Here is a 57,671-nt window from a genome sequence, read left to right on the forward strand (position 1 = left end):
GTAGTATTGGTGAAGTTATAAATTGTTTCATCTACTGTTACAGAATAATTATAGGCTTCTTGTGCAGCAATCTCAATACTACCATTTTCTTTGCCAACACAGGTTTCTCCTATAACTTCTATCGTAAAATTGGCTGGGGGGAGGCTAAATAAAGGACAGCCAGTTTCATTTACATTAATTCCAGGGAAAGTGTTAGGGCACAAATCTAAAGTATCTGCAACACCATCGTCATCACTATCATCTAGATCAGTTCCTCCTCTTGGATCTAATAGTTTTATAGAAGAAAATAGTTTGTATTCTCCAGGTTTTAAAGAAATTGTTTCAGAAGTGTTGATAACGTTTTTTTCTTCCCCAGTAAAATATTCATACCAAATGCCAGTTTTTGTATAAGGAATGTTTATTTCTTTATTTACAATATCAAAATTCCCAATTATAACAATATCCATGCTAGAATGTTTTAATACGATAGATTTTGTTAGTGTATTTACATTTAATAAGAAATCAGAAGAATTGAATACTTCTGGATATTGTTTTTTAAATTCAATTAAAGTAGCCCAAGTATTATATAGTTGTTTTCTTTGAGCTTCATTAAAATATTCCCACAATATTGGTTTTCTTCCTACTCTATCATTTTCATTGATACTAATGTCATAGCCCAATTCACCAAATTGCCATATCATTTTAGGTCCAGGAATGGTAAAGAAAAACATTCCTGCAAGTTCTTGTCTTGCTAAAGCTGTGGTTAAGTTTTTTACTGAATAATCGCCACTAGCATTTCCAAATTGCAGATTTTTATACATTAGGCGCTCTTCATCGTGGCTTTCCATATAACCAATAAGGTTTGGATTATTCCAACCACGGTTTTTATGAGAAATCCAAGAAATATCAGTGTCGGAATTGTATCCCATAGTATTTTGATTGTAATTGTGGTTTAGATTTCCCCACAACATAATACCATAATTAGCTAATTCAGTTTCTTCTGAATTTGTAGCTAGATGTTCAAAAATAACATACGGTTTGTTTGTAGAATTATAACTCCACACATGGTCTGCATAGTTTTTTAAAATAGCTATTCTACTTGCATCATAGGTACTTGCCCAATTGTTGCTTCCATAATATAGGGTGTTAGAAAAACCTTTAGTAAAATCGAACCTAAAACCGTCAACTTTATATTCTTCCATCCAATAAGTTAATACATCATTAAAAAAGTTGGTAGTGTATGAAGATTCATGGTTAAAATCGTAGCCCCAATGCGCACTTGTATTATCTACCAAGTTATGATTTTGATTATACCAAGGGTTATCAGCAGCAGGCTTATTATTTTGTGAATCCCAATACATTTGAAGTAGAGGAGATTGTCCGTATGAATGATTAAAAACAACATCTGCTAGAACAGCTATATTTCTTTTATGACATTCATCTACAAACTTCTTTAAATCATTTTTTGTTCCATAGGCTTTGTCTAAAGCCATATATAATGCAGGATTGTAGCCCCAGCTATCTGCTCCTTCAAATTCATTTATAGGCATTAATTCAATAGCATTGATGCCTAAAGACTGTAAATAATCTAATTTAGTTATAGCTTCATTATACGAGTCAGATTCTGTAAAATCTCTGATATGTAATTCATAAATTATTAAATTGTCTTGCGGAGGTTTAATAAAGTCCAAAACATTCCAAACGTATACTTCTTCATTGATTTTAAAAGTAGAAACATAACCATCGGTTAAATTAGTAGGATATTCTTTTAAGTTGGGATAATTTCCTTCTTTAATATATTGATCTGTCCAAGGGTCTAATATTTTTTCCGAATATGGGTCGGCTATTTTAATATTAAAGTCGATAAGATATTGATATGCATATTCAAAATTTTGGTCTAGGTTGTTTAGTGTAATCCAAAAATACTCACCGTCTTTATATAGTTGATAGGCTTCGTTTAATTCCCAGTTATTAAAATCTCCAATCAAAAAAACATCTGTTTTGTTTGGAGCAAGTAACACAAAAGTTATTGAATTATCAGGATGAATATTGATTCCATTTTTTACACCATTTGGTAAACTTTTATGTTGAGTTGGGGATTTTACAAAAACTGAAATTTCAGTTTCTTTAGTTTCATTATTTGCAGTAGCTTTAGCTTTTATAAAATGATTTCCAGTTGTAGTAAACTTATAATTAGTAGAAATAGTTGTTGAACTATTAGCTATTTTTTGAGAAATACTGTTTACTAAAACTTCTAAATCTGCTTCTAGAGAAGATTCAGCAGTAATAGTAATAGTTTCATTTAAATTAAATGAATTGTTATTTATTGGGTTCGTGATTGTGATATTTAAACCTTCTTCATAGATTGGAATAAAAATATCTGACGTTTGAGTATTTCCATCTGAAGATCGAAAAACAAAACTTAGTTCTGTTATTGTTTTGTTAGTATTGATTCCATAAAAAGAATAAGCAGAAGGAGTGATGCTTAAAGTATATTCATTAGAGTTTGAGGCTGATCTTGTTAATTTTGGTTGTACATTATTTTCGCCCCAATTTCCAATAACATTTTGCCATTTCACCCCATCAACTGTAGCTCCTGTATGCGCATAAATGTCTCCACTATAATTATTAAGTGGAGTGTTAGCAGCATTAAAAACTATGGTTATTTCATTAGTTGCTGTAGGAATTGCTGGTAAAGTACTAACTTGAGCAAAACTTACTTGAACTAATAGTATAAATAGAAGAGCTATTTTTTTCATTTTGTTGGTTTGAAATAAATTTAAAAAAATTAATAGTAAAAATCTGCATAAATATTTTTATGCAGATTTTTATAAATATTCTAATTAAAAGTTATTTTTAATTAAATAGCTGTAATAATATAAGTAGGTGCATTTTCATCACTAAAATCTAGAATAATTGAGTAGGTTCCAGCAGAAACAACGATGTTAGCTCCTCCAGCTTCAAGACTACCATCATTACCATCATCACCATAATTAACATCCCAACTATCATTAGTTCTAAATTTTATTTCACCATCTATTAAAGTTACTTTATCAAGTACCCAAACACCATCTTTACTGTAATCTGGAGAGAATCTTACATTTGGCCCATCCCAACCATTTGGAGCAGCAGAACCTACTAATCCCCAAATATCAATTGGTTCAATAGAATATTCTAATGCATTTAGATCTAAAGTTACCAAATAATTACCTGCAGTAACAGCGATATTAGCACCTCCATTTTCAAGTTTTCCATCAGCTCCATCATCACCATAATTTAATCCCCAATCATTATTAAATCTAAATTTAACCTCACCTTCACTTAAAGTTACAACAGTTTTCCAAGTGTTCGAATAAGAATCATAATTCATTGTCATATCAGGTCCATCCCAACCATTTGTTGTAGCGGAACCAACAAGTCCCCAAGTATAAGTTTCTATGGTATAGGTTAGTGAATTAGTATTAAAAGTAATTTTATAAGTTCCAGCTGAAACAACTATATTAGCTCCACCAGGTTCTAGGCTACCATCATTACCATCATCGCCATAATTAACATCCCAACTATTATTACTTCTAAATTTAATTTCACCATCAGATAAAGTTACATAAGCTACAACAACATCTGCATTGCTAGTTTGATAGAAAGGAAGATCTGGTCCATCCCAACTATTAGGTGTAGCACTTCCAACTACTCCCCAAATGGTAGATAAGTCTAGTTTGTCTTCATAAACAGTTGCATTAAAGTTTGTGATATTAGAAACTAAATCTTTGTAATCACTTAATACAGCTCTTACTTGAACTGAAACGGATGAAGGTGAACCACCTTCTAACCCTAATCCTATTAAAATTTTATTTAACTCAACAGTTTCAAATGTTTTTGAAAGTTCACTTCCAACAGATATTGCTTTTTCGCCATTTGCAGTTGATAGTGCAACTTCATATTCTGCACCTGCATTAAAGCCATAATCTGGCTTAGTCCAAGTTACAGTTAGTACATCTTGTCCAGCATTGTCTTTGTCTAAAACTACATCAGTTGTTGAGATGCTAACTGTGGTAGTAGCATTAGAATTTAATACTGTAAAATCTTCTTTATCACAAGCAACCAAAAAAACTGAAGCTGTGAATAGAATTAACAAATTATTTAATAATATTTTCATTTTTTCCTTTGATTTATATTAGTACGAAGGGTTTTGTTGCAAGTTTGGATTTGCATTTAAATCTGTAGCTGGAATTGGGAAAAGGTTTAAGTAAGAAGGGGTTGAAACACCTTCTTTTACACCACCTTTCCAAGGCCATACATACGCTCCATCGGTAAATCTTCCAAATCTAATCAAGTCAGTTCTTCTGTGACCTTCCCAATAAAGTTCACGAGCTCTTTCATTTAAAATAAAGTCGAGGTCTATAGAAGTTACTGTACCAAAATTATTGGCTCTAGCTCTTAATTCATTCATATAAGAAATTGCATTCGCTTCACTTCCGCCTCCACCTCTTAAGGTTGCTTCTGCGTACATTAAATATACATCAGCTAGTCTAAATAAAGGAAAGTCAGTATCAGTAAAGTCCCCACTAGTATCAGATCCAGCTACTCCATTACGATCTACGTTTTTAAATTTAGGAACAGCGTAACCATCTGTAAAAGTGCTTATAGATTCAATTTCCAATTCTTGTCCGTCAGTATAAAAAATTGCTCTTGGGTCTTTTTCAAATGAATATTCTTGAGTATTTACGTTAACAGTAAGTTTGTATAAACCAGCTGATACTGAAATGTTACTTCCATTATCTCCAAAATTACTGCCATTCCAAGCATTATCGGTTCTAAATTTTATTTCACCATCTACTAAGTTAACAAATGCTTGAACTACATTTGGAGTACTTGTTTGATGAAGAACTAAGTCTGGACCATTCCATCCGTTTGGTGTTGCAGATCCTACCACTCCCCAATTTGTTGCAGTTCCAATTTTGGCATTAGAAGCATTAAGATCAATTCCAGAATTAAAAGTGTTTACTAAAGCACTTGTAGTTCTAGTACCTCCCCAACCACCATTAATTCCGTAATCTTCAGGAGACATACTACCTCCAACGGCTGCGTGAATTAAAAAAGTTGTACCACCAAAAGATTGAGTTCTCAACCCATCAAATGCGATAGGGAAAATAACTCCATTAGCAGTGTGGTTATCAGCTAAAAATAAATTATCATAAGTTGTTTCTAAACTATAACCCGCATTTATTACTTTTTCTGCATAATTTACACAGTCGCTATATCTTCCAGTTTTTGTATAAACTTCAGCATTTAAATATAATTTAGCTAATAAAGTCCAAGCAGCAGCTTGATCAGCTCTTGCATACTCGTTAGTTCTTGGAGCAGGTAATTTACTTTCAATAGCTAATAATTCACTTTCAATAAAGTTAAATAAATCGGCTCTTTTAATTTGCTCAGGAAAGAAGAATCCAACTTCATCAGTTTCGGTTACAAATGGGAAATTACCAAATAAGTCAATAGCATGATAATAACTTAAAGCTCTTAAAAAGCGTACTTCACTTTTATATATTTGAATTTCTTCTAACAGCTGACCATCAACTCCTCTTGCACTTAGTTTTGCATCTGTTGTTTCTCTAAGGAAAGCATTACAAGAAGTGATTTGATATATGATTCTATTGTATAAAGCAGTAATAAATTCATTACTAGCGTTCCAATCTTGTTCATGGTAATCTGGTAAACTTCCATCTGCCCATCCAATTACAGCTTCATCTGTAGTTACTTCTTGAGCTAACCAATATTGTCTTAAATATTGACTAAAGCCTTCATCAATTCCTGAAATATCAGGTAAACCTGCAGGACCTTGTTGTCCACTAATAGCTAACCCTGCATAAATTTTAGCTAAAACTTGTTTATAAGTAGCTGGGTCATTAAATAATTCGTCAGCTAGTACAATGTCTTTATCTTGAGGAACTGTATCTAGATCTTTTAGACACGAGGTTAAAGTAAACAAAGTTACGATAGTTCCTATCATTAATATTTTAAAAGAATATTTTTTCATTTCTTAGTTAATTAAAAGTTTAAGTTAACTCCAATCATATAAATTCTTGGTCTTGGATAGATGTTAAAATCGATACCATTTCCAACTTCAGGATCAAGACCTTCATAATCAGTTATGGTTAATATATTTTGGGCAGAACCTGAAACAGATAAGTTGGAAGATTCTCCAAACACACTACCAAAATTATAACCTACTGTAACATTATCTAACTTTACAAAAGAGGCTTCTTGTACGTAGTAATCAGACAAATATCTTTCGGCTCCACCATTGATAAATCCTGATTCTAAAATATTTTCAACTCCATTTTCAATTACATTAGGGAAACCTGGATTAAGTAATTGGTCTCTAAATCCTTTAGCAGAATCAACATTATTGTAAACATAATTTCCAATATTTGCTCTCCATGCCATATTGAAATTCCAATTTTTATAGTTTAAATCTGTTGTAAATCCTAAAGTATAATCTGCTGTTGGTTTTTGATATCTGTATCTATCAGCATTACTAATAATGCCATCATTATTTCTATCTACATATACACCTTCAATTGGTTTGCCATTGGCATCATATACTTGTTGGTAAACAAAGAATGAATAAGGATCATAACCTACGGTATGTCTTTGAATGGTATTTCCTACACCTCCATCAAAACCACCTACAGGAACTCCCTCATAGTCTGGGCCATCATTTGTTGTAAGTTGAGTAATTTCAGTGTCATTGTAAGTAAAGTTTAAACCAAAGTCTAAATTTAAATCTTCAGTTCTTATAGCTTTTGTATTTAAGGTAAGCTCAATACCCTTATTCTCCATTTTACCAATGTTAGCATTACCAGCATTAGATAAAGATGAACCTCCAGGAAATGGTATAAAGTTTAGTAAATCTTTTGTTTTTCTAAAGTAAGCATCAACAGATCCGCTTAAAACATTATCAAATAAACCAAAATCTAGACCTGCGTTGTAAGTTTCAGTTTCTTCCCATTTTAGAGTTGAGTTGAAAGGTTGTGCTCTAAATGTTGTGATATAGGAGCTTCCAAATTGGTATTGCGCAGTATTTGTACTGGCCAAATATGTTGCAATTGCTGGATAGTAATCTCCAACATCTTGTTGACCAGTGATACCCCAGCTTAAACGTAATTTTAAGTTAGAAACAGCATTTGCATTTTTCATAAATGGTTCTTCGTAAATTTTCCAAGCAAATGCAGCAGAAGGGAAATTACCCCATCGGTTACTTTTACTAAATCTAGAGGATCCATCTCTTCTATAAGTTAAGGTTAATAGGTATTTATCTGCATAAGAGTATTTTAATCTTCCAAAAAATGACTGTAAATTTAATTCATTATAATAATCTAATAATTCTGTTAAGGTTTTATCTTGAATATTATTTTTATCAAACCCTTCATTTTTAAAATTTTGATAAGAGTATCCAACCATAAAGTCTATAGAACTATTAATAGCATCTATATCCTTAGCATAATTCAAGTAGAAATCAGATAAGATATTCTTTTTATCTTGTTCAAAATGTGAAATACTTCCTAAAGCAGCAAGTTCAGCAGTTTTGGCAGTAGCTGAATTAAAAATGGTATTATCACCATCACTACTTGAAATATCATAACCAAGATTAAGATTGGCTCTTAATTCAGGTAAAAAGTGCATTTTATAGTCAAATTGAATGTTACCAATACTTCTGTTAGAGTGACTTTCATCATTTCTTAATTCTAATAAGGCTAATGGGTTTCTTGGAGCTCCAACAGCTTGAGGGTTTCCATTTTCTTGTAACCATTCAAAATATCCACCATAGGTAGGATTGTTTGAATATACTGGTTGGGTTGGATCAAAAGAAATGGCATTTCCTATTGCACCTGTGTCTGCAAAACGGTTGTTAATTAATGATAGTTTAGTATTTAAATCTATTTTTAAATGCTCATCTAATAATACAGTACCAATACTAACTGCAAAAGTTCCTCTTTCAAGTTTTGAAGTTTTTAAGGTACCTGTTTGGTTGGTGTAACCTAATGAAGTTCTAAATTTAAAAGCACCACTACTACCATTTAAACTTAAATTATGATTGGTACCATAACCAGTTCTAAAAATTTCGTTTTGCCAATTTGTATTTTCATTTCCTAATAAAGCTATATCAGAAGGAATTCCATTTTCATTTACATACGTTCTAAATTGATCGGCAGATAAGGCATCTACAGTTTCAATATTTGTATTTACAGAAAAGTTAGAACTATAGGTTCCTTGAATATCTCCATCACTCCCTTTTTTAGTTGTAATAATGATTACTCCATTAGAAGCTCTAGAACCATAAATAGCGGTTGCAGAAGCATCCTTTAATATGGTGTAAGATTCTATATCATTTGGGTTAATGGTATTTAAAGGGTTTCTGATACCCGCAATACCTTCTTTGTCAACAGGAACACCATCTATAATAAATAGTGGGTCATTTGAAGCATTTAATGAAGCTCCACCTCTAATTCTAATTGTAGATCCACTTCCTGGAGCTCCACCACCTGATGTAATTTGTACACCGGCAACTTTACCAGTTAACATTTGGTCAGGTGAAACAATAGCACCTTTATTTAAATCTTTCGCTTTAACTGAAGTTACTGATCCTGTAGCATCTTTAACTGTGGTAACACCGTAACCAACAATTACTACTTCATCTAAAGACTCCGTACTCTCTACTAAAGAAACATTAATTGTTGTAGTTTCACCTACGGTTATTTCTTGTGTGTAAAAACCAATATAAGAAAACACTAAAACATCTCCAGGTTTAACATTTTCTAAAGTATAATTTCCATCAAAATCTGTTGAGGTCCCTTTAACTGTCCCTTTAATTATAACGCCAACGCCTGGTAATGCCGTATTACCTTTTGACTCTACTACGGTTCCTTTTATTGTTTGTTGACCAAACATTAAAATAGGAACTAAAAGTAGGACATTAAACAAAAAAAATTTAAAATTTTTCATCTATTTTAAGTTAATTAATAATTAAGTTTTTTTTAATAATTTTTGATACTATTTTTTTACTTTTCACAGTGTGAAGTTAGGAACTTAACATTTATTTAACGTGACAATAGTCATCTAAAAAATTCCGCAAACGTTTTCGTGTTTATAACTTTTTTACTCAAACGTTAGAGTTAATAGGGTTTTTTTATGTTTTTTTTTGGAAATTTTAAAAAAGCTGTTAAAAATATGTTTTTAGAATGTTTAAATGTTAGTTAACTTATTAACTTAATAGTTTTATATTTGTAGTTAACAAGATTTACTTAATTGATATGAAACCAAGAATTACTTTAAAAAAAATAGCAAATGAGTTTGGAGTATCCATATCAACAGTTTCTAAAGCACTAAAAGATAGTCATGAAATAAGTGAAGAAACACGAGAAAAAATTAAAGCATTTGCAGGCTTTTATAACTATAAACCTAATAGTTTAGCATTACAATTAAGAAATCAAAAAACTTCCGTTATAGGTGTAATAATTCCTGAAATTGTACATCATTTTTTTTCAACAGTAATCAATGGAATTGAAACCTATGCAAATGAAAAGGGATATAATGTGATGGTTTGTTTATCTAATGAATCGTATGATAAAGAGGTGTCTAATATAAGTGTATTAACTAATGGAAGTGTTGATGGTTTAATTGTTTCACTTGCAAGAGAAACCCAACAAAATCAAAATTTTAAACATTTTGAAGCACTTATAAAAGATGACTTTCCGTTGGTGTTATTTGATAGAGTTAAAGATGATTTAGCCTGTGATAAAGTTATTATTGATGATGTTGGAGGAGCTTATAAAGCAGCTAATCACTTGGTTGAAATAGGAAAAAGAAGAATAGCTTTATTAACCACTCAAGATTATATTACAGTAGGTTCATTACGAAAAGAAGGGTATTTAAAATCATTAGTTAAAAATGATATTGGAATAGATGAAAGCCTTATTTATAAAATTGATGATAAACAAGATTTGTACGAACAAATAAAAAAAGTAATTTTTGTAAAAAATCCACCAGATGCCATATTAGCTGTTAACGAAATTTATGCCGCCAATGCATTAAAAATTGCTAAAGAAAGAGGCTTAACAATTCCAAATGATATTGCAATTATAGGGTTTACAAGTGGGTTGATTTCAGAATTTACATCTCCTCCGTTAACTTCAGTTGTTCAACATGGTTTTTTAATGGGAAAACAAACAGCAGAGTTGCTAATTAATAGAATTGAACATACCGCCTCAAAAGAGTATCAAAAAGAAGTGATTTCACCTAACTTAAAAATTAGACAATCAACTTTAATTAAATAAGAATTATATTTAATTAAAAATATTTATAAAAAATTGTTTAAAAAATAATTGTTAACTCAAAGGTTATAGTACTAGATTTTCTTTTTTTTTGTTTAAAAAACTGATTTTAAAAGCGATAAAGTTTCAATTTAATTTATATATTTGTTCAGTAAAAGCAATTTTACACTACTATTTTTTCACACTTCACATTAGCAATTAAGGTCTTTACCTTAACTTGTATTAATATTTTTAATACTAATTATATTTATGGAAAAAAGGAAACTAAGTTTCTGGGATATCTGGAACATGAGTTTTGGGTTCTTAGGAATTCAAATGGGATTTGCATTACAAAATGCAAATGCCAGTAGAATATTACAAATATTTGGAGCCGACGTTCATGAATTATCTTGGTTTTGGATTGTAGCACCTTTAACAGGTTTAATTGTACAACCCATTATTGGTTATTATAGTGATAGAACTTGGACCAAACTTGGAAGAAGACGTCCTTATTTTTTAGCAGGAGCTTTATTAGCATCTATCGGGTTGATTTTAATGCCTAATGCAGAGATGTTTACTGCTTTTATGCCTGCCTTATGGGTAGGTGCAGGAATGTTAATGATTATGGATGCTTCATTTAATATTGCAATGGAGCCATTTAGAGCATTAGTTGCAGATATTTTACCATCTGATCAAAGAACTTTAGGATTTAGTGTTCAAACTATTTTAATTGGTATTGGAGCTGTAGTAGGTTCTTGGCTACCATATGTTTTAACCAATTGGTTTGGAATTGTAAATGAAACTCAACCAGGAGAAGTTCCAACAAATCTTTTATGGTCATTTATAATAGGTGCTACAGTTTTGGTGATAAGTATTTTAATTACGGTATTTACAACGAAAGAATATTCTCCAGAAGAAATGGCTCAGTTTACTGATGATAAGGAAGAAGTAGAAGAGGAGTCAAGTATCCTAGATATTTTTACCGATTTTAAAAAAATGCCTTTAACGATGAAGCAGTTGAGTTCGGTTCAATTTTTTTCTTGGTTTGGGTTATTTGGTATGTGGGTGTTTTCCACTCCAGCCATTGCACACCACATATATGGTTTAGGGCTTGAAGATCATGGAACAGCATATCAAAATGCAGGTGATTGGGTAGGAATTTTATTTGGAGTTTATAATGCAGTTTCTGCTGTTTATGCTTTCTTTTTACCAGCAATAGCAAAAAAAATAGGAAGAAAAATGACTCATGCTGTTTCATTGTTTTTTGGAGGTTTAGGTTTAATTTCTATTTATTTTATGCCTAATGAAAATTGGTTGATTCTTTCTATGATAGGTGTAGGAATAGCTTGGGCAAGTATATTAGCAATGCCATATGCTATTTTGGCCGGATCAATTCCTGCAAAAAAAATGGGTGTTTATATGGGAATATTCAACTTTTTTATAGTGTTGCCACAAATAATTAATGCAATTATTGGAGGACCAATTGTGAAATACTTTTATGGAGGAAACCCAATTTATGCATTGATAATGAGTGGAGTTTCATTATTAATTGCAGCAATGTTAGTTTTCAAAGTTAAAGATGTAGATGATGTAGTAACAACAAATAGTTAACATGAAAAAAGAAATAGCATTTATATTTGATTTAGATGGCGTAATTGTAGATACAGCAAAATATCACTTTTTAGCTTGGCATAATTTAGCAACATCTTTAGGCTTTGAGTTTACTGAAAAGCATAACGAATTATTGAAAGGAGTAAGTAGAGTTAAATCTTTAGAAATCTTATTAAATATAGGAAATATTGAATTAACAGAAGATGAAAAACAATCGATGTTGATTAAAAAAAATGAAGAGTATTTAGAGTATGTCCATCAAATGACTTCAGAAGAAATTCTCCCTGGAGTACTTCATTTATTAGATTTTTTAGATGAACATCAAATTAAATATGCCTTAGGATCAGCAAGTAAAAATGCTCCACTAATTTTAGAAAAAGTAGGTTTATTAAAAAGGTTTACAGCATTAGTTGATGGTAATGACGTGTCTAAAGCTAAACCTAATCCTGAAGTGTTTTTAATAGCTGCTCAAAAATTAAAAACTGCACCTGAAAACTGTATTGTAGTTGAAGATGCCATAGCTGGTGTAGAAGCTGCAAAACTAGCGAAAATGACATGTGTTGGTATTGGAAATCAACAAATATTAAATAAAGCCGATGTTGTATTTAAAGATATGACAGGGTTTTCTCTTGAGTTTTTAAAAAAATTAATTAACAACTAAAGTTATTTCTATTTTTTTTGAATAAACATCAATTGTCAATTTAAAAAAGATTAATAGAACAAATTTTAAAAATTCCGCTTTTAGAGGAATTATAAAATGTGATAAAATGAATAAGAATTATATTATTCCTAATGAATGGTCCATTATAGAAGAAGGTTTTTGTGCTGAAAATGTTGAAGCATCAGAAAGTCTTTTTAGTATCGGAAATGGAGCCATGGGACAACGAGCAAATTTTGAAGAAGATTACTCTGGAAACACTTTTCAAGGAAGTTATATTGGTGGAATTTATTATCCTGATAAAACAAGAGTTGGATGGTGGAAAAATGGGTATCCAGAATACTTTGCAAAAGTACTGAATGCTCCAAATTGGATTGGAATTGGCATTCAAATTAACACTACAAAATTAGATTTAAACACTTGTAAAGTTTCTAATTTTAAAAGAGAGCTAAATATGAAAGAAGGCTGGCTAAGTCGTTCTTTTGTGGCAAAACTTCCAACAGGTGAACAAATTGAAGTTTGTACGAAACGATTTATTAGTATAAAGTATAACGAAGTTGGAGCAATAGCATACACAGTTAAACCTTTAAATTTTTCAGGAGAAATTAGTTTTTCGCCTTATATAGATGCAGGTATTGTAAATGAAGATGCTAATTATGATGAATTTTTCTGGGAAATTCTTCAAATTTCACCAGAAGAAAATAAAGGAGCCATTCTTTCAAAAACGTTAAAAACAGAATTTCATGTTGCTACTGCAATGGCAGTTTCATTTACGAGTAATGAAAAACCTATTGAGATTCCCCAACAAACATTAATTGAAGAAAAATCAATTACATATTCTTATACGTTGAATATCTCAGAAGGTGAAACTGCAACAATTTATAAATATGGTAGTTACGTAAGTTCATTAAACCATTCGAATGAAGAATTATTAGATGCCGCATTTAAAAACGTAACCGAAGCTAAACAAATAGGGTTTCAACAACTTTTAAATAGTCAAATTGATTCTTGGAAAAATATTTGGAAAACCGCCGATATTATTATTGAAGGTGATGTGAAAGCGCAACAAGGAATCCGTTTTAATATTTTTCAATTAAACCAAACTTACATGGGTACCGATGCACGTCTAAATATTGGACCAAAAGGCTTTACTGGTGAAAAATATGGAGGCAGTACTTATTGGGATACAGAAGCATATTGTATTCCTTTTTATATGGCAACAAAAGATGCCAGTGTGGCCAAAAATCTATTACTTTATCGCTACAATCAATTAGATAAAGCTATTGAAAATGCCGAAAAATTAGGATTTACTAATGGAGCAGCTTTATATCCAATGGTAACTATGAATGGTGAAGAATGTCATAACGAATGGGAAATAACTTTCGAAGAAATTCATAGAAATGGAGCCATGGTTTATGGTATTTATAACTATGTAAATTATACGCAAGATTTTGAATACATTCCAAAAAATGGGCTAGAAGTAATGATAGCAATTGCTCGTTTTTGGCATCAAAGAGCTAATTTTTCCGAAGCTAAAAATAAATATGTTATTTTAGGTGTTACAGGACCTAATGAATATGAAAATAATGTAAATAATAATTTTTACACAAATTATTTAGCAAAATGGTGTATTGAATATACGGTTGATTGTTTAAATAAGGTAAAACATAATTATCCAGATGATTTTGAAAGAATTATTAACAAAACCAATTTAAAGGCAGAAGAAACCTATAAATGGTTAAAAGTAGCTGAAAATATGTATTTTCCTTTTGATGCTGAAAAAAATATTTATTTGCAGCAAGATGGTTTTTTAGATAAAGAAATTAGTTCTGTTGATAAATTACCAATCAGCGATAGACCAATTAACCAAAAATGGTCTTGGGATCGTATTTTACGCTCATGTTATATCAAGCAAGCGGATGTACTCCAAGGGATATTCTTTTTTGAAAACAAATTCTCAAAAGATGAAGTGGAACGTCACTTCGATTTTTACGAACCTTTAACTGTTCATGAATCTTCTCTATCACCTTGTGTACATTCAATATTAGCAGCTTCTATAGATCGTATGCCTAAAGCGTATGAACAATATGTAAGAACTTCTCGTTTAGATTTAGATGATTACAACCATGAAGTTCATGAAGGATGTCATATTACAAGTATGGCAGGAACTTGGATGTCTATTGTACAAGGTTTTGGAGGAATGCGTGTTTGGGATGATGGTAAGTTAACCTTTAATCCACAAATACCTAAGGAATGGAAATCGTATTCATTTACAATAAACTTTAGAGGTAGTATTATCAAAGTTTATAAAAGTCAAACAGCATGTAAGTTCTTTAATGAATCTGGTAATGAAATTAAAATGCTTGTTAATAATAATGAAATTTTAATTCCTTCAAACCAATTAGTTACAGTTTAAATTAAATTTAAAACTTATGAAAAATAGTTGTTTCCTAATACTATTATTTTTAGGATTTTCTTTATATGCTCAAAAAATAGAAAGAGTTGAGCCTCCTAATTGGTGGGTTGGGATGAATGAACCTCAATTAGAATTGCTAATTTATGGGGAGAATATTTCGAGTTATACACCATCAGTAAATCATGCAAATATTCAATTAATTGAGGTGAAAAGAACTGAAAATAAGAATTATTTATTTTTAAATTTTGATATTTCAAAAGCATCTTTAGGAAAGTTTAAAATATCCTTTTCAAAAAAAGGCAGGCGAAATAACTTTACATATGAATATGAGTTAAAAGAGAGAACAAAAAACTCAAAAAATAGAGAGGGTTTTGACAGTTCTGATGCCATATATTTAATAACTCCAGATCGTTTTGCCAATGCTGATACTTCTAATGATAAAGTAAAAGGACTTCGTGAAATAACCATCAATAGAAAAGATGATTATGCACGTCATGGAGGCGATTTAAAAGGAATTACAAATCATTTAGATTATATTCAAAAAATGGGATTTACGGCCATTTGGTCAACCCCAGTTTTAATTAATGATATGAAACAAAGCTCATATCATGGATATGCTATAACCGATTTGTATGAAGTTGATCCACGTTTTGGTACTTTGGAAGATTATATTGCTTTATCAAAAAAAGCAACTGAAAAAGGAATAAAATTAATAATGGATCAGGTAGAAAACCACATTGGAAGTGAACATTGGTGGATGAAAGATTTACCTACCAGTAATTGGGTTAATTTTCAAAAAGAATTTCTACAAGGAACTACTGTAATAACCAACCATCGAAGAACAACCAATCAAGATAGGTATGCTTCAGAGTTTGATAAAAGACTTATGAATGAAGGTTGGTTTGTTTCAGCAATGCCCGATTTAAATCAAAACAACCCATTATTAGCAAAATATCTAATTCAAAATAGTATTTGGTGGATTGAAACTTTGAATTTAGGAGGTATTCGTCAAGATACATATCCGTACCCAGATAAAGAATTTATGAGTCAATGGGCTGGGGCAATTATGTTAGAATATCCAAACTTTAGCATTGTAGGAGAAGAATGGAGCACCAACCCGTTATTGGTGGGTTATTGGCAAAAAGATGCTGAAAATAAGGACGGATATCGTTCTAACTTAACTTCAACAATGGATTTTCCAATGCAAAAAGCAATTGTTGATGGTTTAAATGAAGACGAAACTTGGGGTACTGGTTTGGTGAAAATATATGAAGGTTTGGCAAACGATTTTTCATATTCAAAACCAAACACAATGATGGTTTTTCCAGACAATCATGATATGAGTCGGATTTACACACAGTTAGGAGAAGATTTTGCAAAAACTAAAATGGCAGTGGGATATTTGTTAATGTTACCTAGAATTTCTCAAATTTATTATGGAACAGAAGTACTTTTAAGTGATGCCGCAAAACCAGGTGATCACGGTTTAATTAGAACCGATTTTCCAGGAGGTTGGAAAGGTGATAAAGTAAATGCATTTACAGGAAAAAACCTCACTAAAAATCAAACCGAAATGCAATCTTTTTTGAAAAAGGTATTAAACTATAGAAAAAATAGCGAGGCCATTCATAGTGGAAAAACAGTTCATTTTGGACCTGAAAATGGTGTATATGTGTTATTTAGAGTTAAAAAAGATGAAACTTTAGTGGTTATTTTAAATAAAAATGAAACTCCTGTTGAATTAAATTTAGAGAGATTTAACGAAATAAGCTTACAAGGTAGGAAATTAAAAAACATTGTCTCAGGAAAAATCACCACTTGGCAAAAAACTTTGAAGCTAAACTCAAAAGGTATTACAATTTTAACTACTAAAATGTAACTTAAATGAAGTTAATTAAATTAAACATACTAGTATTTTTATTACTTCAATGTTGGTGTGTGAGTGCGCAAAACTCAACAAGGGTTTTTATAAAACTAGAAAAGTTAGGTTCAGAAATTAAAATTTCAACAACTGATGGTTTTTATTTGATTAAACCTTATTCAAATAAAATTATTGAAACCTCTTTTATACCAAAAGGAGAAGAGTTTTTACCTAATTCACATGCGGTAGTTTTAAAACCTTCAAATGTAACATTTAAAGTAACTTCTAATAAAAATTTAATAAAAATCTCTACTAAAGGGATAGCTGTTGAAATTGTAAAATCACCTTTTCAAATTTCATATTCTTATAAAAATAAGCCTCTAATTTCTGAACGGAAAGGATTCCTTAATAGTAAAGAGTTTCAAACGTTAGATTTTAATTTGACAACTGATGAAGTTTTGTACGGAGGTGGTGCACGTGCTTTAGGAATGAATAGAAGAGGATATAGATTGCAATTATACAATAGGGCGCATTACGGTTATGAAACGCATTCTGAATTAATGAACTATACTATGCCTTTAGTGTTTTCTTCCAATTTATATGCTATTCATTTTGACAATGCTCCTATTGGTTACCTTGATTTAGATAGTAATAAAGACAATTCGTTAAAGTATGAAACTATTTCAGGAAGAAAAACCTATCAAGTTATTGCAGGAAATTCTTGGGAAGATTTAATTGAACAATATACTATATTAACAGGAAAACAGCCTTTAATTCCACGTTGGGCTTTAGGAAATTTTTCTAGCAGATTTGGCTATCATTCTCAAAATGAAGTCACTACCACTATTGATAAATTTAGAGAAGAAAAAATTCCAGTGGATGCTGTTATTTTAGACTTATATTGGTTTGGAAAAGACATTAAAGGAACTATGGGGAATTTCGAATTTTATAAAGATTCGTTTCCCAATCCTAAAAGGATGATAGCCGACTTAAAACAAAAAGGAGTTAAGACGATATTAATAACAGAACCTTTTATTTTAACAACTTCCAATAAATGGAAAGAAGCTGTTGAAAAGGATATTTTAGGAAAAACTAACGAAGGAAAACCATATACCTACGATTTTTATTTTGGTAACACTGGAATTATAGATATTTTTAAACCTGAAGGGAAACAATGGTTTTGGAATATTTATAAAAAGTTTACCAATTATGGTGTTGCAGGTTGGTGGGGAGATTTAGGTGAACCTGAAGTTCATCCTTCAGATTTATTGCATGCAACAGGAACTGCTGATGAGGTTCATAATATTTATGGTCATAATTGGGCTAAATTAGTTTATGAGGGTTATCAAAATGAATTTCCTAATCAACGACCATTTATTTTAATGCGAGCAGGTTATTCAGGTTCTCAAGGCTATGGATTAATACCTTGGTCTGGTGATGTAAACAGATCTTGGGGAGGCTTGCAGTCTCAAGTAGAAATTGCATTGCAAATGGGAATGCAAGGCTTGGGTTATATGCATTCTGATTTAGGTGGATTTGCGGGTGATAATTTAGATGATGAATTGTATACTAGATGGTTGCAATACGGTGTTTTTCAACCTATTTATCGCCCACATGCACAAGAAGCAGTTCCTTCAGAGCCAGTATTTAGAGAGTCTGAAACTAAAGCTTTAGCCAAAAAGTCTATAGAGTTACGTTATAGCTTATTACCTTATAATTATACACTAGCTTTTGAAAACAATCAAAAGGGACTGCCTTTAATGCGACCATTATTATTTGAGAAATCAAATAATAGAAGTTCCTTAATAAATGATAAAGCGTATTTGTGGGGAAATGATTTTTTAATAAGTCCTGTAATAAAACCTAATTTAAAAGAACAAGAAGTGTACTTTCCTTCTAATTCAAATTGGTTTAATTTTTATACAGAAGAGAAGGTTAAGGGAGGGCAGACTAAAATAGTTTCATTAAATAAAGAAAGTATTCCAACCTATGTCCGTGGTGGAGCTTTTATTCCAATTATTAACCCAATTCAACATACAAAGCAGTATAATTTAAACTCTTTTAATTTGCATTTTTATTTTGATAAAGAAGTAACAAAAAGTGAAAGTAACTTGTATAATGATGATGGTGAAACACCAAATGCTTATGAAAAAGAAATGTATGAGATGTTTCATTTCAAAAGCAACTATAAAAAAGGCAATTTAACAATCAAAATTAAACAAGAAAGAGGCGTTAATTATCAATTTACAAAGAAAAAAATAACTTTGATTGTACATCATGTTTCCAAAAAGCCAAAAAAAATTAAGGGATATAATTTTACTTGGAACGCTGAAAATAAAATATTGTTTATTCCCATTGAAATAACTAATTCTTCAAATAAAATAATTCAAATAAAACTCTAATTAAAATGCAAAAATATATACTTTATTTCATTTTATTAATTTCATTTATACGTTGTAAAAACAGTACTCAACAAGTTGTTAAAGCGGTTGAAACTCCATTCATTTGGGAAAACGTGACTATGTATTTTTTGTTAACCGATAGGTTTTTTAATGGAGATACTAACAACGATGTTAATTTTAACAGAACCCAAAAAGCAGGAAAATTAAGAGGATTTGAAGGAGGTGATATCAAAGGTATTATAAAAAAAATTGAAGCGGGATATTTTACAAACTTAGGTGTAAATGCTATTTGGCTTTCACCAGTTTATGAACAAATTCATGGAGCCACAGATGAAGGTACCGGTTTAACATATGCATATCATGGGTATTGGACAAAAGATTGGACTTCTTTAGAACCTAATTTTGGAACAAAAGAAGATTTAAAAAAGCTTGTTGAAATTGCTCATGCACATGGAATCAGAATTGTTTTAGATGCTGTAATTAATCATACAGGTCCTGTTACCGAAGTAGATACTGTTTGGCCTAAAAATTGGGTGAGAACTTCCCCTCAATGTACCTATCAAGGATATGAATCTACTGTAAAATGCACTTTGGTTGAAAATTTACCAGATATAAAAACGGAAAGTAATACAGATGTTAACTTACCACCACATTTAATTGAAAAATGGAAAAAAGAGGGTAGATATGAACAAGAAATGGCAGAATTAGAAGCCTTTTTTAAACAAACAGGCTACCCAAGAGCTCCAAAATATTATATAATGAAATGGTTGGCTGATTATATAACAGACTATGGAATTGATGGTTATAGAGCCGATACAGTTAAGCATACTGAAGAAGATGTTTGGCAAGATTTTAAAAAAGTTTGTGATAATGCTTTTGAAAATTATAAAATTAACAATCCAGATAAAATATTGGATAATAATAATTTTTACTTAGTTGCTGAAGTCTATAATTATGGAATAAGCGGAGGCAGATATTTTGATTTTGGAGATAAAAAAGTGGATTATTTTAACAAGGCGTTTCAAAGTTCTATCAATTTTGAATTTAAGTGGAATGCTGCTCAAGATACCTATGAAGAAATTTTTTCAAGATATTCTTCAATATTAAATAATGAACTAAAAGGCTATGGAGTTTTAAATTATATTAGTTCACATGACGATGGTTCTCCTTATGATGCTAAAAGAGAACAACCTTTAGAGTCTGCCACAAAATTATTATTAAGTCCTGGAGGAGCTCAAATTTATTATGGAGATGAAACTGCTCGTTCTTTAATTATTGAAGAAACAGTAGGAGATGCTACTTTGCGATCTAATATGAATTGGAATGACATTTCAACCAACAAAAAAACAAAAGAAATTTTAGCTCATTGGCAAAAATTAGGAAAATTTAGAAGTAAACATCCTAGTATTGGTGCAGGAATTCATAAAATGATTTCTGAACAACCGTATGTTTTTAAAAGAACGTATTCTGAAAATAATTTTAATGATAGTGTGGTTGTAGGGATTGATTTGCAAGTAGGTAAGAAAGAATTATTTGTTGAAGATACTTTTGCTAACGGAACAAAACTGATAGATTTTTATTCAAATACTGAAGTGGAAGTAAAAAATAATAAAGTAACACTAATCACACCATATACAATGGTATTACTTGAAAAGAAAATTTAAGATGAAATATATAAAAATAAGCATACTATGCTTTTGTGCATTGTTTTTATCATGTACAGGTAAACAAAAAAATAACATACTAGTTTCTTCCCCAAATAAATTAATTAAGGTTGAATTTAAATTATTAGAAAATGGAGAGCCAGCTTATTGGGTAACTTATAAAAATGAAGAGGTAATAAAGAAGTCAACCTTAGGATTTGATTTAAAAGATAACCCTCCGTTTAAAACAGGTTTTAAAATTATAAGGTCAAACATTCGTAGCTTTAATGAAACTTGGGAAATGCCTTGGGGGGAGCAAAAAGAGGTTGAAAATAAATATAATGAACTTAAAGTAGAACTTCAAGAAACTTCAGAGTTAAATAGAAAATTAAACATTGTTTTTAGAATATATGATGATGGGGTAGGCTTTAGATACGAAATTCCCAAACAAAAAAAATTAGAAGAAGTCTTTATTACAGAAGAAAATACAGCGTTTAACTTAACAGGAAATCATAAAGTTTGGTGGATTCCTGGAGATTGGGATATTTATGAACACTTATATAATACGACTAACTTTTCTGAAATTAATGCTAAAGGCAAAGCAGAACATCCCAATTTAGCTCAAACTTATATTCCAGAAAATGCGGTAAACACTCCGGTAACCATGAAAACGGATAAAGGTTTATATGTAAGTTTTCATGAAGCTGCTTTAGTAGATTATTCAGGGATGACCTTAAAAGTTGATACTGTAAATTATAAGATGAAAAGTGTTTTAGTAGGTTCTGAAAATGTTGATTATAAAGTGAAGAGAACTGTACCTTTTAAAACGCCTTGGAGATCAATCCAAATAACTGATACAGCAGGTGATTTAATAGAGTCAAAACTTATAGTTAACTTAAATGAACCTAATAAATTAAGCGATATCTCTTGGTTCAAGCCAACCAAGTATACTGGTATATGGTGGGAAATGCACTTAGGGAAATCATCTTGGGATATGGCCTCTGGAAAACATGGAGCAACAACAGAAAATACCAAAGCTTATATTGATTTTTCTTCAAAAAACAACATTGGAGCTGTGTTGGTTGAAGGATGGAATACAGGTTGGGAACATTGGATTGGTTTTGAAGACCGTGAAGGTGTTTTTGATTTTGTAACACCGTATTCAGATTATAATTTGCAAGAAGTTGTTCGTTATGGAAAAGAAAAAGGGGTAGAAATAATGATGCATCATGAAACTTCTGCTGCAACACAAACCTACGAAAAACAACAAGACACTGCTTATGCTTTAATGCAAAATTTAGGAATTCATACTGTAAAAACTGGTTATGTTGGAAAAATTTTACCAAAAGGAGAATATCATCATGGACAATATATGGTGAATCAGTACAACAATGCAATAATCAAAGCTGCGAAGTATCAAGTTGCAATAAACGCACATGAACCAATTAAAGCAACTGGTTTACGCAGAACGTATCCAAATACTATTTCTAGAGAAGGATTACGAGGACAGGAGTTTAACGCTTGGGCAAGTGATGGAGGTAATCCTCCAGAGCATTTAACAATTGTAGCATTTACACGTATGTTGGCTGGGCCAATAGACTATACTCCAGGAATTTTTGATATTAAGTTCAATAAATGGAAAAAAGAGAATCAGGTAAATACAACCATAGCACAGCAATTAGCATTGTATGTAGTTATTTATAGTCCAGTGCAAATGGCTGCCGATTTAATTGAAAATTATGAAGGAAATCCAGCATTTCAATTCATTAAAGATGTTGGTGTAGATTGGCAACAAACAAAAGTGATAAATGGTGAAATTGGAGAATTTGTTACTATTGCTAGAAAAGAAAGAAATTCTGAAAATTGGTATGTAGGTGGAATTACAGATGAAAATTCAAGGGAATTAACTATTGATTTTAATTTTTTAAGCCCAAATATTACTTATATAGCAACAATTTATAAAGACGGTGAACAAGCACATTGGAATAATAATCCAACCGATATAATAATTCAAAATAAAGAAATTACAAATCAATCTAAACTAAATTTAAAATTAGCTGAAGGAGGTGGGTTTGCAATTAGTTTAAAACCAAAAAAACAATAATAATGAGAACAACACTTTTAATAATTGCATTAGCAATGTTTGTTTCTTGTAAACCAGAAACAAAAAAAGAGCAAAAAACAGAAAATAATAACGAAGTACTTCAACCTATTTCAGATAGTGATTTAGAAACAGCTATTATTTATGAAGCCAATATCCGTCAATATTCTCCTGAAGGTACGTTCAATGAGTTTACAAAAGACATTCCTAAATTAAAGGAATTAGGAGTTAAAATTATTTGGTTAATGCCTATTTATCCAATTTCTACTACAAAGAGTAAAGGTACTTTAGGAAGTTATTATGCAATTTCAGATTATACTAAAGTAAATCCTGAATTTGGAGAGATTACTGATGTAGAAAATTTAATTAAAACTGCTCACAAAAATGGAATGTATGTAATTTTAGATTGGGTTGCAAACCATACAGGATGGGATCACGTTTGGTTAAAAGAACATCCTGAATATTATACTAAAAATGAAAAGGGTGAAATTACACATACGGTTGGGACTGATTGGACAGATGTTGCAGATTTAAATTATGATAATTTAGAAATGAGAGCAGAAATGCTGAAAGATATGAAATACTGGGTGGAAGAGCTTGATGTTGATGGGTTTAGGTGTGATGTTGCTGGAATGGTTCCTGTTGATTTTTGGGAACATACGGTTGCTGAATTAAATAAAGTAAAACCAATATTTATGTTGGCAGAAGCTTGGGAGCCTAATTTAATGGAAAATGCTTTTGATATGGCGTATGGTTGGGATACACATCATAAAATGAACCATATAGCTCAAGGAAAAGAGAATGTAAAAAATTGGGATGATAGGATGATTCAAATAGACACCATGTATCAATCTGATGATATCTTGATGAATTTTATAACTAACCATGATGAAAACTCCTGGAATGGTACGGTTAAAGAACGTTTGGGAGCAGCATCAGAAGTTATGTTAGCATTAGCTTATTGTGCGCCAGGAATGCCTCTAATTTATAGTGGACAAGAGTATGATATGGATAAAAGATTGTTGTTCTTTGAAAAAGATACGATTATTAAAACTAAAGGAAAAGTTTGGCCACTAATGCAAAAGTTAGCTGAATTAAAACTTAGTAATCAAGCATTGCATGGAGGTAAAAATGCAGCTTCATATACTAAAATTAAAACTTCAAGTCCTGAGGATATTTTAATTTTTTCACGACAAAAAGGTCAAGATAAAATTACTTTTATGGCTAATTTATCAAAAATGGAGGTGGCTTTTACAACGGAAAAAGAAGGGGTCTCTGTAGATTATTTTACTAATGAAAAAGTGACTTTTTCAAAAGATAAAACTCAAACTTTAAAAGCATGGGAATATAAAATTTTAATTGATTAAAATGAATGTAAAATTCTGATAAATAATTAATTACAATTTTAAAAAGGAAGTTATTTTACTTCCTTTTTTTAGCGATTACTACGAAATCGTTTTAGTGAATATTAGTCCTTTTAGTAGGAAAAAAAACCATTTAAAAGTAACTTTGAACTATAATTTTAACTAATGAATGAACCAATAAAAAAGATCGCAGTTTTAACATCAGGAGGAGACGCTCCGGGGATGAATGCAGCAATTAGAGCCGTTGTTAGAGCCTGTACTTATTATAGAATTGAATGTGTAGGTGTTTATAGAGGATATCAAGGACTGATTGAAGGTGATTTTAAAACGCTTTCAGCACGCCATGTAAGTAATATAATTAATAAAGGAGGAACTATTTTAAAATCAGCAAGATCTCAAGAATTTAAAACAACTGAAGGAAGAGCTAAGGCTTTTCAAAATTTAAAAGAAGCTGGTATAGGAGCAATAGTTCTTATTGGAGGAGATGGAACTTTTACAGGAGGATTAAAATTTATCGAAGAATATAATTTTCCAGTAGTTGGAATTCCAGGTACAATTGATAATGATATTTACGGAACAGATAACACTATTGGCTACGATACAGCTTTAAATACAGTTGTAGAAGTTATAGATAAAATTAGAGATACTGCAAGTTCTCATAACAGATTGTTCTTTATTGAAGTTATGGGAAGAGATGCTGGTTTTATTGCATTAAACTCTGGAATTGGAGCTGGAGCGGAAGAAATATTAATTCCTGAAAAGAATTTAGGACTAGAACGTTTGGTAGACTCTCTTAAGAAAAGTAAAGATAAAGGAAAAACATCAAGTATTGTGGTGGTTTCTGAAGGAGATAAAATTGGTAAAAATGTTTTTGAATTAGCCGATTATATCAATGATAATTTTCCTCATTATGATATAAGAGTATCGGTTTTAGGACATATGCAAAGAGGTGGTTCTCCAAGTTGTTTTGATAGAGTATTGGCTAGTAGATTAGGAGTTGCAGCAGTAGAAGCTTTACTAGATAGATCTACAGGAGTAATGGTTGGTATTACTAATAATGAAGTGTCAACAGTTGGCTTGAATAAAGCCATTAAAATGAACCACGATATTAACGAAGAATTACTAAAAGTAGCTGAAATAACTTCAGTATAGATTGAATAATAAATAAAAATAATAAGAAATGTCAACAGTAAAAATAGGGATTAACGGTTTTGGAAGAATAGGACGTATTGCTTTTAGAGTAGCAATGAGCAGACCAAACGTTGAAGTAGTAGGGATTAATGATTTATTAGATGTAAATCATTTAGCATATTTATTAAAATATGATTCTGTTCACGGAAAATTTAATGGAACAGTAGAAGTAAGTAATGGGAATTTAGTAGTAAATGGTAAAGAAATTAGAGTTACTGCTGAACGTAATCCAGAAGATTTAAAATGGGATGCAATTGGAGCAGAAATCGTTTTAGATTGCACAGGTATTTTCACAAGCTTAGAAGGTGCGCAAAAACACATTACAGCAGGTGCCAAAAAAGTAGCAATCTCAGCTCCTTCAGCTGATGCTCCAATGTTTGTAATGGGTGTTAACCATAAAGAAATTACAGCTGATAATACGATTGTATCTAACGCATCTTGTACTACAAACTGTTTGGCTCCATTAGCAAAAGTAATTAATGATAACTTTGGAATTGTTGAAGGTTTAATGACCACAGTTCACGCTACTACAGCTACACAATTAACCGTAGATGGACCTTCAAGAAAAGACTGGAGAGGTGGTAGAAGTGCTTTAACAAATATCATTCCTTCATCAACTGGTGCAGCTAAAGCTGTAGGTAAAGTAATTCCAGAATTAAACGGAAAATTAACAGGAATGTCCTTCAGAATTCCAACCGCTGATGTATCAGTTGTAGATTTAACTGTTAGAACAGAAAAACCAGCCACTTTTGAAGAGGTAAAAGCTGCTTTAAAAGCTGCTTCTGAGAATGATTTAGCAGGTGTTTTAGGATATACTGATGAAGCTGTAGTATCTCAAGATTTTGTATCAGAACCAAGAACCAGTGTTTTTGATGCTGAAGCAAGTATTGCTTTAAATGATAATTTCTTTAAATTAGTATCTTGGTACGATAACGAATTTGGGTATTCAACTAAATTAGTAGATTTAGCAGAATATATTTATTCAGTTAAATAATTTAAAATATAGAAAAATGATTCTAATAGCAGATGGAGGTTCTACCAAAGCAGACTGGATTTTACTTGATAAAGAAGGAAATCAAGTGCTTAAAACTAGAACAAAAGGATTGAATCCTGCGGTTTTCAGTGAAGATTTATTAATTACTAGAATTAATGAAAATGAAGATTTAGTTAATTATAAAGATAAAATTACCAATGTTTATTTTTATGGAGCTGGTTGTGGAACACCAAAACCAACGGCACTTTTGAAAGCTATATTTGAATCATTTTTCAAAAATGCAGAAGTTGATGTAAAAGAAGATACTTATGCAGCAACTTTTGCAGTTACAAATGAACCAGGATTGGTTTGTATTTTAGGGACAGGATCTAATAGTAGTTATTTTGATGGCGAAAATGTAGATTGTAGAATTCCTTCTTTAGGATATGTGGTTATGGATGAAGCAAGTGGTAATTATTTTGGTAAAAAATTGATTAGAGACTACTTTTACCATAAAATGCCGAGTGATTTAGCCAAAAAGTTTGAAAAGGACTTTAATTTAGATGCTGATACCATTAAAAGAAATATCTATAAAGAGCCAAATCCAAATACCTATTTAGCGCATTTTGCAGAGTTTATGTTGAGAAGTGAAAGAAACTGTTATTTCAATAAAGTACTTCATAAAGGAATGAAAGACTTTTTTAAAAATAGAATTTTACCTTTCCCTGAATCTAAACATGTACCCGTACATTTTGTAGGATCTATAGCATATTTTGCTCAAGATATTATAAAAGATGTGGCAAGGTATCATATGATAAAGCTTGGAAATATAATACAAAGACCCATTGATGGTTTAATTGAATATCATAGAAAAAAACTAAAATTAGAACAAGTCTAATACTCGTTCTAAAGCCATACCTCTGGATCCTTTAATAAGGATTGTAGAGTTATTATAATTTAAATAATTGATTGAACATTTGAAAGCGTCAAAGCTTTCATAAACAAAGGCATTTTTTACAGTTGTTGTAGAAAATGCCTTTCCTATTAAATGAATTTCTGAAAAGTTATATGAACTAGCCAATTCTGCTATTTTTTGATGTTCTACCCAACTTGTTTCACCCAGCTCAAACATATCTCCAAGAATTACAATTTTTTTGTTGCTAGTTGTAATTTGATTAAAGTTTTCTAAGGCAGCAGTCATACTACTAGGATTTGCATTGTAAGCATCTAAAATTATTTTAGTAGTATTTTTTTCTATAATTTGAGATCGATTATTTGTTGGTAAATAATTTTCAATAGCATTTTTAATTTCTTTAGTGGTTACCTTAAAATGATTTCCAATTGCTATTGCAGCAGCAATATTGTAATAATTATAACTCCCTATCAAATTGCTTTCAATAATAAGTTTTTTAAATTTAACTTTAACAAAAGGCAATGCATTTATAAATTGAATCATAGCCTTATTGAATTCAATTAAATGTAGGCCAACAGATTGTTTAACTTGAATTTTATCATCAGTGTTTACAAATGCTGTTCCGTTGGTTTTCTTTAAAAAATTATAGAGTTCAGATTTTCCTTTAATAACACCTTCAAGACTTCCAAATCCTTCTAAATGCGCTTTTCCAAAGTTGGTAATATAACCATAGTTTGGTTCTGCTATTTTACATAAAAACTCGATTTCATTTATATGGTTTGCACCCATTTCAACAATTCCAATTTCCGTTTCAGGTGTCATTTTTAAAAGTGTAAGAGGCACACCAATATGATTGTTTAAATTTCCTAAAGTTGCAGTTGTTTTATATTTTTTTGATAATACTGAATTTATAAGCTCTTTAGTGGTGGTTTTTCCATTGCTTCCTGTTAATGATAGTATAGGAATGTTAAGCTGCTTTCTGTGAAAATTAGCTAATTCTTGTAATGTTTTTAAGGTGTTTTTAACCAATATAGTATTCGGAGAGTTATTATATTCTGATTCATCAACAATAGCGTAAGAAGCTCCACTTTTAATGGCTTGAAGAGCAAATTTATTTCCATTAAAATTTTCTCCTTTTAAGGCAAAATAGATGCTACCTTTTCTTATTTTTCTCGAGTCAGTGTCTACTAAATAGTTTTCACTATATAACTTATATAATTGTTCAATATTCATAATTAAATATAAAAAAACCTCACTGATATATCAGTGAGGTAGATAATATAATTTTTTTAATTTTTAGTATCTAATTTTTGTGGTTGTAGGCTTTCTTCTTTTGTAAGTCATTGGACCTATTCTATCAGCTGCACATCTAAAACCAATAAAGTTAGTTGCCATATATTCTGGTAAATACCTTCTTTGTGAAGGATCTAACCAATACTCTCTATCTTTCCAAGATCCACCTTTATAAACTCTAGCTTTGTCACTAATTAAAGTTGTTCTTTTTTCTGTATCATATTGTTGTTTCATCAAACCACTTTCACCAATTTCTTTAGGTTTTATTGGCGAGTTATACATTCTCGGTTTAACATCTAATTCTTCTTCATCTTGTGCATAATACTTTGTTGAAGCTAACTCACCATCTTTGGCATCTACATTATATGCTTTATCATAATTTTTTCTCATATAAGCATCTCTTTTCGAGATTGGCATATATTTTACACTTCCAGGAAGTGTTTTAGGAACTAAATTACCATTATCTAAGGTATCAAATTCTACTGTAACATCGTCAGCAATAACAACCTGCCCTTCAGCATCAATCATTTTTTTAGTAAAAATATTACCTCTAAAATAATTAAAATCATTAGCATCATTATCAATAATTGGTCTGTAAACATCTGAAACCCATTCAGCGACGTTTCCAGACATGTCATAAAGCCCAAAAGCATTTGGATCATAAGATTTTACTGCAATTGTAATATCAGCACCATCATTACTCCAACCAGGAACACCACTATAATCACCTTTACCTTGTTTAAAGTTGGCTAATTGATCTCCTTTGTATCTTTTAGATTTATTTCGGGTGTATTTTCCGCTCCAAGCATATTTTTTTCTTCCTCTTGTATTGTTATACTCTCTATCTTCAACAATCGCTTTTGCTGCATATTCCCATTCTACCTCTGTTGGTAATCTAAATTTAGCGGATAAGATTCCATCAGAAATTTTTACATGCCTTCCTGTAAATTCACCTCTAGCAGGTTTTGGATCTCCCTTAGCACGAGGTTTGTTTTCAGGTAGTCCTTTTTTATAAATAGCCTGATTGCCATCAAAAACTAAATCAGGATTTGTTAAATAAGTATCTGTGCTAAAGTTATTCTTTCCTTTAACTTCTGCATCTTCCAATTTAAAAAGAGGTTGAAGTACTCCCTTATCCATTAAAATTTTTTCGTTAACTCTATCAGTTCTCCATTTGCAATATTGGTTGGCTTGAATCCAGCTAACTCCAATAACAGGATAATCTGCATACCCAGGATGACGTAGGTAATTCTCAGTTAACAGTTCATTAAAACCAAGTACATCTCTCCAAACTAAAGTATCTGGAACTGCTGATTGATAAATATGTTCGTAGTTTGGATCACTAGGAGGAAATACTTGTTCCATCCAATCTAAATAAAATAAGTATTCTGAATTTGTAACCTCTGTTTCATCCATATAAAACGAGCGAACTTGTTGTTTGTTAGGAGTCGTATTCCAATCAAATAATACATCGTCTTGAACATGTCCCATGGTAAAAGATCCACCTTCAATTAAAACCATGCCAGGAGGAGCTTCTTGACCTTTATATTTAGTTGGTCCAGAAAAACCACCCATTTTCTTATCTTTTGAAGTCCATCCAGTAAGTGAGGTATTATTTCTTGATGTTCTATCATGACAACTCACCAATACAATAGTAACTAGTGATAAGATTGTTAACTTAGAAATATTAATTAAATTTTTAAAGTTCATTTTAAACTCATTAGGGTTTTATTTTTTCGCAATTTACATTAAATTAATTTTTTTACAAGAAATTATTTTAATAAAATACTTTCGTACTGTTTCAATAACGTATGTTTTAGCTATTTATTATATGAGAAGTTGAAGCTACTTTAAAACAGCATTGAATTTTAATAAGAGAAATTTAATATTTGGTAGTTTTTATCATTTTTGAATTTAATTTGGAACAAGAGTTATTTCTTAAAGATGAGGCTTTATTATTTTTATGCGTTTGATTTAATTTAAATTTAAACAATATAATAACTGAAGAAACGTTTATTTATTAACATAGTTTTAGTAAGTATTATACCTATTTTTTTAATCGAAAAATTGGGTCGTTTTTTAATGGAATTTTGTCAAGTTATTAAATGCTAAAAATATAGATAAAAAATAAAAAAAGCACTTATACGTCAATATTATTTAAGATATTTGTTAAGTTAAAACTAACACAATTAATGAGAAAAATTTTAATAATTACCCTTACTTTTTTTGTTGCATTTTCAAACATAAATGCACAAGATAATCCCAACCCAATAACAACTGCAGCTCCGTTTTTATTAATCGCCCCAGATGCTAGGGCAGGAGGTATGGGAGACATTGGTGTAGCAACCTCTCCTGATGCTTTTTCACAGCATTGGAATGCTTCTAAAATGGCATTTATGCCTTCGCAATTTTCAGTGGGTGTAATTTACACACCTTGGCTTCGTGAATTAACGAACGATGTTTTTTTGGGCGGGTTTTCATTTGCTAATAGAATAGATGAAAGAAGTGCTTGGGCAGCAAGTTTAAAATATTTTAATTTGGGGCAAATAGATTTAACAGATATTAATGGAGCACCAGAAGGAACCGAAAAATTAAACGAATTTTCAGTAGATGGTTCCTATTCATTAAAGTTAAGTGAAATGTATTCAATGGGGGTAACTTTACGTTATATTCGTTCTGATTTAGGGATAGAGTCAGCAAATTCTACCATAAACCCAGTAAATACATTTTCTGTAGATATTTCAGGTTATTTTCAGTCCAACGAAGCAAACTATGGAAATTTTAATGGAATTTGGAGAGGAGGTTTCAATATATCTAATATTGGGCCAAAAGTTTCCTATTCAAATGATGGTAAGGAAAACTTTATTCCAACGAATTTAAAAATTGGTGGAGGCTTCGATTTTATTTTAGACAATTATAACAAACTAAGTCTAAATTTAGAATTTAATAAATTGTTAGTTCCAACTCCAAGTATTTCTGTGAATGATAATAATCAGCCTCCTTATGTACAGGAAGATGTTAGTTTTTTTAGTGGAATTTTCAAATCTTTTGGTGATGCGCCAGATGGTTTTAGTGAAGAGTTAAAAGAATTTACTTGGGGATTAGGAGCGGAGTATATGTATGACAATGCTTTTGCCATAAGAGCAGGGTATTTTAATGAAAGTGATTTAAAAGGGGCACGTAAATACTTTACTATTGGATCAGGTTTTAAATTTAAAAGTACTAGATTAGATATTTCATATTTGTTTAATGCTTCAGATATTAATAATCCTTTAGAAAATACCCTTCGATTTTCTTTATCTTTTGATTTTGGAGACTTGTTTGAGGTAAATTAAAAATATAGAATAGTTTAATGAAAAATGTTGAAATTAAAACTCAAATTGTTGTTTATGATTCAGTAGAGGAATTGCCATATTCTGTTCAAGAATTAATGAATAAGGCAATTGAAACTAAGCGAAATGCTTACGCACCTTACTCCAAATTTAAGGTTGGCGCAGCATTATTATTAGATAACGGAAAAGTAGTTACAGGAAATAATCAAGAGAACGCAGCTTACCCATCTGGTATGTGTGCTGAACGAGTTGCTATTTGGAAAGCATCGTCTGAATACCCAAATTCAAAAGTAATTCAGTTGGCCATATCGGCAAGTTCATCAACCCAAATAACAAAAGAACCAGTAGCTCCTTGCGGTGCTTGCAGACAAACATTATCGGAATACGAAATTAAACAAGATAATAAAATAGAGGTGTTTTTTATGGGTGAAGTTGGAAAAGTTATTAAAACAAATTCTCTTTTAGATTTATTACCGATTGCTTTTGATAAATCATTTTTATAATGAAAAAAGATATTGAAAACAGAAATGATCTTTACCAACTTGTAAAATTATTTTACGTAAAATTATTAAATGATGCCGAAATGCATCATTTTTTCATTGAATTTGAAGATCCTAAAAAACTAGAGCCACATTTACAAGTATTAGTAGATTTTTGGGAAAATATTCTATTTTATACTGGTGGGTATCGTAAAAATGCTATGCAACCTCACCTAGAATTACAACCGAAAAAACCATTTCAATCTAAACACTTTAAGCGCTGGTTATCAAGTTTTAATAGTGCTGTAGATGAGCTTTATGAAGGTGAAAATAGTTTTACAATTAAATCCAGAGCACAATCGATAGCCACCGTAATGGAAATTAAAATTTCTGAGCTAAATAGCTAATTCATTTTTAAATTTGCAAACTAATTATTTATAATGAAAATGCAATCAGTAATAACAGGAACTGGAAGTTATATACCTACAATAATTAAAAAAAACGAAGATTTTTTAAACCACCAATTTTTAAATTCGGATGGCACGTCATTTCAATACGAAAATGATGTTGTAATTGAAAAATTTAAAGCAATTACAGGTATTGAAGAAAGGCGCTATGCTTCAGATGAATTGAATTCTTCTGACTTAGGTTTTTTTGCTGCTGAAAAGGCAATTGCTGATGCTAAAATTGATAAAGAAGAGCTAGATTATATCATTTTAGCACATAATTTTGGAGATGTTAATAGCAAAACTACACAAAGTGATATTTTACCAAGTTTAGCTTCTAGGGTAAAATTTAGATTAGGAATTAAAAACCCTAACTGTGTAGCTTACGATATTTTATTTGGATGCCCTGGCTGGGTACAAGGAGTTATTCAGGCAGAAGCCTATATAAAATCAGGAATAGCTAAAAAATGTTTAGTTATAGGAACGGAAACTTTATCAAGAGTATTGGATGATAATGATAGAGATTCGATGATATATTCTGATGGTGCTGGAGCTTGTGTAATAGAAGCTGTAGAAGGTAATCAGGAAACTGGAATTTTAAGTCATGCTGCTCAAACCAATACACTTGATGAGTGTTATTATTTATTTTTTGGTAAATCATACAATGAAAATGATAAGACTGATACGCGGTATATAAAAATGCACGGAAGAAAAATTTATGAATATGGGTTATCAAATGTTCCTTTAGCAATGAAAAAAGCACTTGATAAAAGTGGAGTTGATATTTCTGAAGTAAAAAAAGTTTTTATTCACCAAGCAAATGAAAAAATGGACGAAGCTATTATAAAACGTTTTTATCGTTTATTTAAAACAAAAGTTCCAAAAAATGTAATGCCAATGAGTATACATAAGTTGGGAAATAGTTCTGTAGCAACAGTGCCTACTTTATTTGATTTGGTGAAAAACGGAAAAATAGAAGAACAAGAAATTCATAAAGGTGATGTTGTAATTTTTGCATCTGTGGGTGCAGGTATGAATATTAATGCTATAGTTTATAGGTATTAAGATTTATAAATATTTTGTGTTAAATTATTTTTCTTCATTAACAGTTTCTGAAGCATTATTTTCTTCAGTATGATTTTCTTTGAATAAATCTAAAATGGCATCGGCTAAATAATCTAAAATATTAGAAGCTGTAAATGTTTCATAACCAGTTTCTTCTATGGCAATATCGGCTGTTTTTCCATGTAAGTAAACACCCAAAATAGCAGCGTTTAAAGGCTCGTATTTTTGGGCAATAAGCCCTGTTATTATTCCTGTTAATACATCACCACTTCCAGCTGTAGCTAATGCGGGATTTCCTGTTGAATTTACATACAAATTTTCTTTATCTACAATTACAGTATGTGCGCCTTTTATAACAACTATAATTTGATGTTTTATAGAAAATTCAATGGTTTTGTTCAGTTTATCAAAGTCATTTTCCCAAACTCCAATCAATCGTTCTAATTCTTTAGGATGTGGGGTTAAAATAGAATTTTTTGGTAAAAAGTTAATCAATTCTTTTTGATCGGCTAGTATATTAATGGCATCGGCATCCACAACTAATGGTAACTGATTTTCTTTTAAAAAGTTTTCAAAACCTTTGACCGTTTTTTCAGCTGTTCCCATGCCAGGTCCAACACCTATAACTGTTGCTTTAGTTTTAAAATTAAAATAAGTTAAAACTTGGTCACTATCCACTTCTACCATTGCTTCTGGAATTGCTGTTTGAACAATTGAATAACCACATTTAGGTAAATAAATAGATACCAATCCACTACCAATTTTTAATGCTGCTTTAGAAGCTAAAGAAATGGCGCCTATTTTACCAAAACTGCCACCAATTAATAGTGAATGACCTAAATCTCCTTTATGATCCCATTTATTACGTGTTTTATATAATTGTAAAATATCATCTTTTAAAATGTAATGTATGTTTGGTTGAAGACTGGCAATAAATTCTTGATCTAAACCAATATCAATGACTTCCCAAGTGTTTAAATAATCTTTATTCTCAGGAAGTAAAAAAGCTAATTTAGGTGTTTGAAATGTTAATACGTGACCTGCTTTTAAAACTGTACTTTTATCATTTACAGATTTATCAGAAAATAATCCAGAAGGAAAATCAATTGCTAATGAAAATACTTTTGTGCTATTGATGTATTGTATCAGTTTTTTAGTAAAGCCTTTTGGGTTTCTAGTTAATCCATTTCCAAAAATAGCATCAATAACAATATCTTCAAAATCTACCCTAGGAAAGTCACTTTCACCGTTAATTATTTGTGGCCACTCTCCAAGTTCTTTTAAACGATTGTAATTTGTTAAAAACTCATCAGTTCTTTTATCGCTAAAATTTACAACATAACATTTTACATGATATCCATGTTGCAACAAATGCCTTGCAATTACCAATCCGTCACCTCCATTATTTCCAATACCACAAAATACATGAATTGGTATATTTTGACCTTGTAATCGTTGATGTAGCCATTGAAAACAAAGTATAGAAGCATGTTCCATTAATGAGATAGAAGTTATCCCTTTGCTTTTTATGGTGGCATTGTCAGCTTCTTTTAGTTGTTTTGAATTGAGAATATACATTGGTAGTTTTATTGATTAAAATTAAAAACCGCTAGCTTATTTTCAACAATATTAGTGTTAGAAATTAAAACTAGCGGTTATTTTTATGTTTTAATATTTTTTAGCCTTTATAAACACCCATATTACAGTATTTATCCATACGTTGTTTAATAAGTTCATCAACAGATAAATCTTTTAATTCTTTATATGCTTTGATAATGGCTTTTTCAACTTCTTTAAAGGCATTTTCACGATCGTAATGTGCACCTCCAAGAGGTTCTTTGATAATGCCGTCAATTAATTTTTGTTTTTTCATATCGGCAGCTGTAAGTTTCAGTGCTTCAGCAGCTTCTTCTTTATGTTCCCAACTTCTCCATAAAATTGATGAGCAAGATTCAGGAGATATTACTGTGTACCAAGTATTCTCCATCATATAAACTCTATCTCCAACACCAATTCCTACAGCACCTCCAGAGGCACCTTCACCAATAACAATGGTAATAATTGGAGTTTTTAATTTAGTCATTTCAAAAATATTTCTGGCTATTGCTTCACCTTGCCCACGTTCTTCAGCTTCTAAACCAGGATATGCTCCAGGGGTATCTAATAAAGTTACAACAGGAATTCCGAACTTTTCTGCCATTTTCATAAGCCTTAACGCTTTTCTGTATCCTTCAGGATTTGACATTCCAAAATTTCTATATTGGCGTGTTTTAGTATTGTACCCTTTTTGTTGTCCAATAAACATAAATGATTGATCTCCAATTTTACCTAAACCTCCAATCATTGCTTTGTCATCTTTTACGGTTCTATCTCCATGAAGTTCCATAAAAGTGTTTCCAGCTAAATAGTTAATATGATCTAGAGTGTAAGGTCTGTTTGGATGACGAGATAATTGTACTCTTTGCCAAGCAGTTAAATTTTTATAAATATCACTTTTTGTTTTAATTAGTTTTTTTTCAATGTTTTTGCAACTTTCAGTTACATCAACATCACTTTCTTTACCAATTAGTTGGCATTTATCTAATTGTTCTTCTAACTCTTTAATTGGTAATTCAAAATCTAAATATTCCATAATTTTTAGGTTTGGATGTAACTACAAATATAGTAACTTCTAATTTTAAGAGGTTAATTTTTGTTTATTTTTATTTTTTAAAATTCCATTAATCACTACAGTAAATAATATAATTAGTGCTCCAATATAAAATTGAGGGCTCATTTTTTCTTTTTCACCGAAGATTAAAACTGCTAAGATTATCCCGTAAACGGGCTCTAAATTAATGGTGAGCATTACAGTATATGGAGTTAAATATTTCATTATTTTTACTGAAGCTATAAAAGCATATGCTGTACAAATGCTACTGAGTATAAATAGATAAATAATATCTGTTTTATTTAAGCTGAAATCTTTAATTGTAAATCCTGAAGTAGCAAAAATATAAATGGTAATAAAAACAACACCAAATAATAATTGATAAAATGAAATAGTATCAGCATTGTACTGTTTTATAAATAATCCATTTAATACAGTAAATAAAGCAGATAAAAAAGAAGCAATTAATGCATAAATAATTCCAAGTGTATATTCCGTTTCAACATTAAAAATTAAGTAAAGACCAGAGATCACAATAAGACCAAATAATAACTCAAGAAAAATTAGTTTTCTTCTAAAAAATATAGGTTCAATAAGTGATGTAAATAATGCTCCAGTACTCATAGCAACCAATGCAACAGATACATTTGAAACTTTTATAGCTGTAAAAAAAGCAATCCAATGCAGAGCTATAATTGTACCGCTAATAAAAAATTTAATGATTGCTTTAGGAGTGATTTTTAAATTTTTATTTTTTAATAAAAAATAAATAAGTACAAAAATTACAGCAAATAACATTCTGTACCATACTAAAGGTATTGCATTAATGCTTATTAGTGCACCTAAAATTGCAGTAAACCCCCAAATAAAAACTATAAAATGGAGGTGGAGATAATTTTTAATTTCAGTTTTTAGCATTTTTAAAGTATAAGTATATAGCTAAGCCTCCAAACGTTATATTGGGTAGCCATACCATAAAAAATGAATTAGTATCGGCTCCAGCCCCTAATACCTCAGCAATTTTAAGGAAAAAAACATAAATAAACATTAAGGATATACCAATTGCTAAATTTACACCCATTCCACCACGTCTTTTTTTAGCTGCTAGCGCAACTGCAATAAAGGTTAAGATATAGGAAGATATAGGTAAACTAGTTCTTTTATGAAACTCTACTAAATAGGTGTTTAAATTTCCAATACCTCTTTCTCGTGATTGTTTAATAAATTCATTTAATTTTACAGAATTCATTTCCTTTGCCATATAATCTACATTTACTAAATCTTTTGGTGTAAAATTAAAAGTAGTATCTAATTTGGTACCTGATTCAATAATATCTTTATCTTTTAAAATAGTTCTTTTAGTATATGTTAACAGCTGAAAAGTACTATCATTTGGTTTCCATTTAATGTTGTTGGATGAGAGTTTATATTTAAGTTTTATACCATCAAATTTTTGGTAGGTAAAGAAATAACCAGTATTATTTTCGACTCTATAATTCTTTAAAAAAATATAGTCGTTAGGACCTAGTTGTAAATTAATATTGGTTAAATAGGTATCGTTTATTTTTTTCTTTTTTAAATACGTTCTGTTAAATTCTTCAAAAATTTTATTACTACTAGGAACCACAAAATGGTTCATAAATAGTGAAAATAAGGTTACTAGTGTTGCACCTATAAAATAAGGTTTTAGAAAGCGAGTAAAAGATATTTTTGCAGAATGAATGGCAATAATTTCTGTATTTCCAGCCAATTTGGATGTGAAAAAAATCACAGCAATAAATAAAGCTAAAGGCATAAACGTATTCCCATAAATAATTACAAAGTTTACATAGTAATCTCTTATAATTTCACCTACCGATAAATCGGCATGTCTTAAAAATCTATCAACTTTTTCAGAAACGTCAATGGCAATAGCTATAGGAATTAACAATACTAATACCAATGCAAATGAACTTAAATATTTTTTTAATATGTATTTGTCTAGTATTCTCAATTTAAAAGGTTAAGTATAATTACAAACGTTTGTCCATTTGTTTTACCATACGGTTTTTCCATTCGGTAAAATCTCCTGCTAATATATGCTTTCTTGCTTCACGAACCAACCATAAATAAAAACCTAAATTATGGATGGAAGCTATTTGTTTTCCTAAAAGTTCTTTTGAAGCAAATAAGTGACGTAAATAAGCTTTAGAATACATAGTGTCAACGAAGGTAATTCCCATCTCATCAATAGGCGAGAAGTCATTTTCCCATTTTTTATTTTTAATATTAATGCTTCCATGTGCTGTAAAAAGCATTCCATTACGAGCGTTTCTTGTTGGCATTACACAGTCGAACATATCAATTCCAAGCGCAATATTTTCTAATATATTGATAGGAGTTCCTACTCCCATCAAATATCGTGGTTTGTCTTCAGGTAAAATCGCCGTTACAATTTCTGTCATTTCATACATTTCTTCAGCAGGTTCCCCAACTGAAAGCCCTCCAATTGCATTTCCTTCGGCTTCAACTGAAGCGATAAACTCTGCAGATTGTTTTCTTAAATCTTTATAAGTACTTCCTTGTACAATTGGAAATAAGGTTTGACTGTAGTTATATTTATAAGGTGTTTTTTCTAAATGTGTAACACATCTCTTTAACCACCTATGTGTCATATGCATTGAACGTTTGGCGTAGTTATACTCACAAGGGTAGGGTGTACATTCATCAAATGCCATAATAATGTCTGCACCAATACTGCGTTGGATTTCCATTACGTTTTCAGGAGTAAACGTATGGTATGATCCGTCAATATGACTTTTAAATTTAACACCTTCTTCGGTAATTTTTCTTCTTTGAGAAAGTGAATATACTTGGTAACCACCACTATCGGTTAAAATATTTCTATCCCAATTCATAAATTTATGTAACCCACCAGCTTGTTCTAAAATTTTGGTTTGTGGGCGGAGGTATAAATGATAAGTGTTTCCTAAAATAATATCAGGATTGATTTCATTTTTAAGTTCAGTTTGATGGACACCTTTTACGGTTCCAACTGTACCTACTGGCATAAATATAGGTGTTTCAATAGTGCCGTGATCGGTTGTGATAACTCCTGCTCTTGCTTTGCTTTGAGCATCTTTATTTTTTAATTCAAATTGCATAGTCGGCAAAGATACTGAATAGGTTGGTTTGAAAAAAAATAAAGTTAAAGCTTAACGTTTCTTTTTCTTTTTTGAATGGAATTTTTTTTTATTTGGTGAAGTAAATTTCTTTTTAAAAGTGTCTTTTGAGACTTCTTCTGTTTTGGAAGAATCAGCTAGCATTTGGTTTATAATACCCATTTCTTTTGACGTCAATTCTCTCCATTCTCCAACTTTTAAAGTACCTAAACTTACATTCATAATCCTAGTACGTTGTAGTTTGGTAACCTCAAAATTCAAATATTGACACATTCTTCTAATTTGACGATTTAACCCTTGGGTTAATACAATTTTAAAGGTATTTTGATTTACTTTTTCAACCTTGCATTTTTTTGTAATGGTTCCTAAAATTGGAATTCCATGACTCATTTTTTGTATAAACTCTTCTGTAATGGGTTTATTTACCGTAACTATATATTCTTTTTGATGGTTGTTACCAGCGCGTAAAATTTTATTTACAATGTCTCCATCGTTTGTTAAAAATATTAATCCTTCAGAAGGTTTATCTAATCTTCCAATAGGGAAGAGCCTTTCCGTGTGATTGATAAATTTGACGATATTTTTACGTTCTTTTGAATCTGTTGTACAAACAATACCTACAGGTTTATTTAAAGCAATGTATAGTGTTTTGGGTTTTTGTTTTAGGGGTTGTCCATTAATTTTTACAATATCACCTTCAAAAACTCTATTCCCTAATTGTGTAGGTTTTCCATTGATAGTTACTTTTCCTTCAATAATTAATTTTTCAGCATCTCTTCGAGAACAAATGCCTGTACTACTAATGTATTTATTTAGGTTTATTGAATTATCATTTGATTTTTCCACCATAAGCTATTTAAAGCCGCGAAGTTACTAAATAATATCAATTTTTAGTTTTAAGAAGTTTTATACTCACCGTATTTTTACAATTGCTTTAAATCTGTAATCAAAAATTTCTTTTAAATTGGTAGGTGAATTTTATGTATTTAATAAATAGCCACTAATTATATGAGTTTAGTAATTTTAGAACTCATAGGATTTGTAATGGAGTAAAAGACATCAATTAGTTTTCCATTTTCATCAATTAGATATTTTTGAAAGTTCCATTTAACAGAAGAACTCAATTTACCATTATTTTCTTTTTTGGTTAACCAATTATAAATGGGGTGTTGATTTGCTCCTTTTACATCCACTTTTTCGGTAAGTGTAAAAGTAATACCATAGTTTTGTTGACAAAACGTTTTTATTTCTAATAAACTTCCTGGCTCTTGCCCTCCAAATTGATTGCAAGGAATTCCTATAATTACCAATTTATCTTGATAAGCTTCATATAATTTTTGTAAATCGGCATATTGTTTGGTAAAACCACATTCTGAAGCTACATTAACAATAAGTATTTTTTTTCCTTTAAATTTGTTAAAATCAATAGTGTTGCCATTAATATCATTAATGCTATAGTTATAAATTGTTTGTTCTTGGTTCATAACTGAGGTGTTTTTTATATTAAAAGTACCTAAAAGTGTGATTATTGATGCTATTGAAATACTTGTAATTTTTACTAAATTTATCATTATTTATATATTGTTTAATAAAATTATAACAAAACTAAAATTAAACAAAAAATAGAACTTATTAGATGTTGGTTGTTAATTTTGTGTGAAAACAAAAAAGATATATGGATATTGCATATATCTTTAGTCTAAATTTTTATGATAGAGATCTAATTAATTAAATATTAATCATCAACTATACCAAAACAAACTTTCGTGTTAACTCTGTATTCAACAATTTTATTTTCGTTTACAGTTGCTTGCATTTCTTTTATATAAACAGATTTAATGTTTTTAATGGTTTTAGCTGCTTCATTAATTACATTTTGCACGGCATCTTCAAAACTAACATTTGAGTTACCTAATATTTCAACGACTTTTAAAACGGACATAATAACAATATTTAAAATTAATAATAATAACAAGTTATAACGCATTGTATTAAAATGAAATGATATTACTCAATTTTTAAAATTCTAATGAATATAAATAGGTGAAATTTTTATAAAAACACTGTTGATACATATCATTCATCTTACTTTAAGGAATCATTAATTTTAGTTTATAAAAGCTAAGAAGATGAAAAAAATTATAGCCACGTTAAGTTTTTTAATATTATTAGGGTGTTCATCAACTAGATTTGTGGATAGTTGGAAAAATAATAAAATACCGTTGTTTAAGCCTAATAAAATATTAGTGATTGGTATAACGGATAATTTAACAGCTCGGAAATTATTTGAAGAAAAATTAAAGAAAAAATTACTTGATAGAGGTATGAATGCAGAAGAAAGTATGTTAGTAATTGATAAAATGTTTACGAGCACTAAAAGAACCGAAAACGAAATTGATGAATTGATAAAAGGGTTATATTCAAAAGGCTATGACGCTGTTATTATAAATACTTTGAAAGGAGTTGAAGAAAAAAGAAAATACTCTGATAATTTTTATGATTTAAATTACAACTGGACACCCTTTACAAGATATTACTTTAGATTTCAAGATATTTACTTTACACCTCAGTATTATGAAGAGTACAAAGTATATCATATTGAAACTTCAATTTATAATATTAATGTTGAAGAAAATAAATCGTTGGTTTGGGTTGGTGCGTTTAATATAGTAAATCCGCAATCTATGAAAACGGTGATTAATGATTATACTTTGGCAGTAATAAAACAATTAGAAAAAGAACACTTGATAAATTAACAATTAAATTTATTATTTATAATTAGCTTCATTAAAACTTAGTAAAGGTATTTTGGTTTGTGATTCCATTCGTTTAACCAAGTCTTTATGAAATAATTTTTTTAAAAATCCAATTTGTTCTCTTTCTAGCATAGCTACTAAATCTGCATTTACTTCTTTTAAATAAATGTTGAGAATTTCAAAAATATCATCAGAATAAAATAAATCAAACTCTAAATTGTCATATAGAATTTTTTGAAGTAAAATTTCTTTAAACCACTCCATTTGTAATTGTCCGTCATATTCATTTTTGGTTGAAATGTGGGTAATTTTAATTTTTGGTTTAAAAGGTTTAAATAATTTTATTAGTTTAGAAATTGCAATGATATCTTCTTGTTCAAAATCGGTTGCATAAACGATAGTTTCTAGTTTGTTTAAAGTATTTTTTTCAGGAACTGCTAAAACTGCGCAAGGAGCTTTTTCAATTAATTGTTTTGTTGTGCTACCCATTATAAATTCTTCAAAAATATTTTTTCCTTTCATACCCGTTATAATCACTGAAGCATTTACTTCTTTAGATTTTGAGATAATCCCTTTAATAATTGAGTCATTTTCAACAACCTCTGTATTTATTTTTTTAAGACCATGTTTCTTATCCATATGATCTGAACAAAACTTTTGAAGTGTTGCTTTTTTGTATTTATAAGTCTCATCTCTTGGAAGCAAATAAGGAGCATTTAAATCAGAACTTAACGAAGAAATATCAAAAACATGAATAACCCATAAGTTAGCCTTAACCCTAGAACTTAATTCTAATGCATATTTAAAAGCATCTACTGAATTACTAGAAAAATCGGTTGCATATACTATTGTTTTCACCTTAAAAGATGTATTAAATTAGTAACTGTTTAAAGTTAAAAATGTAATGCTCATATTTAAATGATATATCTCAATTTTAAAACTTTTATGAATGATAACGATCATTTTTTTCTACTCTATTCTTCAATAATTTTAATAAAAATAAAACTACTGTCATGAAAAAAGAGTTAATTTTTAATTCAGATTTACATTTTGAACATAAACTATGGAGGAGAGAGTTATTATTTTGGGAAGATGAGTTAAAATCATTCAACTTAAGGTTAGATGAGTTAGTAAATAGGTGGACAAATAAAGAAATGTTAGCTCAATTAGAACATTATCAAAACCAGTTTATACTTCAAGAAAATAACATTGATAAACTTCAAAATGAAATTAATATTCATGAAACTAATATATCCAAAAGTACAAAGCAAGGCAAAGATTTGTTAGATATTCATCTAGTTAAAAATCATATCGAGTTTAGAAATAAAATGGAAGTTCAACGCCATATATATAGAGATTTAAAAAAAGAATTTTTCACTTTTTTATCAAGCTATATGTAGTTGAAAGTGTTTTTAATAACTACTATCATCGTTTTTATTGATACTGGTCATTTGAAAAATCTTAAATAAATACTCCCTTTGTATAAATAAATGAATAAATAAATAAAGTAATAACTATGGAAACACCACAAGTACAAGAGCAAATAACTGCAATGCCACGTATAGGAGATAAAGCACCTAACTTTAATGCAGTAACCACACAAGGAACTATAAATTTTCCAGAAGATTATAAAGGAAAATGGGTAATATTATTTAGTCATCCAGCAGACTTTACTCCAGTTTGTACCTCAGAGTTTATGACTTTTGCAAAATTAGATGATAAATTTAATAAAGCGAATTGTAAGCTAGTTGGTTTATCAATTGATGGGTTGTATAGTCATATTGCTTGGTTAAGAACCATAAAAGATAAAATTAAGTACAAAGATATGCAGAATATGGAGGTTAAATTTCCATTAATAGAGGATATAACTATGGAAGTTGCCAAAAAATATGGAATGATTCAACCAGGAGAAAGTAAAACACAGGCTGTAAGAGCTGTATTTTTTATTGATCCAAAAGGAATTATAAGAGCCATTATTTATTACCCATTAAGCTTAGGTAGAAATTTTGATGAAATTTATAGAGCTTTAATAGCAATGCAAACATCAGATGAGTTTTCAGTTGCAACTCCCGCAGATTGGAATCCTGGAGATGATGTAATAGTATCACCAGCAGGAAATTGTGGCGTTGCAGAAAATAGGATGGAAGGTAAGGAAGAAGGTTTAACCTGTGAAGATTGGTTTTTTTGTACCAAAAAGCTAGATAAAGATAAAATATTAAATGCAATTTTGAAGAACTAGTTTTTGATGAGGTTGCATTAGTATTTTAAATAAAGTTCCATTTCTCTAAATTGTTTAACTTAGAGAAATGGAACTTTAATAAATGAAATAGTACTTTAAAATAACTATGATATTTCAATCATTTTTGGTTTGTGTTTTTTAACTTCTTCTTTTTTAGCAAGTGTAAATTTTAGAATACCATTTTTATACGTTGCTTTCACTTTTTCGTCAATAATAGTATTAGGCAGTTCAAGTGATCTTTCAAAAGAATTATAACTGAACTCTTTTCTAGTGTAGTTAACATCCTTTTCTTCTTTAGATTCTGATTTTTTAGCGGAAATATTTAAACATCCGTCATCAATAGAAACTTCAAAGTCTTTTTTCTCAAAGCCAGGAGCTGCTAATTCAATTTCGTACTCATTTTCTTTTTCTTTAATATTTAAAGCTGGTTCACCAACTTTTTTTAACCAAAATCGATCGTTAAAAAAATCGTCAGTATCAAAAAAATCTGAAGTAATTAAATTGCTCCAAGGGCCTCTTTTTTTAAAATTAATTAGTGACATAATTTAGAGTTTTTAATTAAACATTTTATGTAATCAAAATTAACTTCAAAAAAGAGTTTTTAAAATGATCTCTATCAATTTGATATTAAAAATCATCAATTATCACAAAAAACCTTATAAATAGCCGGTTTTATAGGGTTGTATTGATAAATATTTTATAAAAAAAACTACTATTTTGATAATTATCAACTTATTTTGTTTGTACCTTTAATTTTTATAAAGTAAAAATAATTAACTACTCAAAAGAGACTTGTGTTGTGAAGAGTAAATAAGAATATTAATTATGAAGAAAATTATTAATTATTTATTACAAGGGGTATTGTACATTGCACCTTTAGGAATAACAGCATATATTATTTATACTGTTTTTATGTTTATGGATAGTATTTCTCAAAAATTAATAACTAAATTTTTTGATATTGAAATCCCTGGACTTGGAGTGTTATCACTTTTAATTTTTTTAATTTTTGTAGGCTTTTTAGGAAGAACTATTATTGCTCAACCTTTGAAAACAATTTTTAGAAAAGTAATTGAACGAATTCCTTTATTAAAATTTGTTTATACAGCATTAAATGATCTGTTTTCGGCTTTTGTTGGAAAAGAAAAAAAGTTTAGCCAGCCAGTATTGGTAAAAGTAAATATGGTTTCTAATTTAGAAAAACTTGGATTTATAACAGAAGAAAATCTTGAAGTGTTAGATGAATTGGATAAAGTGGCAGTTTATTTCCCTCATTCGTACAATTTTTCAGGTGAATTATTTATAGTTCCAAAAGAACATATAAAGCCTGTAAATATAAACTCAAGTCAAGTGATGAAATTTATAGTATCTGCAGGTTTAACAGGTTGGGATAAAGATTAAATATAGAAAAATCCTTACATTTTATGTTATGCTTTTTCGGAGGAAAAAGAGGCTCCGCAATATATTCAAATATATACTGTGACTATTATATTGTATTCACTGTATAATACTCATCTACTGCAATGATAATAGGTGTTTTAAATAGCTCTTCAGTTCGTGTGTTATTTGATAAGTTTTGATATTTTTGTGAAAAGGTGGGCTAAATATGGACTAACTATTGTAATTTTGTATTGTAACTTAAATTTATGGCAACTATTAATTTACTTATTCAAAGCAAAAAAGATCCGGCAACTATCTATATAAGATTACGTGATGGAAAAATTCTTGATATTAAAGCAAAAACTAACTACCATATAAATCCCATTGATTGGGATAAATCCAGGCAAAGACCATTGAAAAAGTTATTAAAAGATATTAAATACGCTAATCTAGAAACCGATTTGTTGGCATTGAAAAGCAATCTGTTGATGGAATACAATAAGGCAAAGGGTAATGATACTATAAACTCACAGTGGTTAAAAGATTTTATTAATCCACCAAAAGAAGAAGAGAAATTTTCTGATAGATTAGTTGAATATATTGATACATATATTGATTTTAAAAAAAATGATGTTGCTAAAGCTACAATAGTTAAATGTAATGTCATTAAACAATTGCTGATACGCTATGAAAAACATATTGGTAGTAGCCTATTGATAAATGATATTAATAATGATTTCAAACGAAGTTTTGAAAAATATTGCTTAAATGAAGGATATGCTAAAAACACCACAGCAAAAAATATTAGATATATAAAATCATTTTGTAAGCATGCAAAATCAAACGGAATAGAGACTCATCCACAACTTGATAGTTTAAAAACAAAATATTATAAAGTAGATCATATATACTTATCTGAAGCTGAGATTAAGAAAATAGAAAAATTAAAAGTTGATGAATTAACAGATGGATTAAAAAATGCTAAAGATTGGTTGTTAATTAGCTGTTATTGTGGTCAAAGAGTGTCTGATTTTATGCGTTTTAAAAAATCTATGATTAGATATGAAGAAAACAAAAAAGGAAAATTAAAGCCATTATTAGAGTTTACTCAGGTTAAAACCGGGAAAGTAATGACTATACCGTTACACAAAAAAATAATGAGAATACTAGAAAATTATGATGGTGAATTCCCAAAAAAGATTTCAGACCAACGATATAACGAGCATATTAAAAAAGTTTGCGAGAAAGCAAAAATTAAAGTTTTAACGTTAGGTACTAAGTTTAATCGTGAATCTAAACAAAAGGAAACAAAGAAGTATCCTAAGTGGGAATTGGTAACTTCTCATATTGGAAGGCGTTCATTTGCAACAAATAATTATGGTAAAATTCCAACATCATTTTTAATGCATATGACCGGTCATACTACTGAGAAAATGTTTTTAACCTACATTGGTAAAAGCAATAAGGATATTGCTATGGAATTAACTAAATATTTTTAAATTTAGACATAATGATTAAATATAACTTTTTAAATGGATTTATTGAAAGACTCAATACATATGAAATTATTCGTTCACTCACATTTTTTTCTTTATACAATGAGTGGTTTCTCGAGGTTTCGCTGGAATTACATGATGAAATTTTAGAAAACTTATCGTTGACTACAACAGATAAAAAGAATTATTTAAAATATGTAAGGAAACAGGCTTCTGAAAAAGTTGTTTATCAAAATGACAATAAGTTTCTGGAAAAATGGATTAAAAAATATCAATTAGAAGAATCTAAATTCCCATTTATAGATAATGAAGAAGTTCAAATGCTATTAGATACTGATGTTAAAGATCCAGTTTTGGATTATAAGAAGAAAAAGCTTTGTACAAATATTCAAATGGACTTCTATTGCCATGCTGCCATGATTGAAAAATATAAAATGATTGCTTTTATTGATGATTTACTTGAAAATGGCAAAGAAAAGTCATACAAAAACGAAGTTTGGTTTGAGGTTGGAGTATTGTTGGCATCAGGTAAATTAGGTAAATATTATATAATCAATACTAAAGGTGAAATAAGTTTAAAGAATACTTATACAGCACCTAGAGTTGCTGAGGAATTAGGTGATAATAAATATAATAAGATTATTTTAGCAACTTTGAACGATTACAGTTCAAATAATTCAAATGGAAATAAAAACATTTTCAACAATCGTGATAAAATGTTAAAAATAATATCTCATTGCAAAGAGCAAAATATTCCTGTAATACCTTATTTTACTAAGCGTTTACCACTTGAATAAAACCTATGCAATATTTAGTACTGACATAGTACCAGTACCACAAAGAGTACCAAACATATAGAAATATTTTTGACCTAAGAATTTAAAGAATATAGGTCATGAAAAACAGTATTATACTTCAAGAGCTTACAGTTGAAGAACTAAAAGAACTAATAGGCTCAACAGTAAAGAAAAATGTAGCTGAACTTCACAAGGAGCTACAATCCAAAAAATTTACTGAGGAACTGCTCACCAGGGATGCAGCGTGTAAGTTTCTTAAAATCGATAGTTCCACACTTTGGAGTTGGACAAAAAAAGGCAAGGTAAAAGCTTATGGCATAGGTGCAAGACGCTATTATAAGCGTAGTGAGTTGTTGGAATGTCTAACCTTATTAAAAAAATAAGGCTATGGACACATCTATTAAAAACAAATATCTGGAACTAGCAGAAAAACTGAGAATTAGCCAAGATGAAGAATTTGCTAAGCCTCAAATTGCATTAAAGCAAGAAAACTTGAAATCTGATGGCTTTACAACTACAGGTACTTTAGGCAACTTCAGTGTTGTAATTGGTAAAGCTAAAAGTAGAAAAACTTTTTACACAGGTATATTAGTTTCAGCTGCAATAAATAACGATTTAATATTTGGCAGATACAAAGGTGAATTACCAAAAGAACAAAGTAACGTAGTATATTTCGATACAGAACAAGGTAAGCATCACGTACAAAAAGCTCAACACCGCATTTGCAGTCTAGCCAAAAAAGATAAATCGAAAAATCTACATGTTTACCATTTACGTGCATTAAATCCTAGTGAACGGTTAAAAGTTATAGAAGCAGTAATATATGAAAACGACAACATAGGATTGGTTGTTATTGATGGAATTAGAGATCTAGTAACATCTATAAATGACGAAGAGCAAGCTACTAATATTTCAAGTAAGTTGTTAAAATGGTCGGAAGAGCGAAACATACATATTATTGTCGTATTGCATCAAAACAAAGGTAATGACTATGCTAGAGGGCATTTAGGCTCAGAATTAATCCACAAAGCTGAACTAGTAATTTCTGTTACAAAGCAAAAAGAAAATGAAGACATTTCAATTGTTAAACCTGAATATTCCAGGGATATAGAGCCTGAACCATTTGCGTTTACAATAATTGATGGACTACCGAGTGCTGTAGATAATTTTGTTGAAAAAACAGTAAACAGGAGTAGTAAAATAAAGCTAGTTCATTTGCAGGATGAAGCCAAGAAAAAGCTACTAAAAGAGGTTTTTAGCAATAAAAACAGTTTTACTTATAGTGCACTTGTAAAACAAATAAAAGGTTCATTTAGCAAGCTTTTTAAAAAGCTAGTAGGTGATAATCAAGCCAAATATTTTATTACAGAATGTAAAAAATATGGCTGGATTAATCAAAAAACACCAAAAGGAGAGTACACACTTTCATCTTCAATGGATCCACCTTAGGTTTAGGTTTATCGGTTTAGTTTAGCGTGTATATATACACGCATAAACTAAACCGACAGACGATAGGTTTAAACTAATAATTTAAGTGAAAAATATTAAAAATATAAGAATTATGAAATACGAAAAAGCAATCATAATTGCAGAAAAAATTAAAAAACAATTAGCTCCACATTGCGAGCGTATAGAAATAGCAGGAAGCATTAGACGTAAAAAACCTAATGTTGGAGACATTGAAATAGTTGCAATACCAAAACCCTACGATGTGGGATTATTTGAAAGTGGCATAGCAACAGTTGTGAAGAAATGGGAAAAAGTTAAAGGTGAATTGCCTTGTAAATATACTCAGCGAATATTACCTGAAGGAATTAAACTCGATTTATTTTTTGCTGAGCGTGATAATTGGGGTAACATTTTTGCATTAAGAACAGGTAGTGCATCCTATTCACATTTAGAACTAGCCTCAAGATGGCGTTCAATGGGATATAATAGTGAAGGTGGCTATCTTTTCAGAGATGGAGAACGAATAGCTGTTGGTGAAGAAGAAGATTTGTTCAAATTATTACATATGCCATATGTACCACCTGAGAAACGAAATTATTAATTTTTATAAAAATTCTATCTGAAGGAGGATTAATGCAGATTTTGATTATTATTAAGTTCTCCAGGGATAGCATAAAAATATTGTGCAAAGGATTGTTTAATTCTAACTTTTTAAGTTAAAATGTAAAATTCACTTAATAAATGAGAAACCAGGGGTATCCAAATAAAACCATTTTCATTATATTTTACAGTTTTTGATGTTTTAGGTATATAGTAATAATATAGCATTAACAGCTTCTCTGGAGCTTATTCCAACTAGTTGCTGAAAATAATGAACAATTAAAAAAATTAACTTTTAAAATTATAATTAAATTTACTAAAGAGAAAGAGGTGCTATATATATAACACAATTTTACATCTTTTCTATTAGGAGTGTATAAAAAGTAATTATAATTCTGAAAATAATTTGAATTAATAATTAACTAAATACTCTCTATAGAAAAATCCAAATTAGTTTGAAGACATGTAATGTACTTTAGATAGACATAACATTATCTTTCTTAATTTAAAATAATTCTAAACTTTCATATTAATATTTTTCTTAATTTTAAAATAGTTAAAAAATTGCTTTTTTAAACACTACTATTTTATAAAAGGAAAAGTTGTTAAAACAAGTAATTTTTTAATAATTTGAAATCCAATAAACAAAATACAAACATACGTTTATCCGGAAATTATTAACCTAAAAACAGTTATATTTGTTTGAATATAACAAGTTGGGCACAATGTGAACAAAATTCGTTAAAATTAGATTGTTCCATATTTTTGGACTAAATTTGTCCTAAATTATTTGTCGAAAAATATGGTAACAACTTTTGGAGAATATATAAAGCAGCGAAGAACGGAATTAGGATTTCCTATGAGGAAAGTTGCTTCACATTTAGATATTGACACTTCTACTTACGGAAAAATTGAACGAGAAGAAAGAACTTTATCTAGTGAATTAATGCCGAATTTGGCTGAAATCCTCGAAACAGAATATAAAGAATTACTTAATCATTATCACTCAACAAAAGTAATTCAACAACTTAAAGATTATTCAGACTACAAAGACGTTTTAAATATTGTAAATGAACAATTAGAACTCTATATTTCTAATCAAATTAGACTTTCATTTCAAAAAAAGTGGACTGAAAAAGAATTTGAATTTCCGAATCGAACAACAAAAGTTGCAACCTTGTTTTCTGGAATTGGAGCAATAGAATATGCTTTTAAACGCTTAAACTTAAATACTGAAATTGTCTTTGCAAGCGATATTGACAAGTTTGCAAAGCAAAGCTATTTTGAAAATTACGACATAGACGAATCACGTTGGTACAATGACGTAAAAGACGTAAACGGTAAAAAATACAAAGGAGAAATTGACATTTTAGTTGGAGGAAGTCCTTGTCAATCATTTTCAATGGTTGGAAAACGAAAAGGATTAAAAGATACAAGAGGTACGCTTTTCTATGAATTTGCAAGAATCGTAAAAGAAAGTCAACCAAAAGTGTTCATTTTTGAAAATGTAAAAGGCTTAATCAACCACGACAAAGGAAATACGTTTGAAACAATCAAAGCAACGTTTGACGAACTTGGTTATCGTTATTTTTACCAAGTTTTAAACGCAAAAGATTACGGAATGCCACAACACAGAGAACGCATTTTTGTAATTGGATTTAAAGACAAATCAATAGATTTTGAATTTCCAGAGCCAATTCAATTAGAACACAAAATGCAAGATTTTCTTGAAGATTACACCGATAGCAAGTATTATCTAAAAGAAAAAGGTGTAAAATTCGTTACAAGCACAAAAAATCGTAAAAAGCGTTACACTCAAATTAATGGCGAAATTGCACTTTGTCAAAAAGCAAATCAGCAATTTAATTGGCACGGAGATTTCGTTTATGAAAACCAAAACGAACAAGAATTTGACGAATTTATTTTTGACGTAAACGCAGTTGAAGAAAAGTATTATTTATCGGATAAGGTTAAAAAATATGTGCTTTCAGAAGGTACAAAAAACTTTAAAACGAGAATTAAAACCGATTTAGAAGTAGCTCGTCCTCTACTTCAATCAATGCACAAAATGCATAGAGCTGGAGTTGATAATTATGTTACTCATAACAAAGGTAGAATACGAAAATTAACACCTAAAGAGTGCTTGCGTTTAATGGGCTTTAGAGACGATTTTAAACAAATCGTTAGTGATACACAAATGTATCGACAAGCAGGAAATAGTATCGTAGTTGATGTACTAATTGCTATTTTAAAACAAATGGATATTACAAAATTTGCAGACCCAATCAATGAATAATTTTCAAAAAATAAAAATAGACGGAAACGAGTATTTTATAATTGACTCGATTCAGAATTTAAGAGCAGAAGACAGTTTTATATTCAGAAAGAATAAATTGACAATGTTCAAGGGTAATGGAGAATCAAGAAAATATGTAGGTAGTTACACAGGTTTGAGCGGAGAAAGATTAAGCGATTTTTTTGAATATAATGATTGGGGAAAAGGAAAAGAAAACGGCAAACGAGTTTATACTCAAATTCAAGAAAAATGCTTTTTCAGTAAATCCAATTTATTAAAATATCTTTATGATGCTCGTATAGAATATCAGAAACAAGAACAAGTTTACAAATTTGATATAGCAGAATTTTACAATGAACACGTTGAAAAAGTGAATAACTTGGAAAGTGATAAAATTTTCTTTTCAATTTATGATGTTTCAGATTTTGTTAGCAACAAATTAAACAGAGGTTACATTCGGTCTGATAGCGATATTTGGGACATTTGGCGAAAATTAGTTTTGCCAAAAATTAGCTATTTATCAATCTTAAAACTAATTCCAGTAAATGGTCAAGAACAAAATATAACACCACTTTACTATTTTAGGATTCTTTTAGACTATCAATTTAGGTCTATTGTTCACCCAAAATTATCAACTTCAACGACTGAAATTGTTGTTAAAGAAAAAGCACAGCGAGTTACAAAAAAGACACCTTCAAGAGAAGGTCAACAACAATACAGAAAGAAAGTAATTGAACATATGCCACAATGTCCGTTTACAAAAATTTCAGACGAAAGACTTTTAATTGCAAGTCATATAAAGCCTTATAGAGCTTGTATCAATGAAGATAAAGTAAGTGAGGCAATTGACTATTATAATGGTTTAGCATTATCGCCAACTTATGATAAGCTATTTGACCAAGGCTATATCACTTTTACAGACAATGGACAATTAATTTGTGGAACTCAATTAACAGCTTACACTTGGGAAAGGCTAAACATAAACCCAAACGCAAAGAATGTTATGAGAATTTATCCCGAAAAACGAGAGGATTACTTGGAATATCATAGGCAAAATGTATTTCAAGATGACATTAACGATTTGATATAAAAACACTGTGCCCAACAATGTGTATAAGTAATAGCGGTTTAAGTGATAAAATTAAAGTATAAACATAAAACAAAGGTCAGTGCAAAACCGAAAGTTTCGTGAGTAGAAATCCGCTACTACTCATACACCAAACCGTTAGCAAATATTGTCCTCACTCAAACCTAGAAAAATAGCGAATTAAAACTAATAGATTTTTATCACAAAAAAGGAATTTCAAAATGCTGAACACTCTCTCGCTCGTGAAATTTTGCGTGGGAATTTTCTCAAATGTGAAATTAGAAAACGTGAGAATTTACTTAAACTCGAAAAACCAAAATTGCGGAATTTCCAATCAATCGTGAAATTTAGCAAGTATGAGGTTTTGAGTAGAAAATGAAAAATATAAATTGCGGAATTCTTACTCAAAAGCTGAATTTAGGAATTTAATTAATGAACAAAGGAGAATAAAAAAAACATTTGCTAACACCGCATAAAAAAAATTGCTAAATTGTGCTTCATCAAAGTTGTTGCATTTTTGCACACTTCTGAATTTCCGTTGGAAATTCCTCGTGCACAAAAACGCAACTCTTTTTATACAACCACGTTATGCGTAAACGGAAAAAACCAACCTGATAAAACTTAAATTATTCCCAATTATATATATTTTAACTTTTTTAAACTCACATTTTATTACTATTGACAGATAAATAATAATTAAAAAATTGTATGAAAAATATTTTGCCATTAATGTCTCTTCTTTTAATCAACTTTCTAGGATACTCACAAGAAATTAAAATGAGTGGTCAAATCATCGATTCCGAAACAAAAAAACCGATTGAATTTGTAAATATTGGAATCCTAAATAAGAATTTAGGAACTGTATCTGATTTACAAGGAAAATTTAATTTTAATACTTCTAAAGAATATATTAAAGACAGTATTACAATTAGTCACATAAATTACCAGTCTGTTAAAATTCCTGTTTTAGCAATTAAAAATCAAATTGTTCTGTTAGATCCGAGAACAAATGAACTCTCAGAAATAATTGTAACAAATAGAAAAAAAAGTTCAAGAAAGATTGGTGTTAAAACATATAACCCTCTACTTTGGCTTGGTGGAATTTCTAAGAATAATGATATTATTGAAAATGCTCAAAGAATAAATATCCCTAATAAATCCGTAAGAGTAAAATTTGTGAATATTTATCTAAGAAAAGGATTTGAATCAGACAGTACATTTGTGAGAATAAATTTCTATAAAAACAAGAATGATGAGCCTGGAGATAGAATAATTTTTCAAAATATAATTCAGAAAAAAAAGATAGAAACTGGTTGGCTTCAAATTGATTTAACTCACGATTCCATTTATCTTGACGAAGATTTTTTTATTGGAGTTGAGTTTATGCCAAATTTTGAAAAATCTCAAGATGTTTATATTGGAGCAATTTTGACTAAAGGAAAAGGATTCTCACGGAGAAGTAGTCAAGGAAAATGGAATAAATTACAAGGAGCTTCAACGATAAATGTTGAAATTGAATATTGAGAAAAGTCTACGCATAACAACGCACATAAAAAATTGCTTAATTCGAAAAAGTATGATATTTACAATAAATAAAAATACTAATTTTAAACATCGGAAAATTGTGGTTTCAAATCCGCAACTTTTCATGTCCAAACCGTTACCCAACATAGGAATTGAAAACTTACAGACGAAATAATAAACAACTGAAATCGATATTAAAAGAAAATCTATTGGTTTTAATATTGTTGATAATTTTTGGTCCTCTATATGTTGGATTTAAAAATGGAAAAATTTATGAGTCAGACTCATTATTGATTATTATTTTTATTGGAGTAGTTGCAGTTATGAATATTCCTGCTTTTATTTTATACCTCAATTATTACTTTGAGAATAAAAACACAGAATTTCAGATTGATACAAATAATGGAATTATAAAAATCGTGAAAAATGGGATTATAAAAGAATATGAAATTAACCAAATAGAAAAATCCACTTATAATTTAGGAATTTATTATAAAAACGCTATTGACAAAGGAATGAGAATACCAATGACAATTTCTAATTTAGGTTATTGGGATTTGAAATTCAAAAATGGAGATAGATATTATTTGACAAATCTATTACACGATTTTTTATTAGAAAATCCAATAATTAAAAACACTAAATATCGATTTAGATTTTATCAATACATTGACAAATCCGACACTTATAAAACTGCCGAATTAAAAAGAGTTCGAGAAAAAAGTTTGATTGAAAAATTTGTTGAACAATATGATAATAAATCAGAAAAACAATTGAAAGATATTTTAGATAATAAGAAACATTATCAGATTGAGGCAGTTAAAGCAGCTGAAATAGTTCTGAATAAAAAAACGTTGGGTAACACCTCATAAAATTTATGCTTAAATTTGAACTAATACAAACGACAAACATTCAACAAACGATTTGCTACGTCAGAAAAATCTCCGATTTTCCAAACGCACAAATCTTATAAAAAATCGTTGTGGGTAATTTATGAAAAGATGATAAAAATCAATATATATTAACTTTTTTCTTAAGTTATTTGTAAAGATTTGATAAAAGATTTAAGAATTTAAAATGCTATGATCAAATTCTTCAATAAAATTTGAAAAGCAATCCTATAAATAATTTAAAAATTTAAGCATCATTATACGTTTAATGAATGATTTAATTTAACCTTAAGTGGAGTTCAGAAACCACTATAATAAACGAGGTGAAACCGAAAAACCTAAAGAGTAGGATATTAATATCAAAAATTTAATTATGAAAAAAATTATCTTAAAATCAATGTTTATTTTGTCAACTGTACTTTTATTTTCAAGTTGTGCAGCAGGTTTATCTGGAATAATGTCAGATTCAGCTGCTTTGAGCTCAAATAATTTTACTTACGCCAAAAAAAATGTTCAAGGAATGTCTCAAGCAACCTATGTTCTAGGTTTTGGAGGAATGAAAAGAGAAGCAATTGTAAATGAAGCTAAAGCAAAAATGTTAGAGAATAATTCTCTACAAAACAACCAAGCTATTGCAAATTTGAGTGTTGATTTTAAATATTCAAGCTTTTTAGGTATTGTAAATACTGTAAAATGTTATGTTAGCGCAGATATAGTTGAATTCAAATAAAACTACATCTTAAAGAAAGTGAGTTTTATAAGATACTTTAGTATCTTATAAAACTCACTTTCTAAATTTAAATATAATAGATATGAAAAATAAAATATTGCAATTTATTTCTCTGATTTTAAGTCTAACAATATTAGTTTCTAGTTGTTCAAGCACAACATTAATTAGCTCAATTCCAAGTGACTCTAAACTTTATGTAAATGGAGAATTAGTTGGTAAAACTCCATTCAAATATAGAGATTCAAAAATAGTTGGAAGTTCAAATACAGTAAGAATTGAAAGTGAAGGTTACGAGACATACAATACTACATTTACAAAAGATGAGGAAGTAAATGTTGGAGCAATGATTGGAGGATTTTTTTTTCTAGTCCCTTTTTTATGGGTAATGAAATATAAAAAAAGTAGACTTTACGAATTAAATCCAATAAAAGATTAAATAACTCTGACAAAAAACTACCCACAACAACTGGTATATTTTATTGTTTGGTTCTAGCACACTTACGAAAACCCTATCGGATTTTCTTGGTCAGTAATTATTTACTAAATTTATAGCTAAATCACTCAACAAAACATACC

Annotated in this window: 47 protein-coding genes; 31 read left to right on the forward strand and 16 right to left on the reverse strand. The window is 29.7% G+C overall.

Annotated elements, in window-relative coordinates:
• From Q0714_RS13570 to Q0714_RS13585, 4 genes are all read right to left on the reverse strand, one after another.
• On the reverse strand, positions 1–2,738 hold a 2,738-nt coding region (locus Q0714_RS13570), incomplete at its 3' end, for an alpha-amylase family glycosyl hydrolase (RefSeq protein ID WP_298265974.1).
• Positions 2,739–2,839: 101 nt separating this feature from the next.
• Entirely contained in the window at positions 2,840–4,135 is a 1,296-nt protein-coding gene (locus Q0714_RS13575; RefSeq protein ID WP_298265975.1) for a SusE domain-containing protein, read from the reverse strand.
• An 18-nt stretch (positions 4,136–4,153) separates the two neighbouring features.
• Positions 4,154–6,016, reverse strand: coding sequence for a RagB/SusD family nutrient uptake outer membrane protein (locus Q0714_RS13580; protein ID WP_298265977.1), 1,863 nt, complete (start codon positions 6,014–6,016; stop codon positions 4,154–4,156).
• A gap of 11 nt (positions 6,017–6,027) precedes the next feature.
• Positions 6,028–8,985, reverse strand: a complete 2,958-nt coding sequence (locus tag Q0714_RS13585) for a TonB-dependent receptor (protein WP_298265979.1) — start codon at positions 8,983–8,985, stop codon at positions 6,028–6,030.
• A gap of 308 nt (positions 8,986–9,293) precedes the next feature.
• Here Q0714_RS13585 and Q0714_RS13590 point away from each other — a divergent pair, with 308 nt between their 5' ends.
• From Q0714_RS13590 to Q0714_RS13645, 12 genes are all read left to right on the forward strand, one after another.
• Positions 9,294–10,316 carry a LacI family DNA-binding transcriptional regulator gene (locus tag Q0714_RS13590; protein WP_298265981.1) on the forward strand — a complete coding sequence of 341 codons (1,023 nt, stop codon included), beginning with the start codon at positions 9,294–9,296 and terminating at the stop codon, positions 10,314–10,316.
• A gap of 246 nt (positions 10,317–10,562) precedes the next feature.
• Positions 10,563–11,903: an MFS transporter gene (locus Q0714_RS13595; protein ID WP_298265983.1), complete on the forward strand. Its 1,341-nt coding sequence runs from the start codon at positions 10,563–10,565 to the stop codon at positions 11,901–11,903.
• A gap of 1 nt (position 11,904) precedes the next feature.
• Entirely contained in the window at positions 11,905–12,564 is a 660-nt protein-coding gene (gene pgmB, locus Q0714_RS13600) for a beta-phosphoglucomutase (RefSeq protein WP_298265986.1), read from the forward strand.
• A 106-nt stretch (positions 12,565–12,670) separates the two neighbouring features.
• Positions 12,671–14,977, forward strand: coding sequence for a glycoside hydrolase family 65 protein (locus Q0714_RS13605; protein ID WP_298265988.1), 2,307 nt, complete (start codon positions 12,671–12,673; stop codon positions 14,975–14,977).
• Positions 14,978–14,993: 16 nt separating this feature from the next.
• Positions 14,994–16,856: a glycoside hydrolase family 13 protein gene (locus tag Q0714_RS13610; RefSeq protein WP_298265990.1), complete on the forward strand. Its 1,863-nt coding sequence runs from the start codon at positions 14,994–14,996 to the stop codon at positions 16,854–16,856.
• 5 nt (positions 16,857–16,861) lie between these two features.
• A complete protein-coding gene (locus tag Q0714_RS13615; RefSeq protein ID WP_298265992.1) occupies positions 16,862–19,240 on the forward strand; it encodes a TIM-barrel domain-containing protein in 2,379 nt (792 codons plus the stop codon).
• Positions 19,241–19,245: 5 nt separating this feature from the next.
• Positions 19,246–20,904 carry an alpha-amylase family glycosyl hydrolase gene (locus Q0714_RS13620; RefSeq protein WP_298265994.1) on the forward strand — a complete coding sequence of 553 codons (1,659 nt, stop codon included), beginning with the start codon at positions 19,246–19,248 and terminating at the stop codon, positions 20,902–20,904.
• A gap of 1 nt (position 20,905) precedes the next feature.
• A complete protein-coding gene (locus tag Q0714_RS13625) occupies positions 20,906–22,987 on the forward strand; it encodes a glycoside hydrolase family 97 protein (RefSeq protein WP_298265995.1) in 2,082 nt (693 codons plus the stop codon).
• A 2-nt stretch (positions 22,988–22,989) separates the two neighbouring features.
• Positions 22,990–24,351 (forward strand): alpha-amylase family glycosyl hydrolase, encoded by a 1,362-nt coding sequence (locus Q0714_RS13630; protein ID WP_298265997.1) that lies wholly within the window; start codon positions 22,990–22,992, stop codon positions 24,349–24,351.
• A 162-nt stretch (positions 24,352–24,513) separates the two neighbouring features.
• Positions 24,514–25,500, forward strand: coding sequence for a 6-phosphofructokinase (gene pfkA, locus Q0714_RS13635; protein ID WP_298265999.1), 987 nt, complete (start codon positions 24,514–24,516; stop codon positions 25,498–25,500).
• 28 nt (positions 25,501–25,528) lie between these two features.
• Entirely contained in the window at positions 25,529–26,533 is a 1,005-nt protein-coding gene (gene gap / locus Q0714_RS13640; protein ID WP_298266001.1) for a type I glyceraldehyde-3-phosphate dehydrogenase, read from the forward strand.
• A 16-nt stretch (positions 26,534–26,549) separates the two neighbouring features.
• A complete protein-coding gene (locus tag Q0714_RS13645) occupies positions 26,550–27,410 on the forward strand; it encodes an N-acetylglucosamine kinase (RefSeq protein ID WP_298266004.1) in 861 nt (286 codons plus the stop codon).
• On the opposite strand, the gene murF is transcribed toward Q0714_RS13645, so the two are convergent.
• Positions 27,396–28,658: a UDP-N-acetylmuramoyl-tripeptide--D-alanyl-D-alanine ligase gene (gene murF, locus Q0714_RS13650; protein ID WP_298266006.1), complete on the reverse strand. Its 1,263-nt coding sequence runs from the start codon at positions 28,656–28,658 to the stop codon at positions 27,396–27,398. The two genes, Q0714_RS13645 and murF, sit on opposite strands and share 15 nt — an antisense overlap.
• Before the next feature lie 63 nt (positions 28,659–28,721).
• Entirely contained in the window at positions 28,722–30,428 is a 1,707-nt protein-coding gene (gene gldJ, locus Q0714_RS13655) for a gliding motility lipoprotein GldJ (protein WP_298266009.1), read from the reverse strand.
• 482 nt (positions 30,429–30,910) lie between these two features.
• Here gldJ and porV point away from each other — a divergent pair, with 482 nt between their 5' ends.
• From porV to Q0714_RS13675, 4 genes are read left to right on the forward strand one after another with little or no spacing between them, the layout of a single operon-like run.
• A complete protein-coding gene (gene porV, locus Q0714_RS13660) occupies positions 30,911–32,053 on the forward strand; it encodes a type IX secretion system outer membrane channel protein PorV (protein ID WP_298266011.1) in 1,143 nt (380 codons plus the stop codon).
• 17 nt (positions 32,054–32,070) lie between these two features.
• Positions 32,071–32,553: a cytidine deaminase gene (gene cdd / locus Q0714_RS13665; RefSeq protein WP_298266013.1), complete on the forward strand. Its 483-nt coding sequence runs from the start codon at positions 32,071–32,073 to the stop codon at positions 32,551–32,553.
• Positions 32,553–32,936, forward strand: coding sequence for a group III truncated hemoglobin (locus Q0714_RS13670; RefSeq protein WP_298266015.1), 384 nt, complete (start codon positions 32,553–32,555; stop codon positions 32,934–32,936). Before cdd ends, Q0714_RS13670 begins: the two co-directional genes overlap by 1 nt.
• Before the next feature lie 39 nt (positions 32,937–32,975).
• Positions 32,976–34,040: a 3-oxoacyl-ACP synthase III family protein gene (locus Q0714_RS13675; protein ID WP_298266017.1), complete on the forward strand. Its 1,065-nt coding sequence runs from the start codon at positions 32,976–32,978 to the stop codon at positions 34,038–34,040.
• A gap of 24 nt (positions 34,041–34,064) precedes the next feature.
• On the opposite strand, the gene Q0714_RS13680 is transcribed toward Q0714_RS13675, so the two are convergent.
• The 8 genes from Q0714_RS13680 to Q0714_RS13715 form a co-directional block, all read right to left on the reverse strand.
• A complete protein-coding gene (locus tag Q0714_RS13680) occupies positions 34,065–35,618 on the reverse strand; it encodes an NAD(P)H-hydrate dehydratase (protein WP_298266019.1) in 1,554 nt (517 codons plus the stop codon).
• A gap of 100 nt (positions 35,619–35,718) precedes the next feature.
• Entirely contained in the window at positions 35,719–36,672 is a 954-nt protein-coding gene (locus Q0714_RS13685; protein ID WP_298266021.1) for an acetyl-CoA carboxylase carboxyltransferase subunit alpha, read from the reverse strand.
• A 45-nt stretch (positions 36,673–36,717) separates the two neighbouring features.
• Positions 36,718–37,608 carry an EamA family transporter gene (locus Q0714_RS13690; protein WP_298266023.1) on the reverse strand — a complete coding sequence of 297 codons (891 nt, stop codon included), beginning with the start codon at positions 37,606–37,608 and terminating at the stop codon, positions 36,718–36,720.
• Positions 37,595–38,683 (reverse strand): LptF/LptG family permease, encoded by a 1,089-nt coding sequence (locus Q0714_RS13695; protein WP_298266024.1) that lies wholly within the window; start codon positions 38,681–38,683, stop codon positions 37,595–37,597. Before Q0714_RS13695 ends, Q0714_RS13690 begins: the two co-directional genes overlap by 14 nt.
• Positions 38,684–38,702: 19 nt before the next feature.
• Complete coding sequence (gene tgt, locus Q0714_RS13700) at positions 38,703–39,833, reverse strand: tRNA guanosine(34) transglycosylase Tgt (protein WP_298266026.1); 1,131 nt, start codon at positions 39,831–39,833, stop codon at positions 38,703–38,705.
• Between the two features lie 51 nt (positions 39,834–39,884).
• On the reverse strand, positions 39,885–40,700 hold the full coding sequence (gene rluF, locus Q0714_RS13705) for a 23S rRNA pseudouridine(2604) synthase RluF (RefSeq protein ID WP_298266028.1): 816 nt from the start codon (positions 40,698–40,700) through the stop codon (positions 39,885–39,887).
• 155 nt (positions 40,701–40,855) lie between these two features.
• Positions 40,856–41,335: a glutathione peroxidase gene (locus Q0714_RS13710; protein WP_298266078.1), complete on the reverse strand. Its 480-nt coding sequence runs from the start codon at positions 41,333–41,335 to the stop codon at positions 40,856–40,858.
• A 251-nt stretch (positions 41,336–41,586) separates the two neighbouring features.
• Entirely contained in the window at positions 41,587–41,793 is a 207-nt protein-coding gene (locus tag Q0714_RS13715; protein WP_298266030.1) for a dodecin family protein, read from the reverse strand.
• A 187-nt stretch (positions 41,794–41,980) separates the two neighbouring features.
• Here Q0714_RS13715 and Q0714_RS13720 point away from each other — a divergent pair, with 187 nt between their 5' ends.
• On the forward strand, positions 41,981–42,607 hold the full coding sequence (locus Q0714_RS13720; protein ID WP_298266039.1) for a hypothetical protein: 627 nt from the start codon (positions 41,981–41,983) through the stop codon (positions 42,605–42,607).
• A 12-nt stretch (positions 42,608–42,619) separates the two neighbouring features.
• Here Q0714_RS13720 and Q0714_RS13725 read toward each other — a convergent pair whose 3' ends face one another.
• The gene (locus Q0714_RS13725; RefSeq protein ID WP_298266042.1) at positions 42,620–43,465 is read right to left on the reverse strand and encodes a universal stress protein; all 846 of its coding nucleotides are present in this window, start codon (positions 43,463–43,465) and stop codon (positions 42,620–42,622) included.
• A gap of 155 nt (positions 43,466–43,620) precedes the next feature.
• Between Q0714_RS13725 and Q0714_RS13730 the strand changes: the two genes are divergently transcribed.
• Together Q0714_RS13730 and Q0714_RS13735 are read left to right on the forward strand one after the other, a co-directional pair.
• Complete coding sequence (locus tag Q0714_RS13730; protein WP_298266044.1) at positions 43,621–44,007, forward strand: hypothetical protein; 387 nt, start codon at positions 43,621–43,623, stop codon at positions 44,005–44,007.
• A gap of 116 nt (positions 44,008–44,123) precedes the next feature.
• A complete protein-coding gene (locus tag Q0714_RS13735; protein ID WP_298266046.1) occupies positions 44,124–44,846 on the forward strand; it encodes a peroxiredoxin in 723 nt (240 codons plus the stop codon).
• 104 nt (positions 44,847–44,950) lie between these two features.
• On the opposite strand, the gene Q0714_RS13740 is transcribed toward Q0714_RS13735, so the two are convergent.
• Positions 44,951–45,388: an Hsp20/alpha crystallin family protein gene (locus tag Q0714_RS13740; protein ID WP_298266048.1), complete on the reverse strand. Its 438-nt coding sequence runs from the start codon at positions 45,386–45,388 to the stop codon at positions 44,951–44,953.
• 283 nt (positions 45,389–45,671) lie between these two features.
• Between Q0714_RS13740 and Q0714_RS13745 the strand changes: the two genes are divergently transcribed.
• The 12 genes from Q0714_RS13745 (at position 45,672) to Q0714_RS13800 (ending at position 57,531) form a co-directional block, all read left to right on the forward strand.
• Complete coding sequence (locus tag Q0714_RS13745) at positions 45,672–46,247, forward strand: DUF502 domain-containing protein (protein ID WP_298266050.1); 576 nt, start codon at positions 45,672–45,674, stop codon at positions 46,245–46,247.
• 245 nt (positions 46,248–46,492) lie between these two features.
• Positions 46,493–47,725, forward strand: a complete 1,233-nt coding sequence (locus tag Q0714_RS13750) for a phage integrase SAM-like domain-containing protein (protein ID WP_298266052.1) — start codon at positions 46,493–46,495, stop codon at positions 47,723–47,725.
• A gap of 11 nt (positions 47,726–47,736) precedes the next feature.
• A complete protein-coding gene (locus Q0714_RS13755; protein ID WP_298266054.1) occupies positions 47,737–48,519 on the forward strand; it encodes a hypothetical protein in 783 nt (260 codons plus the stop codon).
• A gap of 98 nt (positions 48,520–48,617) precedes the next feature.
• Positions 48,618–48,902, forward strand: coding sequence for a helix-turn-helix domain-containing protein (locus Q0714_RS13760; protein WP_298266056.1), 285 nt, complete (start codon positions 48,618–48,620; stop codon positions 48,900–48,902).
• 4 nt (positions 48,903–48,906) lie between these two features.
• Positions 48,907–49,968, forward strand: a complete 1,062-nt coding sequence (locus Q0714_RS13765; RefSeq protein ID WP_298266058.1) for an AAA family ATPase — start codon at positions 48,907–48,909, stop codon at positions 49,966–49,968.
• 112 nt (positions 49,969–50,080) lie between these two features.
• Positions 50,081–50,569, forward strand: a complete 489-nt coding sequence (locus Q0714_RS13770; RefSeq protein WP_298266060.1) for a hypothetical protein — start codon at positions 50,081–50,083, stop codon at positions 50,567–50,569.
• Between the two features lie 801 nt (positions 50,570–51,370).
• A complete protein-coding gene (dcm, locus tag Q0714_RS13775; RefSeq protein WP_298266062.1) occupies positions 51,371–52,864 on the forward strand; it encodes a DNA (cytosine-5-)-methyltransferase in 1,494 nt (497 codons plus the stop codon).
• Complete coding sequence (locus tag Q0714_RS13780) at positions 52,857–53,954, forward strand: HNH endonuclease (protein ID WP_298266064.1); 1,098 nt, start codon at positions 52,857–52,859, stop codon at positions 53,952–53,954. The genes dcm and Q0714_RS13780 overlap by 8 nt, the downstream gene beginning before the upstream one ends.
• A gap of 705 nt (positions 53,955–54,659) precedes the next feature.
• Positions 54,660–55,475, forward strand: a complete 816-nt coding sequence (locus Q0714_RS13785; RefSeq protein WP_298266066.1) for a carboxypeptidase-like regulatory domain-containing protein — start codon at positions 54,660–54,662, stop codon at positions 55,473–55,475.
• Positions 55,476–55,684: 209 nt separating this feature from the next.
• Complete coding sequence (locus Q0714_RS13790) at positions 55,685–56,347, forward strand: hypothetical protein (protein ID WP_298266068.1); 663 nt, start codon at positions 55,685–55,687, stop codon at positions 56,345–56,347.
• A 391-nt stretch (positions 56,348–56,738) separates the two neighbouring features.
• The gene (locus Q0714_RS13795; protein WP_298266070.1) at positions 56,739–57,095 is read left to right on the forward strand and encodes a DUF6567 family protein; all 357 of its coding nucleotides are present in this window, start codon (positions 56,739–56,741) and stop codon (positions 57,093–57,095) included.
• 82 nt (positions 57,096–57,177) lie between these two features.
• Positions 57,178–57,531, forward strand: a complete 354-nt coding sequence (locus Q0714_RS13800; protein ID WP_298266072.1) for a PEGA domain-containing protein — start codon at positions 57,178–57,180, stop codon at positions 57,529–57,531.
• Positions 57,532–57,671 lie beyond the last annotated feature (140 nt).

The sequence above is a fragment of the uncultured Lutibacter sp. genome (genome assembly GCF_947493565.1).
In the GTDB taxonomy this organism is placed as follows: domain Bacteria; phylum Bacteroidota; class Bacteroidia; order Flavobacteriales; family Flavobacteriaceae; genus Lutibacter; species Lutibacter aestuarii.

Excerpts from the sequence above, each read along its gene's own strand:
- Q0714_RS13575 (WP_298265975.1), bottom strand. The coding sequence starts at position 4,135 with ATGAAAATATTATTAAATAATTTGTTAATTCTATTCACAGCTTCAGTT.
- Q0714_RS13580 (WP_298265977.1), bottom strand. The coding sequence starts at position 6,016 with ATGAAAAAATATTCTTTTAAAATATTAATGATAGGAACTATCGTAACT.
- Q0714_RS13585 (WP_298265979.1), bottom strand. The coding sequence starts at position 8,985 with ATGAAAAATTTTAAATTTTTTTTGTTTAATGTCCTACTTTTAGTTCCT.
- Q0714_RS13590 (WP_298265981.1), top strand. The coding sequence starts at position 9,294 with ATGAAACCAAGAATTACTTTAAAAAAAATAGCAAATGAGTTTGGAGTA.
- Q0714_RS13595 (WP_298265983.1), top strand. The coding sequence starts at position 10,563 with ATGGAAAAAAGGAAACTAAGTTTCTGGGATATCTGGAACATGAGTTTT.
- pgmB (WP_298265986.1), top strand. The coding sequence starts at position 11,905 with ATGAAAAAAGAAATAGCATTTATATTTGATTTAGATGGCGTAATTGTA.
- Q0714_RS13605 (WP_298265988.1), top strand. The coding sequence starts at position 12,671 with ATGAATAAGAATTATATTATTCCTAATGAATGGTCCATTATAGAAGAA.
- Q0714_RS13610 (WP_298265990.1), top strand. The coding sequence starts at position 14,994 with ATGAAAAATAGTTGTTTCCTAATACTATTATTTTTAGGATTTTCTTTA.
- Q0714_RS13615 (WP_298265992.1), top strand. The coding sequence starts at position 16,862 with ATGAAGTTAATTAAATTAAACATACTAGTATTTTTATTACTTCAATGT.
- Q0714_RS13620 (WP_298265994.1), top strand. The coding sequence starts at position 19,246 with ATGCAAAAATATATACTTTATTTCATTTTATTAATTTCATTTATACGT.
- Q0714_RS13625 (WP_298265995.1), top strand. The coding sequence starts at position 20,906 with ATGAAATATATAAAAATAAGCATACTATGCTTTTGTGCATTGTTTTTA.
- Q0714_RS13630 (WP_298265997.1), top strand. The coding sequence starts at position 22,990 with ATGAGAACAACACTTTTAATAATTGCATTAGCAATGTTTGTTTCTTGT.
- pfkA (WP_298265999.1), top strand. The coding sequence starts at position 24,514 with ATGAATGAACCAATAAAAAAGATCGCAGTTTTAACATCAGGAGGAGAC.
- gap (WP_298266001.1), top strand. The coding sequence starts at position 25,529 with ATGTCAACAGTAAAAATAGGGATTAACGGTTTTGGAAGAATAGGACGT.
- Q0714_RS13645 (WP_298266004.1), top strand. The coding sequence starts at position 26,550 with ATGATTCTAATAGCAGATGGAGGTTCTACCAAAGCAGACTGGATTTTA.
- murF (WP_298266006.1), bottom strand. The coding sequence starts at position 28,658 with ATGAATATTGAACAATTATATAAGTTATATAGTGAAAACTATTTAGTA.
- gldJ (WP_298266009.1), bottom strand. The coding sequence starts at position 30,428 with ATGAACTTTAAAAATTTAATTAATATTTCTAAGTTAACAATCTTATCA.
- porV (WP_298266011.1), top strand. The coding sequence starts at position 30,911 with ATGAGAAAAATTTTAATAATTACCCTTACTTTTTTTGTTGCATTTTCA.
- cdd (WP_298266013.1), top strand. The coding sequence starts at position 32,071 with ATGAAAAATGTTGAAATTAAAACTCAAATTGTTGTTTATGATTCAGTA.
- Q0714_RS13670 (WP_298266015.1), top strand. The coding sequence starts at position 32,553 with ATGAAAAAAGATATTGAAAACAGAAATGATCTTTACCAACTTGTAAAA.
- Q0714_RS13675 (WP_298266017.1), top strand. The coding sequence starts at position 32,976 with ATGCAATCAGTAATAACAGGAACTGGAAGTTATATACCTACAATAATT.
- Q0714_RS13680 (WP_298266019.1), bottom strand. The coding sequence starts at position 35,618 with ATGTATATTCTCAATTCAAAACAACTAAAAGAAGCTGACAATGCCACC.
- Q0714_RS13685 (WP_298266021.1), bottom strand. The coding sequence starts at position 36,672 with ATGGAATATTTAGATTTTGAATTACCAATTAAAGAGTTAGAAGAACAA.
- Q0714_RS13690 (WP_298266023.1), bottom strand. The coding sequence starts at position 37,608 with ATGCTAAAAACTGAAATTAAAAATTATCTCCACCTCCATTTTATAGTT.
- tgt (WP_298266026.1), bottom strand. The coding sequence starts at position 39,833 with ATGCAATTTGAATTAAAAAATAAAGATGCTCAAAGCAAAGCAAGAGCA.
- rluF (WP_298266028.1), bottom strand. The coding sequence starts at position 40,700 with ATGGTGGAAAAATCAAATGATAATTCAATAAACCTAAATAAATACATT.
- Q0714_RS13710 (WP_298266078.1), bottom strand. The coding sequence starts at position 41,335 with ATGAACCAAGAACAAACAATTTATAACTATAGCATTAATGATATTAAT.
- Q0714_RS13715 (WP_298266030.1), bottom strand. The coding sequence starts at position 41,793 with ATGTCCGTTTTAAAAGTCGTTGAAATATTAGGTAACTCAAATGTTAGT.
- Q0714_RS13720 (WP_298266039.1), top strand. The coding sequence starts at position 41,981 with ATGAAAAAAATTATAGCCACGTTAAGTTTTTTAATATTATTAGGGTGT.
- Q0714_RS13730 (WP_298266044.1), top strand. The coding sequence starts at position 43,621 with ATGAAAAAAGAGTTAATTTTTAATTCAGATTTACATTTTGAACATAAA.
- Q0714_RS13735 (WP_298266046.1), top strand. The coding sequence starts at position 44,124 with ATGGAAACACCACAAGTACAAGAGCAAATAACTGCAATGCCACGTATA.
- Q0714_RS13740 (WP_298266048.1), bottom strand. The coding sequence starts at position 45,388 with ATGTCACTAATTAATTTTAAAAAAAGAGGCCCTTGGAGCAATTTAATT.
- Q0714_RS13745 (WP_298266050.1), top strand. The coding sequence starts at position 45,672 with ATGAAGAAAATTATTAATTATTTATTACAAGGGGTATTGTACATTGCA.
- Q0714_RS13750 (WP_298266052.1), top strand. The coding sequence starts at position 46,493 with ATGGCAACTATTAATTTACTTATTCAAAGCAAAAAAGATCCGGCAACT.
- Q0714_RS13755 (WP_298266054.1), top strand. The coding sequence starts at position 47,737 with ATGATTAAATATAACTTTTTAAATGGATTTATTGAAAGACTCAATACA.
- Q0714_RS13760 (WP_298266056.1), top strand. The coding sequence starts at position 48,618 with ATGAAAAACAGTATTATACTTCAAGAGCTTACAGTTGAAGAACTAAAA.
- Q0714_RS13765 (WP_298266058.1), top strand. The coding sequence starts at position 48,907 with ATGGACACATCTATTAAAAACAAATATCTGGAACTAGCAGAAAAACTG.
- Q0714_RS13770 (WP_298266060.1), top strand. The coding sequence starts at position 50,081 with ATGAAATACGAAAAAGCAATCATAATTGCAGAAAAAATTAAAAAACAA.
- dcm (WP_298266062.1), top strand. The coding sequence starts at position 51,371 with ATGGTAACAACTTTTGGAGAATATATAAAGCAGCGAAGAACGGAATTA.
- Q0714_RS13780 (WP_298266064.1), top strand. The coding sequence starts at position 52,857 with ATGAATAATTTTCAAAAAATAAAAATAGACGGAAACGAGTATTTTATA.
- Q0714_RS13785 (WP_298266066.1), top strand. The coding sequence starts at position 54,660 with ATGAAAAATATTTTGCCATTAATGTCTCTTCTTTTAATCAACTTTCTA.
- Q0714_RS13795 (WP_298266070.1), top strand. The coding sequence starts at position 56,739 with ATGAAAAAAATTATCTTAAAATCAATGTTTATTTTGTCAACTGTACTT.
- Q0714_RS13800 (WP_298266072.1), top strand. The coding sequence starts at position 57,178 with ATGAAAAATAAAATATTGCAATTTATTTCTCTGATTTTAAGTCTAACA.